At 73.2% G+C, this 56,263-nt stretch carries 53 protein-coding genes (2 of these 53 cut by a window edge); 23 read left to right on the top strand and 30 right to left on the bottom strand.

Annotated features, from left to right (window positions below; translation table 11 throughout):
* Positions 1–694, bottom strand: the 5' portion of a protein-coding gene (locus ACFPBZ_RS15175) for an aldo/keto reductase family oxidoreductase (RefSeq protein WP_378036909.1). It extends 185 nt beyond the left edge of the window; only the first 694 of its 879 coding nucleotides appear in the window; it begins with the start codon at positions 692–694; its stop codon lies beyond the left edge, outside the window.
* Between the two features lie 101 nt (positions 695–795).
* Here ACFPBZ_RS15175 and ACFPBZ_RS15170 point away from each other — a divergent pair, with 101 nt between their 5' ends.
* Positions 796–1,182 carry an SRPBCC family protein gene (locus ACFPBZ_RS15170; RefSeq protein WP_378036908.1) on the top strand — a complete coding sequence of 129 codons (387 nt, stop codon included), beginning with the start codon at positions 796–798 and terminating at the stop codon, positions 1,180–1,182.
* 171 nt (positions 1,183–1,353) lie between these two features.
* On the opposite strand, the gene ACFPBZ_RS15165 is transcribed toward ACFPBZ_RS15170, so the two are convergent.
* Positions 1,354–1,947 (bottom strand): hypothetical protein, encoded by a 594-nt coding sequence (locus ACFPBZ_RS15165; RefSeq protein WP_378036907.1) that lies wholly within the window; start codon positions 1,945–1,947, stop codon positions 1,354–1,356.
* A gap of 152 nt (positions 1,948–2,099) precedes the next feature.
* Between ACFPBZ_RS15165 and ACFPBZ_RS15160 the strand changes: the two genes are divergently transcribed.
* The 6 genes from ACFPBZ_RS15160 (at position 2,100) to ACFPBZ_RS15135 (ending at position 9,788) form a co-directional block, all read left to right on the top strand.
* The gene (locus ACFPBZ_RS15160; protein ID WP_378036906.1) at positions 2,100–2,780 is read left to right on the top strand and encodes a response regulator transcription factor; all 681 of its coding nucleotides are present in this window, start codon (positions 2,100–2,102) and stop codon (positions 2,778–2,780) included.
* Positions 2,777–4,192 (top strand): sensor histidine kinase, encoded by a 1,416-nt coding sequence (locus ACFPBZ_RS15155; RefSeq protein ID WP_378036905.1) that lies wholly within the window; start codon positions 2,777–2,779, stop codon positions 4,190–4,192. Before ACFPBZ_RS15160 ends, ACFPBZ_RS15155 begins: the two co-directional genes overlap by 4 nt.
* A gap of 124 nt (positions 4,193–4,316) precedes the next feature.
* On the top strand, positions 4,317–4,982 hold the full coding sequence (locus ACFPBZ_RS15150) for a PAS domain-containing protein (RefSeq protein WP_378036904.1): 666 nt from the start codon (positions 4,317–4,319) through the stop codon (positions 4,980–4,982).
* 75 nt (positions 4,983–5,057) lie between these two features.
* Positions 5,058–7,031, top strand: coding sequence for a molybdopterin oxidoreductase family protein (locus ACFPBZ_RS15145; RefSeq protein ID WP_378036903.1), 1,974 nt, complete (start codon positions 5,058–5,060; stop codon positions 7,029–7,031).
* A 10-nt stretch (positions 7,032–7,041) separates the two neighbouring features.
* The gene (locus tag ACFPBZ_RS15140; RefSeq protein ID WP_378036902.1) at positions 7,042–8,841 is read left to right on the top strand and encodes an NAD(P)H-dependent oxidoreductase subunit E; all 1,800 of its coding nucleotides are present in this window, start codon (positions 7,042–7,044) and stop codon (positions 8,839–8,841) included.
* Complete coding sequence (locus ACFPBZ_RS15135) at positions 8,838–9,788, top strand: 2Fe-2S iron-sulfur cluster-binding protein (RefSeq protein ID WP_378036901.1); 951 nt, start codon at positions 8,838–8,840, stop codon at positions 9,786–9,788. The genes ACFPBZ_RS15140 and ACFPBZ_RS15135 overlap by 4 nt, the downstream gene beginning before the upstream one ends.
* A gap of 66 nt (positions 9,789–9,854) precedes the next feature.
* Here ACFPBZ_RS15135 and ACFPBZ_RS15130 read toward each other — a convergent pair whose 3' ends face one another.
* The 3 genes from ACFPBZ_RS15130 to ACFPBZ_RS15120 are packed head-to-tail and all read right to left on the bottom strand — an operon-like array spanning position 9,855 to position 13,065.
* Positions 9,855–11,450, bottom strand: coding sequence for an AMP-binding protein (locus ACFPBZ_RS15130; RefSeq protein WP_378036900.1), 1,596 nt, complete (start codon positions 11,448–11,450; stop codon positions 9,855–9,857).
* The gene (locus ACFPBZ_RS15125) at positions 11,447–12,256 is read right to left on the bottom strand and encodes an alpha/beta fold hydrolase (protein ID WP_378036899.1); all 810 of its coding nucleotides are present in this window, start codon (positions 12,254–12,256) and stop codon (positions 11,447–11,449) included. The genes ACFPBZ_RS15130 and ACFPBZ_RS15125 overlap by 4 nt, the downstream gene beginning before the upstream one ends.
* Positions 12,253–13,065 (bottom strand): MaoC/PaaZ C-terminal domain-containing protein, encoded by an 813-nt coding sequence (locus tag ACFPBZ_RS15120; protein ID WP_378036898.1) that lies wholly within the window; start codon positions 13,063–13,065, stop codon positions 12,253–12,255. The genes ACFPBZ_RS15125 and ACFPBZ_RS15120 overlap by 4 nt, the downstream gene beginning before the upstream one ends.
* A 91-nt stretch (positions 13,066–13,156) precedes the next feature.
* On the opposite strand from ACFPBZ_RS15120, the gene ACFPBZ_RS15115 reads away from it, so the two are divergent.
* Complete coding sequence (locus tag ACFPBZ_RS15115; protein WP_378036897.1) at positions 13,157–13,777, top strand: TetR family transcriptional regulator; 621 nt, start codon at positions 13,157–13,159, stop codon at positions 13,775–13,777.
* A gap of 70 nt (positions 13,778–13,847) precedes the next feature.
* Positions 13,848–15,206 (top strand): MFS transporter, encoded by a 1,359-nt coding sequence (locus tag ACFPBZ_RS15110; RefSeq protein WP_378036896.1) that lies wholly within the window; start codon positions 13,848–13,850, stop codon positions 15,204–15,206.
* Between the two features lie 25 nt (positions 15,207–15,231).
* Here ACFPBZ_RS15110 and ACFPBZ_RS15105 read toward each other — a convergent pair whose 3' ends face one another.
* Positions 15,232–15,855, bottom strand: coding sequence for a pyridoxamine 5'-phosphate oxidase family protein (locus ACFPBZ_RS15105; protein WP_378036895.1), 624 nt, complete (start codon positions 15,853–15,855; stop codon positions 15,232–15,234).
* 50 nt (positions 15,856–15,905) lie between these two features.
* Here ACFPBZ_RS15105 and ACFPBZ_RS15100 point away from each other — a divergent pair, with 50 nt between their 5' ends.
* Positions 15,906–16,478, top strand: coding sequence for a TetR family transcriptional regulator (locus tag ACFPBZ_RS15100; protein WP_378036894.1), 573 nt, complete (start codon positions 15,906–15,908; stop codon positions 16,476–16,478).
* Positions 16,479–16,497: 19 nt separating this feature from the next.
* On the opposite strand, the gene ACFPBZ_RS15095 is transcribed toward ACFPBZ_RS15100, so the two are convergent.
* A complete protein-coding gene (locus ACFPBZ_RS15095; protein ID WP_378036893.1) occupies positions 16,498–17,085 on the bottom strand; it encodes a TetR/AcrR family transcriptional regulator in 588 nt (195 codons plus the stop codon).
* Between the two features lie 112 nt (positions 17,086–17,197).
* Here ACFPBZ_RS15095 and ACFPBZ_RS15090 point away from each other — a divergent pair, with 112 nt between their 5' ends.
* Entirely contained in the window at positions 17,198–18,226 is a 1,029-nt protein-coding gene (locus tag ACFPBZ_RS15090; RefSeq protein ID WP_378036892.1) for an aldo/keto reductase, read from the top strand.
* Entirely contained in the window at positions 18,226–19,086 is an 861-nt protein-coding gene (locus ACFPBZ_RS15085) for an LLM class flavin-dependent oxidoreductase (protein ID WP_378036891.1), read from the top strand. Before ACFPBZ_RS15090 ends, ACFPBZ_RS15085 begins: the two co-directional genes overlap by 1 nt.
* Here the strand turns inward: ACFPBZ_RS15085 and ACFPBZ_RS15080 are convergent.
* The 9 genes from ACFPBZ_RS15080 to ACFPBZ_RS15040 all read right to left on the bottom strand — a co-directional run bounded on the left by ACFPBZ_RS15080 (position 19,073) and on the right by ACFPBZ_RS15040 (position 29,075).
* Positions 19,073–20,779, bottom strand: a complete 1,707-nt coding sequence (locus ACFPBZ_RS15080) for a DUF885 domain-containing protein (protein ID WP_378036890.1) — start codon at positions 20,777–20,779, stop codon at positions 19,073–19,075. The two genes, ACFPBZ_RS15085 and ACFPBZ_RS15080, sit on opposite strands and share 14 nt — an antisense overlap.
* A gap of 9 nt (positions 20,780–20,788) precedes the next feature.
* Positions 20,789–21,820, bottom strand: coding sequence for a maleylacetate reductase (locus ACFPBZ_RS15075; RefSeq protein WP_378036889.1), 1,032 nt, complete (start codon positions 21,818–21,820; stop codon positions 20,789–20,791).
* Positions 21,817–22,686 (bottom strand): dioxygenase family protein, encoded by an 870-nt coding sequence (locus ACFPBZ_RS15070; RefSeq protein WP_378036888.1) that lies wholly within the window; start codon positions 22,684–22,686, stop codon positions 21,817–21,819. The genes ACFPBZ_RS15075 and ACFPBZ_RS15070 overlap by 4 nt, the downstream gene beginning before the upstream one ends.
* Positions 22,687–22,740: 54 nt before the next feature.
* Positions 22,741–24,471, bottom strand: coding sequence for an FAD-dependent oxidoreductase (locus ACFPBZ_RS15065; protein WP_378036887.1), 1,731 nt, complete (start codon positions 24,469–24,471; stop codon positions 22,741–22,743).
* 82 nt (positions 24,472–24,553) lie between these two features.
* The gene (locus tag ACFPBZ_RS15060; protein ID WP_378036886.1) at positions 24,554–25,435 is read right to left on the bottom strand and encodes a polysaccharide deacetylase family protein; all 882 of its coding nucleotides are present in this window, start codon (positions 25,433–25,435) and stop codon (positions 24,554–24,556) included.
* 14 nt (positions 25,436–25,449) lie between these two features.
* Positions 25,450–26,169, bottom strand: coding sequence for a mycothiol-dependent nitroreductase Rv2466c family protein (locus ACFPBZ_RS15055; RefSeq protein ID WP_378036885.1), 720 nt, complete (start codon positions 26,167–26,169; stop codon positions 25,450–25,452).
* A 9-nt stretch (positions 26,170–26,178) separates the two neighbouring features.
* A complete protein-coding gene (locus ACFPBZ_RS15050; RefSeq protein ID WP_378036884.1) occupies positions 26,179–26,928 on the bottom strand; it encodes an alpha/beta fold hydrolase in 750 nt (249 codons plus the stop codon).
* The gene (locus ACFPBZ_RS15045) at positions 26,925–28,388 is read right to left on the bottom strand and encodes a DHA2 family efflux MFS transporter permease subunit (RefSeq protein WP_378036883.1); all 1,464 of its coding nucleotides are present in this window, start codon (positions 28,386–28,388) and stop codon (positions 26,925–26,927) included. The genes ACFPBZ_RS15050 and ACFPBZ_RS15045 overlap by 4 nt, the downstream gene beginning before the upstream one ends.
* 30 nt (positions 28,389–28,418) lie before the next feature.
* Positions 28,419–29,075 (bottom strand): TetR/AcrR family transcriptional regulator, encoded by a 657-nt coding sequence (locus ACFPBZ_RS15040; RefSeq protein ID WP_378036882.1) that lies wholly within the window; start codon positions 29,073–29,075, stop codon positions 28,419–28,421.
* 182 nt (positions 29,076–29,257) lie between these two features.
* Here ACFPBZ_RS15040 and ACFPBZ_RS15035 point away from each other — a divergent pair, with 182 nt between their 5' ends.
* The gene (locus tag ACFPBZ_RS15035) at positions 29,258–30,970 is read left to right on the top strand and encodes an MFS transporter (protein WP_378036881.1); all 1,713 of its coding nucleotides are present in this window, start codon (positions 29,258–29,260) and stop codon (positions 30,968–30,970) included.
* Positions 30,971–31,064: 94 nt separating this feature from the next.
* Here the strand turns inward: ACFPBZ_RS15035 and ACFPBZ_RS15030 are convergent, their stop codons facing one another.
* From ACFPBZ_RS15030 to ACFPBZ_RS14995, 8 genes are all read right to left on the bottom strand, one after another.
* The gene (locus tag ACFPBZ_RS15030; RefSeq protein ID WP_378036880.1) at positions 31,065–31,598 is read right to left on the bottom strand and encodes a hypothetical protein; all 534 of its coding nucleotides are present in this window, start codon (positions 31,596–31,598) and stop codon (positions 31,065–31,067) included.
* Positions 31,599–31,718: 120 nt separating this feature from the next.
* Positions 31,719–32,618, bottom strand: coding sequence for a hypothetical protein (locus ACFPBZ_RS15025; RefSeq protein ID WP_378036879.1), 900 nt, complete (start codon positions 32,616–32,618; stop codon positions 31,719–31,721).
* Positions 32,615–33,223, bottom strand: a complete 609-nt coding sequence (locus ACFPBZ_RS15020; RefSeq protein WP_378036878.1) for a hypothetical protein — start codon at positions 33,221–33,223, stop codon at positions 32,615–32,617. Before ACFPBZ_RS15020 ends, ACFPBZ_RS15025 begins: the two co-directional genes overlap by 4 nt.
* A 14-nt stretch (positions 33,224–33,237) precedes the next feature.
* On the bottom strand, positions 33,238–37,857 hold the full coding sequence (locus ACFPBZ_RS15015; protein WP_378036877.1) for a multicopper oxidase domain-containing protein: 4,620 nt from the start codon (positions 37,855–37,857) through the stop codon (positions 33,238–33,240).
* A gap of 14 nt (positions 37,858–37,871) precedes the next feature.
* Positions 37,872–38,522, bottom strand: coding sequence for a DUF2182 domain-containing protein (locus ACFPBZ_RS15010; protein ID WP_378036876.1), 651 nt, complete (start codon positions 38,520–38,522; stop codon positions 37,872–37,874).
* A gap of 146 nt (positions 38,523–38,668) precedes the next feature.
* Complete coding sequence (locus ACFPBZ_RS15005; RefSeq protein WP_378036875.1) at positions 38,669–39,379, bottom strand: DUF1326 domain-containing protein; 711 nt, start codon at positions 39,377–39,379, stop codon at positions 38,669–38,671.
* Positions 39,380–39,968: 589 nt separating this feature from the next.
* Positions 39,969–40,613 carry a DUF998 domain-containing protein gene (locus tag ACFPBZ_RS15000; RefSeq protein WP_378036874.1) on the bottom strand — a complete coding sequence of 215 codons (645 nt, stop codon included), beginning with the start codon at positions 40,611–40,613 and terminating at the stop codon, positions 39,969–39,971.
* Positions 40,614–40,638: 25 nt separating this feature from the next.
* On the bottom strand, positions 40,639–41,049 hold the full coding sequence (locus ACFPBZ_RS14995; RefSeq protein ID WP_378036873.1) for a PPOX class F420-dependent oxidoreductase: 411 nt from the start codon (positions 41,047–41,049) through the stop codon (positions 40,639–40,641).
* Between the two features lie 167 nt (positions 41,050–41,216).
* On the opposite strand from ACFPBZ_RS14995, the gene ACFPBZ_RS14990 reads away from it, so the two are divergent.
* The 3 genes from ACFPBZ_RS14990 (at position 41,217) to ACFPBZ_RS14980 (ending at position 43,943) form a co-directional block, all read left to right on the top strand.
* Positions 41,217–42,611 (top strand): NAD(P)/FAD-dependent oxidoreductase, encoded by a 1,395-nt coding sequence (locus tag ACFPBZ_RS14990; protein ID WP_378036872.1) that lies wholly within the window; start codon positions 41,217–41,219, stop codon positions 42,609–42,611.
* Positions 42,598–43,302: a hypothetical protein gene (locus tag ACFPBZ_RS14985; protein ID WP_378036871.1), complete on the top strand. Its 705-nt coding sequence runs from the start codon at positions 42,598–42,600 to the stop codon at positions 43,300–43,302. Before ACFPBZ_RS14990 ends, ACFPBZ_RS14985 begins: the two co-directional genes overlap by 14 nt.
* A 335-nt stretch (positions 43,303–43,637) precedes the next feature.
* The gene (locus ACFPBZ_RS14980) at positions 43,638–43,943 is read left to right on the top strand and encodes an antitoxin (protein WP_378036870.1); all 306 of its coding nucleotides are present in this window, start codon (positions 43,638–43,640) and stop codon (positions 43,941–43,943) included.
* 7 nt (positions 43,944–43,950) lie between these two features.
* Here ACFPBZ_RS14980 and ACFPBZ_RS14975 read toward each other — a convergent pair whose 3' ends face one another.
* Positions 43,951–44,655, bottom strand: a complete 705-nt coding sequence (locus tag ACFPBZ_RS14975; RefSeq protein WP_378036869.1) for a M24 family metallopeptidase — start codon at positions 44,653–44,655, stop codon at positions 43,951–43,953.
* A 71-nt stretch (positions 44,656–44,726) separates the two neighbouring features.
* Here ACFPBZ_RS14975 and ACFPBZ_RS14970 point away from each other — a divergent pair, with 71 nt between their 5' ends.
* Together ACFPBZ_RS14970 and ACFPBZ_RS14965 are read left to right on the top strand one after the other, a co-directional pair.
* Positions 44,727–45,032 (top strand): TolB-like translocation protein, encoded by a 306-nt coding sequence (locus ACFPBZ_RS14970; protein WP_378036868.1) that lies wholly within the window; start codon positions 44,727–44,729, stop codon positions 45,030–45,032.
* Positions 45,033–45,350: 318 nt separating this feature from the next.
* Positions 45,351–46,709: a S9 family peptidase gene (locus ACFPBZ_RS14965; protein ID WP_378036867.1), complete on the top strand. Its 1,359-nt coding sequence runs from the start codon at positions 45,351–45,353 to the stop codon at positions 46,707–46,709.
* Positions 46,710–46,715: 6 nt separating this feature from the next.
* Here the strand turns inward: ACFPBZ_RS14965 and ACFPBZ_RS14960 are convergent, their stop codons facing one another.
* The 3 genes from ACFPBZ_RS14960 to ACFPBZ_RS14950 all read right to left on the bottom strand — a co-directional run bounded on the left by ACFPBZ_RS14960 (position 46,716) and on the right by ACFPBZ_RS14950 (position 50,060).
* A complete protein-coding gene (locus ACFPBZ_RS14960) occupies positions 46,716–47,459 on the bottom strand; it encodes an esterase/lipase family protein (RefSeq protein ID WP_378036866.1) in 744 nt (247 codons plus the stop codon).
* A 76-nt stretch (positions 47,460–47,535) separates the two neighbouring features.
* Entirely contained in the window at positions 47,536–48,306 is a 771-nt protein-coding gene (locus ACFPBZ_RS14955) for a phosphotransferase (protein WP_378036865.1), read from the bottom strand.
* Positions 48,303–50,060, bottom strand: coding sequence for a glycosyltransferase family protein (locus ACFPBZ_RS14950; protein ID WP_378036864.1), 1,758 nt, complete (start codon positions 50,058–50,060; stop codon positions 48,303–48,305). Before ACFPBZ_RS14950 ends, ACFPBZ_RS14955 begins: the two co-directional genes overlap by 4 nt.
* Positions 50,061–50,244: 184 nt before the next feature.
* On the opposite strand from ACFPBZ_RS14950, the gene ACFPBZ_RS14945 reads away from it, so the two are divergent.
* The 4 genes from ACFPBZ_RS14945 to ACFPBZ_RS14930 are packed head-to-tail and all read left to right on the top strand — an operon-like array spanning position 50,245 to position 53,062.
* Positions 50,245–50,856 (top strand): hypothetical protein, encoded by a 612-nt coding sequence (locus tag ACFPBZ_RS14945; protein WP_378036863.1) that lies wholly within the window; start codon positions 50,245–50,247, stop codon positions 50,854–50,856.
* Entirely contained in the window at positions 50,853–51,884 is a 1,032-nt protein-coding gene (locus ACFPBZ_RS14940) for an HTTM domain-containing protein (RefSeq protein ID WP_378036862.1), read from the top strand. Before ACFPBZ_RS14945 ends, ACFPBZ_RS14940 begins: the two co-directional genes overlap by 4 nt.
* Positions 51,885–51,894: 10 nt before the next feature.
* The gene (locus ACFPBZ_RS14935) at positions 51,895–52,410 is read left to right on the top strand and encodes a pentapeptide repeat-containing protein (RefSeq protein ID WP_378036861.1); all 516 of its coding nucleotides are present in this window, start codon (positions 51,895–51,897) and stop codon (positions 52,408–52,410) included.
* Positions 52,411–52,438: 28 nt separating this feature from the next.
* Entirely contained in the window at positions 52,439–53,062 is a 624-nt protein-coding gene (locus tag ACFPBZ_RS14930) for a class F sortase (RefSeq protein WP_378036860.1), read from the top strand.
* A 155-nt stretch (positions 53,063–53,217) separates the two neighbouring features.
* On the opposite strand, the gene ACFPBZ_RS14925 is transcribed toward ACFPBZ_RS14930, so the two are convergent.
* A complete protein-coding gene (locus ACFPBZ_RS14925) occupies positions 53,218–53,967 on the bottom strand; it encodes an ANTAR domain-containing protein (RefSeq protein ID WP_378036859.1) in 750 nt (249 codons plus the stop codon).
* Positions 53,968–54,073: 106 nt separating this feature from the next.
* On the opposite strand from ACFPBZ_RS14925, the gene ACFPBZ_RS14920 reads away from it, so the two are divergent.
* Positions 54,074–55,270, top strand: coding sequence for an acyl-CoA dehydrogenase family protein (locus ACFPBZ_RS14920; RefSeq protein WP_378036858.1), 1,197 nt, complete (start codon positions 54,074–54,076; stop codon positions 55,268–55,270).
* A gap of 2 nt (positions 55,271–55,272) precedes the next feature.
* Here the strand turns inward: ACFPBZ_RS14920 and ACFPBZ_RS14915 are convergent, their stop codons facing one another.
* A protein-coding gene (locus ACFPBZ_RS14915) for an MFS transporter (RefSeq protein ID WP_378036857.1) crosses the window boundary here: on the bottom strand, positions 55,273–56,263 show its 3' portion. Its footprint extends 221 nt past the window's final position; only the last 991 of its 1,212 coding nucleotides appear in the window; the start codon falls outside the window, past its right edge — the gene reads right to left on this strand; it ends in the stop codon at positions 55,273–55,275.

Below are 56,263 nucleotides of genomic sequence, written 5' to 3'. Positions count from 1 at the left end.
AGTCGAGCGCCTCGGACTGCAGGGGCGAGAACCCGCCGAGCGGGAAGTACGGCACGTAGGCGATGCCCTGCGCGGCGAGGGAGTCGACGAACGCGTCGTCGTGGCGGTGCGCGAGGTTGTAGGCGTTCTGCACGCACACCACCGGGGCGATCGTCTGCGCCTCCTCGACCTGCGCCGCGGTGACGGTCGACAGGCCCAGGTGACGGATCTTGCCCTGCTCGCGCAGCTCCGCGAGGACGCCGAACTTCTCGGCCACGGAGTCGCCCTGCGGGGTCATCGTGTCGTCGCCGCCGGGCATGCGCAGGTTCACGACGTCGAGGGTCTCGAGGCCGAGCCGCTGCAGGTTGTCGTCGACGGCCTGGCGCAGCTGGTGCGGCTCGAGCGCCGACGGCCAGCCGCCCTGCTCGTCGCGGAAGGCCCCGACCTTCGTGACGATGCGCAGGTCGTCCGGGTAGGGCGCGAGGGCCTCGCGGAGGATCTCGTTGGTGACGTGCGGGCCGTAGAAGTCCGAGGTGTCGATGTGGTTGATACCGAGCTCGACCACCTCGCGCAGGACCGCGACCGCGGCGTCGCGGTCGGCGGGGGGACCGAAGACGTGCGGCCCCGCGAGCTGCATCGCGCCGTAGCCGACGCGGGTGACCTCGAGGTCGCCGAGCTGGTAGGTGCCGCCGGGGAGGCTCGTCGTGAGGGACATGGCCTCAGCGTGCTCCTCCCCCGCGGGCGCTGCGAGAGGAACACGTGTCCTGGGACCGGCGGTCCCCGGCTGGGGGACGCGGGGCCGGTCGCCGTGGTGGGATGCCGCGCGTGCCGCACATCTCCACGTTGATCGCCCGGCCGTGGCGCGAGGTCTACGACTACGCCGCCGACCCCGCGAACCTCCCGCACTGGGCGGCGGGGCTGTCGTCCTCGGCGCTCGTCGAGGGCGAGGACGGGTGGTGGAGCGCGTCGTCGCCGATGGGGACGGTGGGGGTGCGGTTCTGCGCGCGCAACGATTTCGGGGTGCTCGACCACGTGGTGCGCCTGCCCGACGGCACCGAGGTGCTCAACCCGATGCGGGTGCTGCCGTGGGACGACGCCGCGGAGGTGGTCTTCAGCCTGCGGGCGCGCGAGGGGGTCGACACCGACGCCGACGCGGCCGCCGTGGCCGCCGACCTGGAGACGCTGCGCCGCCGGCTCGAGTGAGCCCGGGCCCTCCCGGAGCGAGCGGCACTCCCGCTGCTTCTAGGTGCGCGAGTGTGCCGTTCGCTCCACCGGGTCGGGCCGAGCCCATGATCGACATCCGTGCGGCGGAGTGCATCGCTGGGCGAGCACTTCGCCGCACGGAGGATGATCACTGCTCCGTGACCGGTCGGGTCAGCCGGCGGGGGCCGGGGCCGGAGCTGCCGGGGCCGGCGCGACCGGAGCCGGCGCGACCGGGGCCTGGCCGTTCGGCACGGCGGGCGCGGCGGGGGCCGGGGCACCCGGAGCCGGTGCGGCCGGGGCACCCGGGACGGCCGGGGCCTGGGCACCGGGCTGGGTGACGGTGGCGCCGGGCTGCACGATCACGGTGCCGCCGGGCTGCACCTTGATCACCGGTCCGCCGGCCGCACCCGCACCCCGTCCCGGCCCACCCTCGGGACCGCCCCGGCCCGGGCCACCGTGCCCCGGGCCGCCGCGGCCGGGACCGCCGTCGGGGCCGCCACGACCGGGGCCGCCGTCGGCCCCCTGCGACGCGAGGCGGTCGGCGCGCGGGCCGTCGCCGCCGTGGCCCCCGCCGAGCGGGGTGGCGAGCAGGAGGGCGCCGGCGACGATCAGGCCCAGCACGAACCCGCCGACGCCCACCAGCACCGTGCCCGCCCGGCCCCGCGGGGCCCGCGACGCCGTGGCGGTGCGCATCCGCTGCCAGCGCGTCGGCGTGGGGCCCACCGCGGACTGCGACGGGGTGGTGGGCGGATCGTTCTCGGTCATCGTTCTCCTCGGTCTCGGACCCGGGGGCCGTCCGGCTCCCGACCTGCTCGAGGTTGGTCGGCGCACCTGAAGCCACCCTGAGGCTCGGACATCCCTCAGCGCGGCTTCAGGCTTCAGGCGGCGTTCAGCCCCACCTGGTCTGATGGCGCCCGATGAACAGCCGACCGGGTCCCCGCGTGCTGGTGGTGGAGGACGAGACGACGATGCGCACGTCGATCGTGCGTGCGCTCGACCGGTCGGGGTTCGCGGCCGAGGGACTGCCCGACGGCACCGGTCTGGAGGACACCCTCGACGGCTTCCGCCCCGACCTCGTCGTGCTCGACGTGATGCTGCCGGGGCGCGACGGGTTCGGTCTCCTGGCGGTGGTCCGGGACCGGTCGGACGCCGGCATCGTCATGGTGACCGCCCGCGACGCGCTCGACGACCGGCTGCGGGGCCTCGACACCGGCGCGGACGACTACGTCGTCAAGCCGTTCCTGCTCGAGGAGCTGATCAGCCGGGTCCGCGCGGTGCTGCGCCGCCGGGGCCGGACCCCGACGGCGCTGACGGTCGGCGACCTGGTGATCGACGAGGAGGCGGGGGTCGCGACCCGGGCCGGGGCTCCCCTGCGCCTGACCGCCACCGAGCTGCGCCTCCTGCGCTACCTCGCCGAGCAGCGCGGCCGGGTCGTCAGCAAGAACCAGATCCTCACCCAGGTGTGGGGCTACGACGCCTACGACCCGAACCTCGTCGAGGTCCACCTCTCCGCCCTGCGCCGCAAGCTGGAGGCCCACGGGCCGCGGATCGTGCACACCGCCCGCGGCCTGGGCTACACGCTGCGGGCCGACGCGTGAACCGCATCGTCCCGGCCTGGTCGCTGCGCGCGCGCGTGACGGCGACGGTGATCGCGATCCTCGCCCTCACGCTGCTCGTCGCGGGCGTCGTCGTCGACCTCGGGCTGACCGCGGCGCTCGACCGCGACCAGCAGTCCCGCGTGGCCGAGCGCGCCCAGCGCGCCGAGCAGCTCGTCGCCTCGCAGGTCCCCGCCGACCAGCTCGTGGGCCTGCTCGACGGGCAGGGGGTGCGCGCGGTGCGGGTGGCCGCGGACGGCGCCGTCCTGCAGGGCGTCGCCGGCCCGCCGCTGCGGGAACCGGGGCGCGGACCGGGCGGTGCACCGGGCGCCCCGAGGCCGCCCGACCGCGACGGGCGCGGACCCGGGCGCGGCGGCCCGCCGGTGACGGAGTCGGTCCCGCTCGCCGACGGCTCGGTACTGCGCGTGTCCTCCGACCCCGGCGACGTCGACGCGGTGCTCTACCGGCTGCGCGGGGTGATGGTGGGCGTCGGGCTGGTCGGCCTCGTCGTGTCCGCGCTCGCCCTGCTCTCCGGCATCTCCGTCGCGCTGCGCCCGCTCGACGCGATGACCCGCCTCGCCCGCGCCATCGCGGGCGGCGACCGGGGCCGGCGCCTGCACCCGCGGAGCACGCAGACCGAGATCGGGCGCACCGCCGCCGCGTTCGACGAGATGCTCGACGCCCTCGACGCCGCGCAGGACCGGTCCGAGGCGTCGACCCGGGAGGCCCGTGCGGCCGCCGAGGAGGCGCGCCGGTCGGAGGCCACCACCCGGCGGTTCCTCTCCGACGCCGCCCACGAGCTGCGCACCCCGCTGGCCGGGATGCAGACCCTCGCCGAGACGCTCGTCCGCGACTCCGACGACGACCAGGAGACCCGCGAGGAGCTGGCGATCGCCCTGGTGCGCGAGACCGCGCGGGCCTCGTCGCTGGTCACCGACATGCTCGACCTCGCGCGCATCGAGGGCGGCCAGGAGCTCGAGCGCGAGGAGGTCGACCTGGGGCTGCTCGCCACGGAGGCCGTCGACCGGCTGCGCCTACTCGATCCCGACCTCGACGTCGCCGCGGCGGTCGCCGGACCGGTGGTCCGGGCGGTCGACGCGGGCAAGGTGCGCCGGATCCTGGTCAACCTGCTCGACAACGCCCGGCGGCACGTCCGTGCCGGCGGCGCGGTGCGGGTGACGGTGGCCGACGGGCCGGAGATCGTCGTGCACAACGACGGCGCGGTGATCGCCGAGGCCGACCGCGAGCGCGTCTTCGACCGGCTCGTCCGGCTCGACGAGGCCCGGGCCCGCGACGCCGGCGGGGCGGGGCTCGGCCTGTCGATCGCCCGCGCCCTCGCCCGGGCCCACGGCGGGGACCTCGTCTACCGCGCGGCCCCCGACGGGTCGGACCTCGTCCTCACCCTGCCGTCGTGACCGACGGTCGGGCCCGATCCGATCGGGTGCGATCCTCTCGCCCACCGGAAAGCGGCCTCCCCCGTCCGGGAAGCCGTCGTTACCGTTGCGTGATGTTCGGACCCGAGAGTCGTCGGGAGTGGTGATGGACCGGATCGGGGCCTATACCTGGCACCCCGCGACCGACCGGTGGACCTGGAACGACACGATGTACCGGCTCCTGGGCTACCGCCCGGGACAGGTCCGCCCCAGCCGCGCCCTCGTCGTCGCGCACAAGCACCCCGCCGACCGGGCCCAGGTGGGGAACGTGATGGCGGAGGCCGCCGCGCACGCCCTGCCCTACTCCCACCGCCACCGCATCGTCTCGGTCGCCGGGGAGGTCCTCGAGGTCGCCGCGATCGGCTACGTCGCCGACGACGGACGCGGGAGCTCCCGTGGCGTGCTGTTCCACGGCTACCTCGTCCACCTCGCGACCCTGACCCCGCACCGTCCGAGCCGGTCGGCCGCCTCCGCCGGCGCCGGCGTACCGACCGTGTCGTTCGAGGTCCCCCGCGTCGCGGGCCCGCTCTGGGACCTCGACCCCGCCCGCGAGGACGACCGCCTCCTCGGCCGGGCCGTCACGGCGCTCGCCCGCGCCGCCGATCTCCCCGACGCCGCGGCGTCCCATCTGCTGGGCCACCTCGCGAACGTCGCGGCCCTCCCCCTCGTCGTCGTCGCCGATCGGCTCCTCGCGCTCAGCCTCGACCCCGACGTCCGTGTCCTGGGCGATCTCCTCACCGGCCTCGCGGCCGAGGTGCCCGAACCCAACTGAGGACGTGACGCGGGTCGCATTCGATCTCCATGGCGTTTAGCGTGACGGGCAGCACACCCGTCCGAGGAGATCGCGATGCGCGCACCGCGCCACGTCCGCCTGACCACCCCGCTCGTCCGCGACCGCCGGGGCGGTGAGCTGCGGGAGGCCTCGTGGGAGGAGGCGCTCGACCGGGCGGCGGCGGGCTTCCGCGGTGTGCCCGGGGACGCCTACGGGATGTTCTCCTGCTCGAAGGCCACCAACGAGATGAACTTCGTCGCCCAGAAGTTCGCCCGGGTGGTGATGGGGTCCAACAACGTGGACTCCTGCAACCGCACTTGACACGCTCCCAGCGTCGTCGGTCTGACGGCTGTGTTCGGCGCCGGTGGTGGCACCAGCGCCTACTGCGAGGTCGAGGACACCGACCTCGTCCTGCTCTGGGGCTCCAACGCGCGCGAGACCCACCCCATCTACTTCCACCACGTGCTGAAGGGGCTGCAGAACGGCGCCGAGCTCTACGTCGTCGACCCGCGCCGCACCTCCACCGCGCGCTGGGCCCGCGGGCACCTGCCGCTCGACGTCGGCACCGACATCGCGCTGGCGCACGCCATGGGCCGGGTGATCCTCGAGGCCGGCCTGGAGAACCGCGCGTTCATCGAGCGCGCCACCACCGGGTTCGAGGAGTACCGGGCGGCGGTCGAGCCGTGGACCCTCGAGCGCGCCCAGCAGGTCACGGGCGTCGACGCGGGCCTCATCCGCGAGACCGCCCTGGCCTACGCCCGGGCCGACCGCGCCCAGCTGTGCTGGACCCTCGGCATCACCGAGCACCACAACGCCGTCGACAACGTCCGCGCGCTGATCGACCTCGCGCTCCTCACCGGGCACGTCGGCCGGTACGGCTCGGGGCTCGTGCCACTGCGCGGGCAGAACAACGTGCAGGGGGGCGGCGACATGGGCGCCATCCCCAACAAGCTGCCCGGCGGCTACGACGTGGCCGACGACGAGCACCGGGCCCGCTTCGAGCGCGCCTGGGGCACGACGATCCCGCCGGTCAAGGGCCTGCACCTCTCGCAGATGTTCGAGGCGATGGAGCGCCGCGACCTGCGCGCGGTCTACATCGTCGGCGAGAACCCGGCCGAGTCCGAGGCCGACGTCGCCCACGCCCGCGCGCTGCTCACCGGGCTCGACCACCTCGTCGTGCAGGACATCTTCCGCACCGCGACCGCCGAGCTCGCCGACGTCGTCCTGCCCAGCTGCGCCGACTGGTGCGAGTACGAGGGCACGGTGACCTCCTCCGAGCGCCGGGTGCAGCGGGTGCGCAAGGCGATCGAGCCGCCGGGGCAGGCCCGGCCCGACACGTGGATCCTCGGCGAGATGGCCCGCCGCCTCGGGCACGACTGGGGCGAGCCCACCGCCGAGCAGGTCTGGGACGAGCTGCGCTCGCTGTCGCTCGACTGGCACGCGGGCATGTCCTACGCCCGGCTCGAGGCCGAGGGCGGGCTGCAGTGGCCGTGCCCCGCGGTCGGTCCGGACGGCGGCGACCACCCCGGGACCCCGACGATGCACACCCGGCTCTGGGAGCGCGACCCCGCGCTGCGCGGGATGCCGGCGGCGTTCGCGCCGGTGGAGCACCGCGGGCCGCTCGACGAGCTCTCGCCGGAGTTCCCGCTGCGCCTCACCACGGTGCGCCGGCTCGACTCCTACAACTCCGGCGTGCAGACCGGCGGGTACTCGTCGCCGCTGCGTCGCGACGAGGCGCTCTGCCTGGACCCGGCCGACGCGGCCGACCTGGGGCTCGACGACGGCGAGCGCGTGCGGGTGGTGTCGCGGCGCGGGGCCGTGGAGGCACCGATCCGCTTCGACTCCGCCGCCCGCCCGGGGCTCGCGTTCATCACGCCGCACTTCTCCGAGCAGGTCGACGTCAACCTCATCACCAACGAGGCCTGGGACCCGCAGTCGGGCACCTCGGAGTTCAAGGCGACGGCGATCCGCCTCGAGAAGCTCGCCCTTCCCGACGATGCCGTTCCCGACGAGGCCGTGCGTGCACGCGTGCCGGTGGCCGGTTCATGAGAGGACCTCGGTGGATCTGACGCTGCTGGCCGACGCCCCGACCGACGCGGAGCGCGCGGCCGTGGACGCGGTCGTCGAGAAGCCCGGAGAGCCTCGTCGGGACCTGCTCCTGCCCGCCTTCCACGCCGTGATGGACGCCGTGGGCTGGATCAGCCGCGGGGCGCTGTCCTACGTCTGCGAGGCGCTGCACGTGCCGCCGGCCGAGGCCTACGGCGTGGCGACGTTCTACGCGCTGTTCTCCGTGAACCCGCGGGCCCCGCGGATCGCGCACGTGTGCGACGACGTCGCCTGCGCCGCGTTCGGCGGCGAGGACCTGTGCGCGCGGATGGAGGAGCGGCTCGGGCCGCAGGGCGAGGGCGAGGAGGTCACCTGGACCCGCAGCCCCTGTCTCGGGATGTGCGAGCGCGCGCCCGCGGTGTTCCTGCAGCGGGCGGGCGACGAGGGTCACGGCCAGATCGCGCCCGCCACCGCGGACGCGGTGGTCCACGCGCTGGACGGGGAGGAGGCCGACGGCCCCGACCCGGTCGTCTCAACCCCGCAGGCCGGGGCGCCCGACCTGGAGCTGCTGGGCCGCGTCGGCGTCGTCGACCCCGGCGACCTCGACTCCTACCGCGCCGCCGGCGGCTACGCCGGGCTGCGGCGGGCGCTGGCCGTGGGGCCGGCCCGGGTGGTCGACGAGATCACGGTGGCGTCGCTGACCGGGCGCGGCGGCGCGGCGTTCCCCACGGGCACGAAGTGGGCGGCGGTCGCCGGGTCGCCCGAGCCGGTGAAGTACCTCGTCTGCAACGCCGACGAGTCCGAGCCCGGCACGTTCAAGGACCGCGTGCTCATGGAGGCCGACCCGTTCGCGCTGGTCGAGGCGATGACGGTCGCCGGGATCGCGGTCGGGGCGAGGGTCGGCTACCTCTACGTGCGCGGCGAGTACCCGGCCGCGGAGCGCGCGATCCTGCGGGCGGTGGCGGAGGCCCGCCGCCACGGCTACCTCGGCGACGACGTCATGGGCTCCGGCCGCGCCTTCGACCTCGTCGTGCGCCGGGGCGCGGGCGCGTACATCTGCGGCGAGGAGACCGCCCTGATGCAGTCGCTCGAGGGCCTGCGCGGCGAACCCCGGGCCAAGCCGCCGTTCCCCACCGTCGCGGGCCTGTTCGGGCAGCCGACCGTGATCAACAACGTCGAGACGCTGGTCAACGTCCTGCGGATCGTCACCGAGGGCGGCCCCGCCTTCGCCTCGGTGGGCTCCGGGCGCTCCACCGGGACGAAGCTCTTCTGCCTGTCCGGCGTCGTCGAGCGGCCCGGGGTCTACGAGGTGCCGATGGGCACCACGCTGCGCGAGCTGCTCGAGCTCGCCGGCGGCGTGCCCCCGGACCTCGCCGCGATCCTGCTCGGCGGGGCGGCCGGTTCGTTCGTCACGCCCGACCAGCTCGACGTGCCGCTGACCCTGGAGGGCACCCGCGAGATCGGCGCGACGCTCGGCTCCGGGGTGGTGCTGTGCTTCGACTCGTCGACCGACTTCGCCGCCGTCCTGCGGCGCATCGCGGGGTTCTTCCGCGACGAGTCGTGCGGGCAGTGCGTGCCGTGCCGGGTGGGCACGGTGCGCCAGGAGGAGGCGCTCGCGCGCATCGTGCGCGGCCGCGAGATCGGCGGTCGTCAGGTCGAGCTGCAACTGCTCACCGACGTCGACCGCGTCATGACCGACGCCTCGATCTGCGGGCTCGGCCAGACCGCGGCGTCGGCCGTGCGGTCGGCGCTGGCACTCGGGCTCATCGGCGGCGAGCGCAGCGACGGGGACTCGGGAAGGGGATCCGCATGACGACGATCGATCTCGGGACCATCCGCCGGCTGGTGAGCGTCACCGTCGACGACGTCGAGCACCGCGTCCCCGAGGGCGCGACGATCATGGACGTCCTCGACGGCGCGGGGTGCGACACCCCGCGGCTGTGCCAGGCGCCCAACCTGACGCCGGTCAACGCGTGTCGCGTGTGCGTCGTCGAGGTGGAGGGGTCGCGGCCGCTCGTGCCGTCGTGCGCGCGGCGGGTCGAGGACGGGATGGTGGTGCGCACCGGCACCGAGCGCGTGACGCACTCGCGGCGCATGGTGCTCGAGCTGCTCGCGAGCGCCAACGACCTCTCGGAGGCCGGCGCCGACGTCGCCCGCTGGCAGATCGAGTACGGCGCCGACCCGGAGCGCTACGGCCCGCCCGGTCCCCCGGCCGCCGCCGGCGAACGCGGCAACCGCCACGCGGGGCACCACAGCATCCCCGACGGCGAGACGCGGGCGACGGTCGCGCAGCCGGTGGTGGTCGACAACGACCTCTACGTGCGCGACTACGCCCGCTGCATCCTCTGCTACAAGTGCGTCGAGGCGTGCGGGACCGACGCGCAGAACACCTTCGCCATCGCCGTCGCCGGGCGCGGGTTCGACGCGACGATCTCGACGGAGTTCGCGGTGCCGCTGCCCGACTCGGCGTGCGTGTACTGCGGCAACTGCATCGGCGTGTGCCCCACCGGCGCGCTCAAGTCGGTCGCCGAGCACGAGCGGCGCGAGGCCGGGGTCTGGGATCCCGAGGGCGAGACGGTGACGAACACGGTCTGCTCGTTCTGCGGCGTCGGCTGCACGCTGGAGCTGCACGTGCAGGACAACACGATCGTCAACGTGACCTCGCCGTCCGACCACTCGGTGACCCACGGACACCTCTGCATCAAGGGCCGGTTCGGGTTCCAGCACGTGCAGAACGTGGCGCACGACGGGCCGCGGTAGCTCGCCCCCACCGGACGAACGGGCCGTCCGTCACTCGAGAAGGTGACGAGCGGGCCGTTCGTCCGCTCAGACGTGGGCCCGGGCCATCCGTCGCAGCTCCTCGGCCCGGATCTTGAGGCCGTTCGTGCCGGAGGTCGTCGGCATCGCGTCGAGCACGTGGACCGCGGCGGGCACCTTGAACGGGGCCAGCACGTCGGCGCACCACGCGCGCAGGTCCCCCGGCTCGTCACCGTCGAGCGTCACGAACCCGACGGCGATCGTCGCCCCGTCCGCACCCTCGACCCCGACGACCTTCGCCGTGTGCACCGCGGGGTGCGCCGCGAGCCGGACCTCGATCTCGGCGGGGTCGACGAGGAACCCGCGCAGGCGCAGGGCGTCACCGATCCGGCAGGTGTAGACGAACGCGCCCTCGTCGACGAGCACCCCGAGGTCGCCGGAGCGGAACCAGCCGTCGGCGGTGAACACGTCGGGGTCGGCGCCGAGGTAGCCGTCGACCACGTTCGGGCCCCGGAACTCCAGCTCGCCCTCGATGCCGGGGCCGCCGGCGACCCGCACCTCGATCCCCGGGTGCACCACGCGCCCGCCGCCGGCCCAGCGCTGCGGCGTCGGCTCGTCGAGCGGCCACGTCGCGGCCAGGGCGAACAGCTCCGACGAGCCGTACACGCCGGCAGTCTCCGTCCCGAACTCGTCGGCCAGCCACGCCGCGAGCTCGCGCGACCGGCCCTGGAAGTCGGCGACGCCCCACCAGCGCCACGCGGAGAGGTCCCGACGACGCACGCGGCACGCCTCGACCAGGCGCAGCACCAGGTCGTCGCCGCTCGCGAGGTGGGTGACGCCGACCGCCGCCATGTCGTCGAGCACCACGTCGGCGTCGAACACGGGCTCGAGCAGCACCGCGGCGCCCGCGGCGAGTCCCGCGAGCACGGCGTTGTAGCCGAAGACCCCCGAGAGCGGCAGCGCCCCGAGCACCACGTCGCCCTCGACGAGCCCGAGGGCGGCCGCGTCGGCCACCGCGTGGGCGAGCACTCCGGCCCCGGCGTGGGCGGCGAGCTTCGGCAGCCCGGTGGAGCCGGAGGTGGTGAACGCGACGGCGAGCGTGGCGGGGTCCGACGGCGCGGGCTCGGGGCCCTCGGTTCGCGTGGGGGTCCAGAACCGGTCCCCGACGACCGCCGGGGTCGGTCTCCCCGGCCCCGGCACCAGCGCGATCTCCGGCTCCACCCCCGAGGCCTCGACCGCCGGCCACAGCCGTCCGGGCAGGTCGAGCCCGTGGAAGTCGTGGGCGAGCGCGACGAGCCGGGGACGCGCCCTCGTCAGGACGTGGGTGACCTCCTCGACGCCGTAGCGGGTGTTGATGCCGATGACGTGGGCGCCGCACGCGGCGGCCGCGCACTGCCAGACGAGCGCGTCGCTCCAGTTCGGCAGCCACACCGCGACCGCGTCGCCCGCGGTGATCCCGTGCTCGCGCAGCTCCTCGGCCAGCGCGCACACGCGCCGCCACAGCTCCCCGCGCGTCACCGCGACGAGGCCGTCGGGCGTCCGCTCGTGCACGGCGACGACGTCCGGGTCGCGGCGGGCCAGGCGCCCGACGAGGTCGGGCAGGTCGGCCGGGCGCTCCCCCGCCGCGGGGAAGCCCGACACCCGGTGCACCTGCGGAGCGGTCATGCCGCCTCCTGTCCGGCCAGGTCCCGCAGCCAGCCGTCGAGCACGGCGGCGAAGCCCGGGATCTCCTCCATCGGGTAGTGCCCCACCCCGTCCAGCACCGTGCATCGCGCGCCCGGGATCCGCGAGGCCGCCCACCGCACCCGCTCGGCGTCGAGCCACAGGTCGTCGGCCCCGACGACGAGGTGCACCGGGCACGCGACGCCGGGCAGCGCGTCGCGCAGGTCGTGGGTCGCCCAGCCGATGAGGTCGGAGTTCGACACCACCGGGTCCTCCCGACGGTGCATCGTCGCGATCAGCCGGGCCCGCTGCGGGTCGATGCCGCGCCCGAGCACGGCGTGGGTGCCCAGCTCGGTGCGGTCGGCGCGGCTCGGAGCGGCGACGTCGACGAGCTCGCGGCGCAGCCCCTTCACCGACGGCCGCCCAGCGGTCCAGGCGTCCGCGGCCATCGCGACGACCGCGTCGAGGCGCGGCGAGGCCCGCACGGCGAGGTCGAGGGCGATCTTCCCGCCGATCGAGCAGCCGGCGACGGAGAAGCGGTCGAGCCCGAGCGCGTCGGCCAGGGCGAGGCACCACGCGGCGTAGGCCCCGAGGTCGTCGACCGGCCCGCCCGGCGCGGGCTCGGAGCGGCCGTGGCCCGGCAGGTCGGGCACGACGACCCGGTACCCCGCGGCCGCGAGCTCCGGCGCGACGTGGCGCCACTGCACCCCCGACTGCCCGGCGGTGTGCAGGCACAGCACCGCGGGGGCTCCCGGGTCGCCGTGCTCCTCGACGAACGCGAGCGCGCCGTCGACCGTCACGTACCTCATGCGATCCCCCGGGCGGCGTCGACGAGCTGGTGCAGGGCGGAGGTGAGGCGCAGGTACTCGTAGCCGTCGCCGGTCGCGGTGAACCGCCCGGCCATCGCCATCCGCATGAACGGGTTGTCTCCCGCCTCGACGAGCTCGAGCCAGGTGGCGGCGTCGGCGCCTAGCGTGAACGTGGCGCCGTGCGGGGCGCGCGGACTGCAGTCGATGACCTGGCCGCGGTAGACGCGCAGGTGCACCTCGTCGTCGTCGCAGCGCAGCCCGATCGTCCCGTCCCAGGTCGCCAGGGTCTCGGCGAAGCCCGGGCCGAGGGTCCCCACGACCGCCCGGGCCCAGTCGACCGTGCCGAAGGCGCGGCCCGCGGGGTCGGGCCCCTCCGTACGGGCCGCGACGAGCGCCGCGGTGGTGCCCTCCTGCCGGACAACACCGTCGTCGCCGAGGAGGCGCATGAACCGCGTGACCACGCCCCGGGTGCCGCCCCGGGTGCGGCGGGCCCGCACGATCGTCAGCTCGAGGGTCAGCACGTCGCCCACGCGGATCGGCGCCCGGTAGGCCCAGTGGGTGTCGAGCAGCCCCTGCACCGCCTCGCCGTGGATGCCGAGCGACTGCATGAGCCCCATCGCGACGGCGACCCCGAAGGGGCCCTGCAGCATCGCGTCGGGCCCGGCGTGCAGCGGGTGGTCGTCGCCGGAGAGCCGGGTGAAGGCGGCGAGGTCGTCCGCGGTCACGGGGCGCGGCGCGCTGGTGAACCGCTCCCCCACCACGAAGTCCTCGAACCACCGCCCGCCGTCGGGCACCTGCTCTCCCGGCACCGGGACCTCCGTCGGCTCGAGGTGACACGAACGATCGTTCATCACCGAATCACCGGCCGCCCGGAGCGTCAAGCCCGCTAGCCTCGTCGTCATGAACGCCCGTTCCCCCGCCACGCTGGTCGCCGACACCGGCCGCGGGAACGAGGCCGCGATCCTCAACGCCGCGCTCGACGCGTTCGGCGCCCAGGGCTTCCACGGCGCCTCGATGCGCGACGTCGCGAAACGGGCCGGGACGAGCCTGTCGAACCTCTACAACTACGTCCCCTCGAAGTCCCGCCTGCTCGCCGAGGTGCTCCGCCGCGCCAACGACGAGCTGGTCGCCCGGCTGCGCGCCGCGGTCGACGAGGCCGGCGACGACGCCGCGTCCCGCCTGCGGGAGGCGGTGCGCGCCTACGTCCGGTTCATCGTGGAACACCAGGTGGCGATGGTCGTGTCGACCAACGAGGTGCGGTACCTGACCGGGCCCGACCGGGCGGCGCTGGTGGCCGAGCGGGACGCCACGCAGGCCGTGTTCGAGGAGATCGTCGCGCAGGGCGTGGCGGCGGGGACCTTCCGCACGCCCTATCCCGACGACGCCGCGCGCACCCTGCTCACCACGCTGGGCGCCGTCTCCGGCTGGTACCGCCCCGAGGGCCGGCTCTCGCGCGGCGAGCTCGCCGAGCAGCAGGCCCGCTACGCCCTCGCGCTCCTCGAGGCCCCGCTCGCGCACTGACTCCTTGCGGAGACCGGCGCCACACCTCTAGCTTACGAACGACCGTTCGTACGAGTTCGGAGGACGCGCCATGCCGGTAGGGACCGAGGTCGCTCCCGCGAAGATGCGGAAGCTCGCCGCCGCCGCGGTGTTCGCGACGACGCTCGAGTGGTTCGACTTCCTCATCTACGCCACGGCCGCGGCCCTGGTGCTCGGCCGCCAGTTCTTCCCGTCGGCCGATCCGGTGGCCGGGACGCTGGCCTCGTTCGCGACGTTCGCGGTCGGGTTCGTCGCCCGCCCGATCGGTGGGATCGTCGCGGGCCACGTCGGCGACCGGTTCGGGCGCAAGCCCCCGCTGGTCGCCGCGATGCTGGTCATGGGCATCGCGACGTTCGCGGTCGGCATCCTCCCGCCCTACGCGAGCATCGGCGTCTGGGCGCCGGTCCTGCTGGTGGTCGCCCGGCTGGTGCAGGGGCTCGGCGTCGGCGCGCAGTGGGGTGGCGCGGCCCTCCTGCTCGTCGAGCACGCCCCGACGAAGCACCGCGGCTACTACGGCAGCCTCGTGCAGACCGGCGCCGTCGCGGGTGCGGTGGCCGGGAACCTGTTCTTCCTCATCCTCACCGCCACCATGTCGACCGAGGCCTTCGACTCCTACGGCTGGCGGATCCCGTTCCTGTCCGGGCTCCTCCTCGTCGGCATCGGCATCTACGTGCAGCTGAAGATCGAGGACACCCCGGTCTTCCACGAGCTGCGCGAGCGGTCGGCCGCCGCGGCGAAGGAGGCGGGCATCCGCAAGGCCCCGATCGTCGAGGCGGTGCGCCACCACGGCCTCGCGATCGTGCAGGCGGCCGGCGCCTTCTTCGTCGTGAACGCCGTCTTCTACATCCTGATCTCCGGGCTCCTCGGCTACGCGACCACCGAGGTCGGGATGTCGCGCACCTCGATCCTGATCTGCGTGATGGTCGCCGGGCTCACCCAGGTGATCACGATGCCGTTCTTCGGCGCGCTCACCGACCGCATGGGCACCCGCAAGAAGCTCTACCTCATCGGCTGCGTGTCGATGGCGGTGTTCGCGTTCCCGCTGTTCTGGCTGGTCGACACCGGGTCGGTGCCGCTGGTGCTGCTCGCCCTGGTCATCGCGTTCACCATCCACGCGACGATGTACGGGCCGCAGGCCACGCTCTACGCCGAGATGTTCCCGGCCGACGTCCGCTTCTCCGGCGCCTCGCTCGGCTACCAGGCGGCCTCGGTCCTCGCGGGCGGGCTCGCCCCGTTCATCATGACCGCGCTCCTGGCCGCGACCGGCGCGTCGTGGTCGGTGGCGGTGTACATCATCGCCTGCGCCGCGATCACCTTCGTCTCGGTCGCGACGATCAAGGAGCGCTACCGCCGCGACCTCTACGAGGTGGCTGCGCCTCGTGAGGTGCCCCTGAGGGCCCGTGAGCAGTAATCCGTGCCCGGACACGGATTACTGCTCACGAGTCTCCGACACCTCCCCGGAGCCGCCGGTTCTCCCGCTCGAGCTCCTCGATCCGGGCCTGCAGGTGCCCGACGCCCTGCTCGATCTCCGCGACGGTGAACCGCGGCGTGATGTGCTGCGGGCAGTTCCAGTCGACCCCCTCGACGTCGATCACGAGCAGGCGCTCCACCCGGCCGTCGGTCCGCACGTCGGCGAGGCGGGCGGCGAGCGCGGGCTCGGCGTCGAGGGCGACCGTGCGGGCCCGCCCGAGGACCTTGAGCCGGGTCCGGGTCGAGTACTGCATGAAGAAGAGCGCGACCCGGTCGTCCGTCCGCAGGTTGCCGGCGCTGAGGTACTGCCGGTTCCCGCGCACGTCGGCGAACGCGAGGGTGTGCTCGTCGAGGGCGTGGACGAAGCCGGGCGGGCCGCCCCGGTACTGGAGGTAGGGCCAGCCGTCGGCGTTGACGGTCGCGAGATAGAAGCCGTCGAGCTCGCCGACGAACTCCCGCTCGGCCGGCCCGAGCACGTCCGGTCCCGGGTCGCCGCCCGCGAGCCGCCGGTCGTTCGCCGCGAGGCTGCCCTGCTCCTGCTGGACCTCCCTCACGGGCGCGGTGTACGTCAGGTGCGCGAACCGACTCATGACATCCTCCCGGGGTGACTGCTGTACATACTAGTAGGTACAGTCAAGGCATGAGCACGCGCGACGACCTCGTCGAGGCCACGGCCGAGCTCCTCCGGGAGCGGGGCTACTCAGCGACGAGCCCCGCCCGGATCCTGGAGCGGGCGGGCGCCGGGCAGGGCAGCATGTACCACCACTTCCACGGGAAGGCCGACCTCGCACGCGCCGCGATGGAGCACGTCGCGGCCGTCATGACCGAGGCGGTCGAGTCCGAGGACGACCCGTCGCTGCCCGCGCTCGACCGAATCCGGGCCTTCCTCGCCCGCGAGTGGGACCCGCTGCTCGGCTGCCGCATCGGGCGCCTCGTCCAGGACGCCGAGGTGGTGGGCGACGACGACCTGCGCGGGATCGCCGACCGGTACTTCACCCACCTCGAGGACTGGATCGCCGACGTCCTCGAGGTCGGGCGGGCCGCGGGCGAACTCCGGGGGGACGCCGACACCCGCGCCGCCGCCGCGATGGTCGTCGCCGTCGTCCAGGGCGGCTTCGTCCTGGCGCGCGCCCACCAGGACGTGGCGACGCAGCAGGCGGCCATCCGCGGGGCGTCCCTCGCGCTAGGTGCCCTCCGGGCCCGTGAGCACTAGTCCGTGTCTGGGCACGGAATCAGGGGAGCACGCCGATAGGACTCACGAGGCGTAGCCCCCTCACGAGCACCGCCGTCATCCGCCGCGCGTGGTCGGGGCCGACACCCTCGGCGGGCAGGCACAGGTGGGCCACCGCGAGCAGCAGGTCGACCGCCGGTACGTCGTCCCGGACCTCCCCCGCCGCCACCGCCGCGTCGAGGAGCCCCGCCAGCGCGGGGTGGAAGCGCTCGTCGAAGTAGGCCGGGAGGGCGTCGAAGGCCGGGTCGCCCGAGTGCAGCGCGGCCGCGAGCCCCCGCTTCGTGGCGAGGAAGTCGACGAAGCGCCCGAGCCACCGGCCCAGCGCCTCGGCCGGCCCGTACTCGGCCGCGAGGACGGGTGCCGCCTCGGCGCAGGCGTCGACCTGGTGGCGGAACACGGCGGCGACCAGGTCCGAGCGCTTCGGATAGTGGCGGTACACCGTGCCGACGCCGACCCCGGCCCGCGTCGCGATCTCCCGCACCGGCGCGTCGACCCCGGACTCCCCGAACACCGCCGTCGCGGCGTCGAGCAGGGCGTCGACGTTGCGCCGGGCGTCGGCGCGCTGCCGTCGCGGGGCCTCGGAGGTCACGGGTCACCTTCCCTCGGTTGCAAGCGGAACCACGTTCCGTCTATGGTAGCGGAAGCACGTTCCGGATAGCCCGACGATAGCCCGCCGGGTCCCCACCCCGCGAGGAGTTCCGTTGAAGTACCGCACCCTGGGCCGCACCGGCATGAAGGTCAGCCCCTACTGCCTCGGCGCCATGATGTTCGGCGCCATGGGCAATCCCGACCACGACGAGTCGGTCCGCATCATCCACACCGCGCTCGACGCCGGGATCAACTTCGTCGACACCGCCGACATGTACTCCCGCGGCGAGTCCGAGGAGATCGTCGGGAAGGCGTTGCAGGGCCGCCGCGACGACGTCGTCCTCGCCACCAAGGCGTTCAACCCGATGGGCGACGACCCGAACATGCGCGGCAGTTCGCGCCGCTGGCTCGTCCGCGCCGTGGAGGACTCGCTGCGGCGCCTGCAGACCGACCACATCGACCTCTACCAGGTGCACCGGCCCGACCCCGACACCGACGTGGAGGAGACCCTCTCCGCGCTGTCGGACCTCGTGCACAGCGGCAAGGTCCGGGCGATCGGATCGTCGACCTTCCCCGCCTCGGAGATCGTCGAGGCGCAGTGGGTCGCCGAGCGCCGCGGCCTCGAGCGCTTCCGCACCGAGCAGCCGCCGTACTCGATCCTCGACCGCGGCATCGAGCGCGACATCCTGCCGACGATCGAGCGCCACGGGATGGGCGCGCTCGTGTGGAGCCCGCTGTCGGGCGGCATGCTGACCGGCCGCTACCGCAGGGGCCAAGACCCCGACACCCACCGCGCGCAGTACGGCTTCGCGCACATGCGCGACGAGCGCCGCCTCGACGCCGTCGAGCAGCTCATCCCCCTCGCCGAGAAGGCCGGCCTGCCGCTCACCCACCTCGCGATGGCCTTCGTCCTCGCCCACCCCGGCGTCACCAGCGCCATCATCGGACCCCGCACCATGGCCCAGCTCGACGACGTCCTCGCCGGCGCCGAGGTGTCCCTCGACGACGAGGTCCTCGACCGGATCGACGAGATCGTCGCGCCGGGGACGGACGCGAGCCCGCTCCCGCACGCCTACGGCACCCCGCCCCTGGCCGAACCGCGGCTGCGCCGCCGCCCGGGCACCGAGCGGTCGGCCGCCTGATGACCCCGAGCGTCGGCATCATCACCGCGCCCTCCCAGGTCGCCTACGCCGACCTGCTCCGGGTCTGGCAGGAGGCCGACACCGTCGAGGAGATCGAGCACGCGTGGCTCTTCGACCACCTCCTGCCGATCTCCGGCGACCCCCTCGGCCCGACGTTCGAGGGCTGGACCCTGCTCGCCGCGCTGGCCGCGGCCACCGAGCGGCTCCGGCTCGGCGTGCTCGTCACGAGTAACCGGTTCCGCCCGCCGGCGGTGCTCGCGAAGATCGCGGCGACCGTCGACGTCGTCAGCGGCGGGCGGCTCGACATGGGGCTCGGCGCGGGGTCGCGGCCCGACGTCCCCATGGCGCGCCGGGAGTACGAGGCGCACGGCCTGCCGTACTGGGACTCCCCCGAGGCCGTCGCGCGCCTCTCCGAGACCTGCGCGCTGCTGCGGCGGCTCTGGACCGCCGACGAGCCGTTCGACGTGCACGGCGAGTACGTCCAGCTCACCGGCGCGTACGGCAGCCCGAAGCCGGTGCAGCGCCCCGGCCCGCCGCTGATGATCGGCGGACGCGCGGGCCGGACGCTGCGGGTGGTCGCCGAGCACGCCGACCTCTGGAACTACCCGGGCGGCGACGTCGAGGACGCGAGCGGCCGCAGCGCCCTGCTCGACCGCTACTGCACCGAGATCGGCCGCGACCCCGCCGCGATCACCCGCTCCCTGGTGATCCCGGTGGCGTACGACGATGCCGGCGCCACGCGCGACCACGCCCGCCACGCGATCGACGCCGGCTTCTCCCACCTGGTGCTCTCCCTCCCGGCGCCCTACCCGGAGAAGGTGGCCCGGTGGGTCGCCGACGAGGTGATCAATCGCCTCTAGCCGGCAGCGCCGCCAGCTCGGCCACGAGGTCGTCGAGCCCGAGCGTCCCCTGCGCCAGCGCCGCGGCGTGCCACACGCGCAGGTCGAAGCCCGGGCCGGCGGCCCGGGCCTGCTCGCGGCCCGCGAGCCAGGCGCGCTCGCCGAGCTTGTAGGAGATCGCCTGGCCGGGGCCGCCCAGGTAGCGCAGCAGCTCCGAGTCGGCGAACGCGTCGCCGCGTCCCACGTGCCGGCCGAAGAACTCCCGGCCCAGCTCCGGGGTCCACCGCTCGCCCGCGCCGACCGGGGAGTCGTCGGGAATCCGCAGCTTCAGGTGCATGCCCAGGTCGATGACCACCCGCACGGCGCGCAGCATCTGCGCGTCGAGGTAGCCGAGCCGCGAGCCCGGGTCCTCGTGGTACCCGAGCTCGTCCATGAGGCGCTCGGCGTAGAGGGCCCAGCCCTCGGCGTCGGCGCTCACCATGCCCGCGGCGGAGGTCTGGAAGAGCGAGAGCTCGCCGGACCGCAGCGCCCACGACGCGAGCTGGAGGTGATGGCCCGGGACACCCTCGTGGTACCAGGTGCTGAACAGGTTCCACATCGGGTAGCGGTCGTCGGGGGTCGCGGGCAGCCACGTGCGGCCGGGCCGGGTGAAGTCCATCGAGGGCGGCGTGTAGTACGGCGCGGCGGCGCTGCCGACCGGGGCGAGGCGGGCCTCGACGGCGCGGATCGGGCCGCTCAGGTCGAAGTGCGTCCCGTCGAGCGCGGCGACCGTGTCGTCCATGACCTGCTGCAGCTGCGCCCGCGCGGCCTCGCCCCCGACGACGACGCCCGTGGTCCCGCCGTCGCTGTCGAGGTGCGCCATGGCCTCGCGCACCCCGGCGCCCGGCAGCACGCGCCCGGCCTCGACGGCCATCTCGTCGCGCAGCCGGCGGAACTCCGACCAGCCCCACGCGTAGACCTCGTCGGCGTCGATGTCGGCGCCGTTCCAGTAGCGGGCGGCGACGCGGTAGCGCTCGGGGCCGACCCCGTCGGGCGTGCCCTCGGTGGCCGGGAGGTAGTCGCCGGCGAGCCAGTCCCGCAGCCCGACGAGGGCCTCGGTCGCCACGGCGGCGCCGCGGTCGAGTTCGGCGCGCACGATCGGGCTCACGTCGGCGTCGCGGGAGAACGCGGCGAACCAGCCACGCCCGTCGTCGTCGTCGATCCACGACCCGATCTGCTCGACCACCCGCGCGACCTGCCGCGGCGCGGCGAACAGGCCGCGGCGGCGGCCCTCCTCGAGGCTGCGCCGGTACCCCTCGAGGGCGTCGGGTACGGCCGCCGTGCGCCCCGCGACGAGGGCCCAGTCGTCCTCGCCGTCGGTCGGCATCAGCGTGAACGCCATCCGCACGCCCGCGACCGGGCCGAACAGCTCCTGGACCGCCCGCAGCGGCTCGCCCGCCTCGCTGTGCGCGAGCTGGGCGCCGATCCGCTCGGCCAGGAGCCGCGCGCAGCGGCGCTCGTCGGGATCGGTGGGCGTCCCGAGGGCCGCGAGCCGGTCGAGGGTCTCCCGCCCGAGCGCGTCGCCGGCGGCGATGCCGTCCGGGGACAGGTCGGGCAGCTCGTCCTGCCCCTCGGTCCAGCCGAGCTGGCCGGCGAGGAGCGGGTCGAGGGCGGCGAGGCGGCGGACGTGGTCGTCGGCCAGGTCGCGTACGGCGCGGTCAGCAGAGGGTGCCATCGGGCGCCATCATGCCGCGTCGAGCAGTTCCCGCACCTCCGCCACGGTCGGCACGCGGGGGTGGCGGGGCGGCGGCTCGACGGCGCGCGGCGCGACGGCGGCGAGGTCGGCCGCCGAGGCGCCGAGGTCGGCGAAGGTCGTGGGCGCGCCGAGCCGCGCGAGCATCGTCGTCAGGACCTCGACGGGGTCGCCCCCGAGCGCGTCGGCGAGCACCGCCGCGACGTCGGGCACCGCGGGCAGGGTGAAGGCGAGCACGCGCGGGAGCAGCACGGTGTGGGTGCCGGCGTGCGGGAGGTCGAGCCCGCCGCCGACCACGTGCGCGAGCCGGTGGTGCAGGCCCATCGTCGTGACGGCGAGGCCCGCGCCCGCGAGCCAGGCGCCGTAGAGCAGGTCGGCCCGGGCGTCGAGGTCGTCCGGCGCCGAGACCACCCGGGGCAGGGCGTCGACGATCGCCCGGGCCGACTCGGCGGCCTCGAGGCGCACCACCGGCGTGGTGTCGGGCGCCCAGAGGGCCTCGACGGCGTGCGCGAGCCCGTTGACCGCGCTCGTCACCGACGTCCGCACCGGCAGTGACGTGGTCAGCTCCGGGTCGTAGACGACGATCGCGGGACGCACGGCCTCGTCGCGCCCGGTGGTCTTCACGCCGTCCTCGGTGCGCCCCCAGACCGGGGTCATCTCCGAGCCGGAGTAGGTGCTGGGGACCGCGAGGAGCGGCAGCCGGACGTCGCGGGCGATCGCCTTCCCGAGCCCGATCGACGACCCGCCACCGACCGCCACGCACGCGTCGGCGCCGAGCTCACGTGCCCGGGCCACCCCGGCGTCGGCGACCTCGCCCGGCACGTGCTCCACCGCGTCGGCGAGCACCCCGGCGCAGCGGTCCCCCAGGTACTCCGCCGCCTGCTCCCCCAGCGCCTTGCGGCCGGGGGTGGTCACGACGACCACCCGGTGCACGTCGAGGCGCGCGGCCTCGTCGCCGAGCTCGGCGAAGCGCCCGGCGCCGAACAGGACCCGCGCGGGGCGCGGCAGTTCGGTGAACCTCACGCCGGGCCCTCCGGCTGCAGCACCACGTCGAACCGGGCGCGCCGGAACGGGTTCGGCAGACCGTGCCGGGCCGCCTCGGCCTCGTCGGCGACCGTGGCGAACTCGCGGACGAGCGACTGCTTGACCGCGAACACGGCGTCCGAGTCGAGGTAGGGGCTGCCGTCGACGAAGACGTGCGTGGTCACCGGGACGTAGCCCGGGGCCTCCACGATGAAGTGCACGTGCGCGGGCCGGTAGGGGTGGCGCCGCGTCGCGGTGAGCAGGTCGCCGACCGGGCCGTCGGTGGGGATCGGGTAGTGCGACGGGACGATCGAGCGGAACCGGTAGCGGCCCTCGTCGTCGGCGGTGAACAGGCCGCGGCCGTTGCCGAGCGGCTGACGGTCGGACTCGACGTCGTAGGCGCCCTGCTCGTCGGCCTGCCAGATGTCGATCCGCGCCCCCGGGATCGGCACCCCGTCGGCGCCGGTGACCGTGCCCTCGATCAGGCACGCCTCCCCGGTGCCGAGGGTGTCGATCGAGTCGCCGAGCTCCCGCTCCGGGCTCGTCACCACGTGGAACGGCCCGAGCACCGTGGAGGCGGTCGCGTCCTGCGCCTGCCGGGCGGCCTCCATCGTCTCGACGAGCATCGAGGCGCCCATGACGTCGGAGAAGAGGATGAACTCCTGGCGGTGCTCGTCGCACTTCTGCCCGATCGCGGTGAGGAACTCGATCCCCTTCTCCCACTCCGCGATCGTCGGGCGCACGTCGCGCAGGAAGCCGTGCAGGTGGCGCACGAGGCTCTCGGTCACCTCGCGCAGCCGGGGGTCGGGCGTGTCGGCGAAGCTCGCGACGACGGCGTCGACAGAGTCCTTCTCAGAGAAATCCATGGGGTGTCCTTCGGACATGTGAGCACTAATCCGTGCTGGGACACGGATTAGTGCTCACCTGCGCAGCACCTGCTGCAGCGTGGTGGACAGGGTGGTGGCGGGATCGTCGGGCAGGGACGCGAAGCGGGCCGCGACGTGGTGGTCGGGCCGGACGAGGACCGCGCCCGAGTCGCCGATCCCCTCGGCCTCGAGCAGCCGCGCCCAGTCGCCGTAGGGGTCCTCGATCTCGTGCCCGGGCCCGACGACGACCACCCGCACCAGCTCCGAGGCGGGCCAGGACTCCCCGCCCGGGCCGGTGAACAGCGTGAACCGCCCGTGGCCGGCGAGGTCGATCGTGGAGACGTCGCCGCCGTGACCTGCGAGCCAGACGTGCGGCACCCGCGCGCCCGGGGTCGTCGACGCGACGTGGTGCAGCTCCGGGTCCTCGGCGGTGGCGAGCGGGTCGGGCGACAGGTCGTCGGACACCACCGCGGCGGAGACGTAGCGCTGGTTGAGCTCCACGCCGTGGGCGTCGAACTCGTAGGCCTTGAACGCGATCGCCTCGCGCAGGGCCCGGCGCTGCTTGTCGGCCCCGGGCTCGCGGCGGGCGGCCATGTTGGCGCGCATGACCTCGGGGTCGTCGGTGCCGCTGACCCCGAGCGCGTCGAAGATGCGGCCGGTCTCGCCGATCGACTGGTTGGCGCGGTCGACCACCTGCCGCCCGATCGGGGCGCGCTCGGCGGTGTAGGTCTCGAGCAGCTCCGGGCCGGCCTCGCCGCGCACCACCAGCGCGAGCTTCCACGCGAGGTTGAACGAGTCCTGGATCGAGGTGTTGGAGCCCAGCCCGTTCGACGGCGGGTGGCGGTGCACCGCGTCCCCGCCGCAGAACACGCGGCCGGTGGAGTACCGCTCGGCCACCATGTGGTTCACCGTCCACGCGGAGCGCCCGAGGATCTCCACGTCGAGCTCGTCGACCCCGACGAGCGCCCGGACCAGCCCGCGGCAGTACTCGTCGGAGAGGTCGGGCGGCCCGTCGGCGACGTCGTAGCCCCAGATCGTCAGCCACTCGTCCCAGGGTCGGACCATCCGGACGACGCCCATGCCGATGCCGCCGACGTCCGACCCGGGCTGCAGCACCCAGTAGAGGACGCTCGGCCGGTGCGCCACCCACGGCGACAGGTCGGCCCGGAACACGATGTTCAGCGAGCCCGCGACCCCCATCTCGCCGCGCATCGGCAGCCCGGCGTCCTCCGCGACGCGCGAGCGCCCGCCGTCGGCGCCGTAGAGGTACCGGGCGCGGATCTCGTAGGTGTCGTCGCGCAGCCGGTCGCGGACCTCGACCGTCACGCCCTCGTCGTCCTGCGTGTGCCCGAGGTACTCGGTGGAGAAGCGGATCCGCGACCCCTCGCGCTGGGCCGCCTGCACGAGGATCGGCTCCATGAGGTTCTGCGGCATGTCGCAGATCCGCGCCGGGCTCGCGAGCCGGTGGGCGGCCTGGCTGTGCGGGTCGGTGCCCCACGAGCGCACCCGGCCGAGCTCCTCGCCCGCCAGCGAGGTGCAGAACGTCGTCGTGCCGATCAGGTCCTGCGGGGTGGCCAGGGCCTCGACCCGGTCGGACACCCCGAGGTCACGCAGCACCTCCATCGTGCGCTGGTTGGTGATGTGCGCGCGGGGCTCGGCGGCGAGGGTCTCGTAGCGGGTGACCACGAGGTGGTCGACGCCGAGCCGCGCCAGCGCGAGCGCCATGGCCGCCCCGGCGGGGCCGCTGCCCACCACGACGACGTCGGTGGTGACGACGGGGGCCATGGGCGCTCCTGGAGGTCGGCGGTGACGTGCGGGGGAATCCTCTGCTTCCCGACGAGGCGCCGCAAGAGTTTTCGGTGAATCCTCAACTACCTCGCGGCGAGCGCGCCTGGAAGTCCCGGGCGATCTCGTCGAAGGTCAGCCACCGGACCCCCTCGTGGGAGTTGATGTAGGAGATGAGCCGCTCGTGCGCGAGCAGCACCTGCGGGCGACCGGAGACGTCGGGGTGGATCGTCATGGTGAACACGGCGTAGTCCATCTCGCGGTAGACCCAGTCGAACTGGTCGCGCCAGAGCTGCTCGATGTCCCGCGGGTTGACGAAGCCGTGCGAGTTCGGGCTGCCCTTGACGAACATCATCGGCGGGAGGTCGTCGAGGTACCAGTTCGCGGGGAGCTCGACGAGGTCGGTCTCCTCGCCGCGGACCAGCGGCTTCATCCACTCCGCCGCCTCGCGCTCGAGGTCGATCTTGGTCCAGGAGTCGCCGACGCGGACGTAGTAGGGCGTGAAGTCGTCGTGCATCAACGAGTGGTCGTAGGTCAGCCCGCGGTCGAGCAGCAGCTCGTTGGTGATCGCGCTGAACTCCCACCAGGGCGCGACGTAGCCGGTGGGCCGGGCGCCCGAGCGCTCCGTGATGAGGTCGATGCAGTGGTCGAGGACGTCCGACTCCTGCTGCCGGCTCATCGCGATGGGGTTCTCGTGGCTGTAGCCGTGCACCCCGATCTCGTGCCCGGCCGCCACGCAGGCGTCGAACTGCGCGGGGAACGTCTCCACCGAGTGCCCGGGCCAGAAGAAGGTCTGCCGGATGCCCGCCCGCCGGAAGAGCTCCAGCACGCGCGGCACCCCGACCTCGCCGGCGAACAGCCCGCGCGAGATGTCGCCCGGCGAGTCCTCCCCGCCATAGGAGCCGAGCCACCCCCCGACGGCATCGATGTCCACCCCGTAGCTGACGAGGATCTCCTTGGCCATGACGCCTCCCGGTGTCAGTGCACGTGCGTGTCCGTCCCCGCGAGCCTGGAGGACAGCCGGGTGCGGGGGAAGGAGCGCACGGTTCGCTTCAGCTCGGCGAACCCGCCCCACCGCGCGACGGTCTCGACCGCGTCGAAGAGCCGCAGCGCGTCCTCCTCGGCCGGCGGCGCGTCGATGACCGGCCCGAAGAAGGCCGGCCCGGGCCCTGCACCGTTCCGGCCGGACGGCGCGAACGAGAGGATCGGCGTCCCCACCCCGCCGCCGCAGCGGTCGACGGCCTCCCGGGTCTCGCGCCGCAGGTCGTCGTCGCGGGCGGTCTCCGACGAGGCGTCGGCGAGCTCCTCGGGCAGGTCGGCCGCCCGCAGCGCGGGGCGCAGGTCGCGCACCCGGGCCATCTCGTGCATGACGGCCCGGAAGTCGTCGCCCTCCGGGGGCTCCGCGTCCCACACCAGCTCGCCGAGGGCGGTGTAGAGGTCCCCGACGACCTCCGGCCCGAACCGCTCCCGCGCGGCGTGCACCACGCGCAGCATCTCCAGCCCGCGGACGTGCGAGTCGGGGTACTCCGGGGACGCCTCCTCCCGCTCGGCGTAGGAGACGTCCTCGTTGAGCAGGGCCAGCGACAGCGGTCGCCAGTCGACCGCGAGGGCGCGCTGCGACTGGACCTCCACCACCCAACGGGAGGTCACCCAGCAGAACGGGCAGATCGGGTCGAAGAAGAACTCGAGGTCGGGCACGGGTGGGGCCTACCCGACGGCGTCGCGCCAGAAAGCCGCCAGCATCGTCGCGCCACGGGCGGGGTCCTGGCACATCCACCAGTGCCCGAGCCCGTCCAGCTCCCCGACCTGCGCGCCGGCCCGCGCCGCGGCCCGGCGCCGCATCGCGTCGTCCCCGACGAAGTGGTCCTCGCCCGCGAGAATCCCGAGGCCCGGGCGGGCGGCCAGCCGCTCCAGGGACTCCCCGCGGCGGGCCATCGCGGGCTGGGCGGCGTCGCGGTAGAGCGCGAGGACGCAGGCCTGCATCGCCTCGTCCTGCCCCGCCGCGACCCGGCGCGCGACGTCCGCCGGGATGCCGGCGGGGACCAGCCGCGCCGCGCGGTCGTCGAGCGAGCGCCCGAGCATGCCCGCGATGTGCCGCTCCCCCACCTCGGGCGTCTGCCAGGCCTGCGCGAGGTCGTGCCAGACGTAGTCGGGCTCGAAGATGCCGAGCACGTCGACGGCCCAGCTGCGCACCAGCTCGGGCCGCTCGAGCAGGGCGTTCACCACGTGGCCGCCGCCCCAGTCGTGCCCGACGAGGTCGACCGGCCCGTCGAGGGCCTCGAGCTCGGCGATCAGCCAGTCGCGGTAGGCGTCGACGGTCGCCGCGAACCCCGCGGGCACCGGGGCGCCGAAGCCGGGCGGCGAGAGCCGTACGACGTCGTCGCGCCCCAGCGCCCCGACGAGGGGGTCCCAGACGTCGGCGGTCTCGGGGTTGCCGTGGACGAGGACGACGGTCACGCCGCGGAGTCTGCCGCCACGGCGTCGTCGTCGCTGCGGGGCCCGTCCCGGCGCGTACCGCGGACGAAGGTCGCCGAGACCAGCGCCACGAGCCCGACGACGCCCGCGACGACGAAGGCCGTCCGCAGGCCGGCCTCGTCCGGGGCCGCCGCCCCCGCCGCGCTGCCGAGCGCGGCCACCGTCACGAACACCGCGGTCCCCAGCGCCCCGGCCACCTGCTGCAGGGTGGAGAGCACCGCGCTGCCGTGGGAGTAGAGGTGGTCGGGCAGCGAGCCCAGCGCCTCGGTCATCAGCGGCGTCATCATCAGGCCGAGCCCGGCCATGAGCAGGACGTGGATGCCGATCACGGCGACCAGCGGGGAGCCGGCCCCGAGCGTCGCGAACAGCCACAGCGCCGCGGCGGTCGCGATCGCCCCGGGGAGCACCAGCGGGCGGGCGCCGACCCGGTCGAAGAGCGTGCCGACCGGCCGGCCGAGGAGCCCCAGCACGAGCCCGCCGGGCAGGACCGCGAGGCCGCTGACGAAGGTCGACACCCCGAGGACCGTCTGCAGGTAGAGCGGCAGCAGGATCGCCGAGGCGCCGATGAGGCACATGAACAGCGGGACGCTCGTGGTGACCGCCACCGAGAACGGGCGGCGGGTGAACACGCGCAGGTCGAGCAGGGCCGCGTCGGCGCGCTGCAGGCGCAGCTGGCGCCCGACGAACACCGCGAGCGCCACCACCCCGACGGCGATCGCCACCCACGGCGGCACCGGGTGCTCCCCGCCGCCGGACTCGCCGATCGAGGACAGCCCGTAGAGCAGCCCGCCGAACCCGACGGCGGAGAGCAGCACCGAGACGACGTCGAACGGGACCTTCCGCGTCTGCGAGGTCAGGCGCAGGTACCGGGCGCCGACGACGAGGGCGATCAGCGCGAGCGGGAGCACCAACCCGAACATCCAGCGCCAGCCCAGGCCCGCGAGCACCGCGCCGCCGATCGTCGGGCCGAGCGCCGGGGCCACCGCGATGACGATCGTGATCGTGCCCATCGTCGCGCCGCGGCGCTCCGGCGGGACGAGCCGCATGATCGTCGTCATCAGCAGCGGCACCATCACCGCGGTGCCCGCCGCCTGCACCACGCGCCCGGCGAGCAGCACCTCGAAGCCCGGGGCCAGTGCCGCGAGCAGGGTGCCGGCGCTGAAGAGCGACAGCGAGGTGAGGAAGACCGCCCGCGGGGTGAACCGCTCGAGCAGGTAGCCGGTGATCGGGATGACCACGGCCATCGTCAGCAGGAAGCCGCTGGTCAGCCACTGCACGGTGGTGGCGGGGACGCCGAGGTCGACCGTCAGGTCGCGCAGGGCGACCGACAGGATCGTCTCGTTGAGGATCATCACGAACGCCGACCCGACGAGGACCGCGATCAGCAGTCCCGCCTTCGGAGGGGCGGTCGTCTCCGTGCGCGTGGGGGCGCCGGTGGTCATGTCGGTACTCCGGGGTGGTCGGTTCGGGGATCAGGACGAGGCGTCGCCGAGCACGCCGTGGGTGGCGGCCCGGACGGCGGCCGAGAGGCGGGCGAGCCCCTCGGTCTCGGGGCGGCACCGGTCGGCCGCGACGTCGTCGGCGAGGTCCTCGGTGGTGAGGCGCAGGGCCGCGGCCAGGGTCGCGGCCTGGACCCGCACCGCGAGGTCGTCGGGACGGCGTCCCAACCGGTCGGCGACGACCTCGGCCAGCACGGGCTCGACGCGCTCGTGCACCACGAGCCAGATCGCGCGCAGCGCCGGCTCGCGGCGGGACATCGCGACGACCGCGAGGGTCGCCTCGCCGTCGGAGGCCGAGAGGTGGTCGGGCAGGTGGTGGTCGCGCGCGAGGTGGTCGGAGAGCGGGACGTCGGCCGGCCAGCGGCGCAGCGTGTCGACGAAGGTGTCGGTGATGACCGAGAGCAGCGGCTCCACGCAGCTCTCCTTGCTGCGGAAGTAGCGCCAGAGGGTGCGCGCCGAGAGACCCACGGCGTCGGCGATGTCCTCGCCGGTGGTCCCGCCGACGCCCCGCTCCCGGAACAGCGTGATGGCCGCCCGGGAGATCTCGAGGCGCTGCAGGTGCCGGCGGCGCTCGCTCATCGGGCGGCGGCCACGACCGGTGGCGGCGTCGACGATCCCGGTCCCGCTCACTCTCGCCCCCCTGTCAGTCCGTGACTTCGTGTCAGTCAGTGACACTAGGTCCAGGAGGTGGGGACCGCCACGAGATCCGTGTCTCCGGCTGGCTCGTGGCGGAGCGGGTACTCGTCGAGTCTTTTCTGGCGGGCTCTGCCATCATCGTGGTCGTCCCATCCATTCCGCCGCCGGGAGCCCCCGTGACCGCACCCGCCTCCCGGACGCCCGCCTTCGTGGCCGTGCTCGCCCTCGCCGGCATCACGGTCTCGCTGCAGCAGACGCTCGTGGTCCCGCTCGTGCCGCAGTTCCCGCGCCTGCTGGGCGCCCCGGCCGCGGACACGGCCTGGGTGGTCACGGCGACCCTGCTGACGGCGGCCGTTGCGGTCCCGATCGTCGGGCGCCTCGCCGACATGGTCGGCAAGCGCCGGATGCTGCTCGTCTGCGTGGCGGTGCTCGTGATCGGATCCGTGGTCGCCGCCCTGTCGACCTCCCTGGTCCCCCTGGTGGTCGGCCGGGCGCTGCAGGGGCTCGCGACCGGCGTCATCCCCCTCGGCATCAGCCTCATGCGCGACGAGCTGCCCGCGGAGCGCCTCGGGTCGGCCACCGCCCTCATGAGCGCCTCGCTCGGCGTGGGCGGCGCCCTCGGCCTGCCCCTCGCGGCGCTGATCGCCCAGGTCGCCGACTGGCACGTGCTGTTCTGGGCCGCCGGCGCGCTCGGCGTGCTCGTGTTCGTCCTGGTCGTCGCGCTCGTGCCGGAGTCGGCGCAGCGGGCCGGCGGGCGCTTCGACCTCGTCGGGGCCGTGGGGCTCGCGATCGCCCTGGTCAGCCTCCTGCTCGCCGTGTCGAAGGGCGGCACGTGGGGCTGGGGCAGCACGACGACGGTCGGGCTGTTCGTCACCGCCGCGGTGGTGCTCGCGCTCTGGGCCCTCTGGGAGCTGCGGACCCGCCAGCCGCTGGTCGACCTGCGGGTGAGCCGGCGCCGTCAGGTGCTGCTGACCAACTCGGCGTCGGTGGTCATGGGCTTCTCGATGTTCGCGATGTCGCTGGTCTACCCCCAGCTGCTGCAGCTCCCGACGTCCACCGGCTACGGGCTGGGGCAGTCGATCCTCGTCGCGGGCCTCGTCCTGGCGCCCGGCGGGCTCGTCATGATGGGCATGTCACCGGTGTCGGCACGCATCAGCGCCTCGTCCGGCCCGCGCACCACGCTCATGCTCGGCGGGGGCGTCGTCGCGCTCGGGTACGGGATCGGCGCCGTGTTCCACGGCTCGGTTGGGGAGCTGGTGATCAGCTCGGTGGTGATCGCGAGCGGCATCGGGCTCGCCTACGGCGCGATGCCGTCGCTGATCATGGCGGCCGTGCCGATCGAGCAGACCGCGGCCGCCAACAGCCTGAACAACCTCATGCGCGCGCTCGGCACGTCCACCGCGAGCGCCGTCGCGGGCGTCCTGCTCGCCTCGCTGGTCACCCCGGCCGGCGTCCCCACCCAGGCCGCGTTCGTCGTCGTCATGCTGCTCGGCGCGGGCGCCGCGGTGGTCGCCGTGGTGGTCACGGCCTTCGTCCCGCTGCGCCCGGCACCGGACGCCGCGGTGGTCACCGCGCCGGAACCGGTCACCGAGCAGTTCCCCGCCGCGGTCTCCCCGGACGAGCGGGTCCTCGTGCACGGCACGGTCCGCCGCGGCGGCACCCCGACCGGCGACGCCACCGTGACCGTCGTGAGCCACGCCGGGCAGCAGCTCGGGAAGGCCACCACCGCGGCCGACGGGAGCTACGCGGTCGCCGCCACCGCGGAGGGCCGCCCGTACCTGCTGGTCGTCCGGGCGGACGGGTGCGCCCACGCCGAGCACCTCGGCGACGACGCGCCGGCGTCCCGCGACGTCGACCTCGACGCCACCTCCGAGCCCGCGCGCGTCTGAGCGAGTGGCGCCGTTCGGTCGCCTCGTGACCGAGCGGTGTCTCCGCTCGTCAAGCCGGCGGAGAGCCGCGAACGGGTCGATCCACTCGGGTCCGTCACGTCTGGGCCAATTGGGCAGGTGAGCGTCGGCCGGACGCTCCCGTCTCCTCCCTTGCCTGCAATTGGGCAGGGGAGGTCACCCGTGACGATCCTGCTCGGGACGGCTCCTGCGGGACGCCGAGCTCAATTGCAAAGATTTCCATCAGGACCTCGTAGCGCCGTGCGACCTCCGTCGCCGGAGTCGCTTCGCCCTTGCCCACGAAACAGTCCGCCCACTCCGCGACCCAGCTCCCGCCGCGTTCCCGTCGCTGATGCTCGACGTCCGCTCGGATGGCGGCATCGGCGCCGGCGCGGGTGTAGGTCTGGAAGCAGCCGTCGATGAAGTGCTCGTACGCCTCCCTCCACCCCGGTGACATGAGGTACTTGGTGGTGTGGAACTGCTGGTCGAGCGCGCGCTTCAGGTCGACCGCGTCCGGCGGGGTGGTTTTACGGAAGTTGCCGACGGCGCGGAAGAAACACGCCAGGTCGTTGAGACCCGGGGCCATGTCGTCGAAGAGCGCTAACCGCCGCTCGATGACCTTCCTGTCCACCCACTGCCGGTCCTCGATGCGTCTGGCACTCCGACTGACGAGCCAGCCCAACCCCAAGACAGCAAGGGGAGTGAGGGCACTCACGAGAAGCTTGACGGTCTCGAGTGAGGTCCACATGGGTCATCCCTCCTGGTTGGGACTCGATGCCGAAATCTCGAGCCCGAGCCGGAACAGCGCCCCGAGGGCGGTGTCCGACGAGAAGTCACTATGCCCCGCTGAAGCTTGGAGGAGCTCACCGACCCCGAAGCGGCGGCCAGCAAGCGCAGCCGTGGCGAGCGCATCGGGGTCGACGACGTCGACCGCGGTAGCTCCGTGCTCCCAGAGGTAGGTGTTCACCCGCGCCGATTCGACGGCCAGGAGGTAACGGTCCTTGAAGGCTGCGCTGAAGTGATCGAGGAACAGGACTACCGCGTCGTTCGCCATCCCCTCCGCCATCATCCAGAAATGTCGAATGGGCGCTCCCAGTGCTCCGACCGGAGTCGGACCGTCGCGGTGGGCCGACCGCTCGCACATCTCGCGCACCCGACCGGCGAGTCCCGGTTCGTCCCACGAGGCGAGCTCTAACAGAAGGAACGCTTGCTGCTGCGGGTGCGCGAGGCTCGTCGGCGTGCCATTTGAGGGCTCGTGCATGCCGAGAGCGCCGCTCAGCATCTCTGCCCGGTGCTCTGCAGACATCAAGGCGGGCGGGGGATAACCGCTCGCACGGAGAAGACAGACCCCGAACACGTTGCTCAGGTGCAGGAACTCCACTGCGGCGTGGCCCAGCAGCGTTGCGGCCCGCGCAGGCTCGATGAGTACCGCCCAGTGCGCTGCATTCCGGAGAGAGGAGGCAGCGTCGGCGTACAGAACCCATCGCGGATCCGATATCGGAAGAGTCGTCTGCGGAATGCCGTCGGGTACCGCCCAGCGTTCAGGTTCGCCCAACTCTCTCAAGCAGGTCTTTGCGTAGGACTCAAAGAAATCCGCGTTGAGCCTCGCGCGGTCGAGTGAGATGCCGAGTACGTCGAGAGGTTCGCTCACAGGAGATCACGCACGCTGGAAAGCCGCTCCGGCGGGATGAACCGGCCCTCGTTCTTGACTACCCAGGCCGGCTCGTATGCCTCCCGCGGCGCCTTGCGAACCCACTTCTCGCAACGTTCTATCTGATTCGCAGGGATGTGCAATTTGGCCGCGATCTCACCTTGATCAGCGAAGTCGGAGTAGCTCGGATAGACAGTAAGATTCCGAACCTCCTCGGCGACCCCGTAGATCTCGGCAGCCATCCGGGGTGCGACGAGGACCCAGCAGGTGAAGATATACGCGGTGTCCGACTCCCCGAAACGGGAGCCGAATTGCATCGCCGTACGCCTGGCCGTGTAGATGTGGTTCGCCCTGTTCACCGAGTCGCGCTCCACCGTCCCGGAACTCAGCGAGATGTACGGCGACTCCTCGAAGAACTTCTTCTTCGTGAGCGGATCAATCGTCGAGAATCCATCGACATGCGTTCGGATCGATTCGGGGGTCAGGCGCTCTGAGATCTTGTCTACAGGAATTCCCCTGGCGGCCCGACCCCAGTTGCAGACGAGACCCCTCGGCCAGAGAATCTCGCGCGCCTGATCTTCGTCGCGGAGGGACATGCCCTTCATCGCCCATTGCACCATCACCGTGCACCGCCGTCGATGCGGAGGAGAAGAGGAACTTCGTTCCGGTCCGCTCCCGTTGGCCGGACCCGGAGGATGCCCCACACCCCTTCCGTGACCGCCCACCGAAAGGCGCCGCTGCGGTAGGCGTGATCACCCGCGTGCGTGGGCTGCAGCACCAGGTCGCGCACGAAGCCCGCCGTCAATCCCGACAGCGACCCGACCCACGGCCCCTTCGGCACCCAGGGCGCAAACTCCCAGGCCAGGCCGTGCACCGTCCACGTGTGGTTGCGGGGCTTGTCGCAGCCGCCGACGAGGCGGAGCCACAGCTCGTCGTCGACGGTGGCGGACCAGATCGGGGTGGCCGGCTCGGACACCGCGAGCATCCGCCGCGCATGCACCATGGCCGACCGGTAGTTGATCCCCTTCTGCCCGGCGTCCTCCGGATCGCCCTCGGCGAGGTCCCGCAGCGGCTCCTCCGGGTGACCACCGCGGTAGAGCCTGAGGCCGTCCTGGACGATGAGGACCTGCTCGTTGGACGGTCCTTCCGGCCGCTCCACGAGCGCGTGCGCGCCGGTCCAGCGGTCCGGTTCAGCATCCGGGGGCTCGACGACCAGCGCGCCCACGAGCCCGTGATGGCGGTGGTTGCGGACGTCGGCCATGTCCTGCAGGTGGCAGACCTGACCCTGGCCACGGTCGGCGAGCAGGGGGTCGGCGTACCACCAGTACTCGACCCAGTTGTTCCGGTCGTGAGCGGCGGAATGCCCCTCGCGCCGTGCGACGCCGTCGGCTCCCTCGGCAGCATGGCCGCCGTGCTCGCCCGGGGACTCCCCGAGCGGACGGATCGTGCCGTCGTGATTCAGGCCGACCCAGGCGCCGTCCGAGGACACCGCGTCGTAGCGCACGAGGCCGGCATGCAGGGACACGCGGGGTGAGACGAGACGGTCGACCTCGAGCGGCACCTCCGGCGGGTGCGGTTCCGGCCCGAATCGGGGAAGCGCGGGATCGACGTCGCCCGGGGCCAGCGAGAACGGGGTGGTGACGAGCTCGTTGATCAGGACGACGCGCACCCACTCCCCGGCCCGCGCGCGCAGCACCAGCGGCTCGACAGGACCGTCGTCGATATCGACGGCACGGATGCGACCCGTGGGATGTTCGTCGACGTCGAGGTCGGGCTTCCAATCCCGGGCGACCTGGTAGCGGAGCCCGTAGGGATCGGTCGCCGAGTCGTCGTACTCGATCTCCTGGCGCCTGGCCACCACGACGTACGTCCGCACGCCGTCGTAGGCGCCGGGCGGGAGCGGCCCGACCTGCGGGATCTCCGCCTCGCGAGCACGCGGCCGGTCAGGGGTCGCACGATCGCCGCGCACCTGTGCCCAGTCGCGGCCTGGCAACGGAGGCAGCGCCGGGTCGGGCTCCTCTCCCGGGGTATGCACGCGGACGAGCCCCCAGCAGCCGAGCCAGGTGTCGTCGAGCGCGGCGAATCGCCAGAGGTGATCGCCCGGGCCGTACCTGCTGTCCTCCCGGTTGACGTCCAGGGTGAAGGCCTCGGAGATCCCGAGGGTCTGCTGGTCGACGAGGCGCGACTTCCGGTTGCGCCACTCCTGGCGCCACCGCAGCCCGTGGGTGACGAAGCTGTGCTGCTCCTCGTGCGAGCCCTGGAGCAGCCGGATTCGCAGCCGATCGCCGGGGTAGGCGTGGACGATCGGGGTGTCGGGGTCCCCGCCGATCCCCTCGGGTTCCTCGTCGGGCCGCGGAACCCGGCTGGCGAACCACGCCGAGGGGTCGTCGCCACGCTCCCGCAGCGGGGCGTTGCGGTAGTTGACGCCCATGACGCCGGGATCGTCGGCCGAGCCGAGGAGCGCGGGCGGGTTGAGCGGCACGCGATCGCGGTCGTAGAGCGGGACGAAGTCGCCGATCGCCAGGCACGCCTCGCGGTAGGACTCCGTCCCGTCCCTGTCGATGACAGCCTGGGCGCCCACCCAGGCGTCCGCGGTGCGGTCCGGGGTCTTGTAGGTCGAGCCGTGGGGTTCGGCGATCAGCGCTGCGAACAGCCCACGCTTCTGCCGGAAGTTGGCGAGCAGGTGGTCGTGGAAGAAGCAGGGCCCGAACTCCTCGTCGACCACCCACCGGTGCAACGAGACGTTGCGCGCCTGCTCACCCGGCCGGTTCGGTCCGACCATCCCCGGGGAGCTGGCTCCCGACAGGTAGTTCCAACCGGTCGAGGACCCGTCGGCAGCGAGGACGTCGAACTTCACCAGGTGGACGTGCAGCCCACATTCGACCGGCGGGGCGGCGAGGTCGAAGTGGTCGGGCCGCACCGTGCCGAGCTGGTTGTGCAGGCGCAACTCGACGACGTCGCCGTGGTTGGCCCGGACGTAGAACGGCTCGGTCTCGGGGGCGTCCGCCTCGGGCAGCTCGGCGCGGACGGGCCCCTGCCCGGGCTCGGTCACCGTCAGACTGAGCAACTCGTACCGGTGACCGTGCGGGTCGTGCCAGCCGTGCGAGTTGTACTCGACCGGCCCCTCGCGGACGACGACGTCCATCGACAGGAGACGTGGCTCCACGCCGGTCCACCCAGCGACGTGTCCGTCGAGGTCCACGAACAGGGCTCCCGGGCGAGGGTTCGCGACGAAGGCCGCCGCCTCGAGATGCGAGTGGGCCGGCATCCCGAGCAGCGAACGGCGCCCGGCCCTGACGTCATCGGAGATGGCCGGCGGCGGCGGCGCCTTGCGCGGCACCGTGGCGTCGACGAACCACGGGAAGCCGGGATGCCCGGCGTCGGGGTCCTGCGGCGTGCGCCCGGGCAGCGGCTTCAGCCCGGGGCACGGCGTGCCGTCCGGGTAGGCGCGCTCGCCATCGACGAGGCGATCGAAGCTGCGCCACAGCCCCCACATGCCGTGATGGAAGTGGGGATAGAGGTGGCAGTGCCAGATGATGTCGCCCGGGGCGTGCTGGCGACTCCCGGAGCCGTAGAGCGGATCAACCGTGACGGCCGTCTGCGGGCCGATGGTGATGGCGTCGAGGAGCTGCGAGTCCGGGTCCTCGGCGACGGCGCGCCACTGGTGGACGTGCAGGTGGTAGACGTGCGTCTCCTGCACCCCGGCGTGCACGACCCGTACCCGCACCGGGTCGCCCGCGTAGGCCCGCTGGATCGGGGTGACCGGGTCGCCGAAGAGCCACGAGCTGTGGTGCTGCTCCTCCCCCGCCACGATCTCGAGCCAACGGCCGTCCTTCGCGCGAGCGGTGGTGAACACCTCGCCGAGGTCCTGGTCGAGCTCGACACCGACGGCGGAGAAGTCGACCGGGTCGTTCGGGACCGGGCGAGCGGCGGTCTCCTCCGCGAGCCGGCGCATCCGGTGCGGGAGCCGGTTCGGCATCGGCTCGGCCCGGTAGTTCAGCGGCATCGTCGAGTGCTTCCCGACGAGGTGCAGCGCGCTGTGGATCTCGGGTTCGTCGTGGATGAACACGGTGAACTCGCGGTGGGACTCCGTCGGCCCCGTCCGTGGGAACTCCGTGAAGGGCTCGGTCGGCGCGCCATCGATGTGGATGTCGACGTCGGCGCCGCCCTTCCAGACGCTCTCCGTGAGATCGGCGCCGTCCTCCGGGTCGTGCCAGTGGGCGCCGCCGGGCTCGACGATGAGCGCTCCGAACAACCCGTGGATGTTCGTCCCCTGCTCGCTGCCCCGGACGTCCCCCAGATCGTTGATCACCCAGACACCCTGACGAGAACACGTCCACTTCAGGGTCAGGTCGTCCTCGGGTTTCCTCGGCTCGGGCTCGGCCAGTGTCGGGAGGTTCTTCCCCACCTGCGCACCGTCGTCGTCCTCGACGGCTATGCCGTCGCCCTGCACATGGAGGCCGACCCGGCGGCCCCGGAGTTCGTTGTGAAGCGTCACCTCGAGCTCGTCGCCCTGGTGGGCCCGCAGCACCAGAGGTCGGACGACGGGTACCGGCCGCAGCGGGTTGACGCGGTCGAGCGGCGGGGCCTGGGAGCCCCTCTCGCGCACCGACCGGTCCTGGTGGTCGTTCAGCAGCAGCCGCTTCACGCGACGCTCCTCGAGGCCGGAGTCGCCGATCAGGGTCGGTAGGTCCTCGGCGAACTTCTGGTCGACGGCGGCCAGGTCCCGCTCGATCGCCGCGTCGAGGCCGGGCAGCGCCACGCGCCACACGGCGGCCAGCTGCGAGCGTTCCTGCGTGCTCACCGGCATCTCGTCGACCTGGCCGGCGGTCAGCTCACGCAGCGCGAGGAGCACCTCGGCGACGGTCATCCGGTAGTTCTGCCGCACCGCGAGCCAGTCGGGGTCGGCGTGCGGCTCGGCCTCGCCGTCCTCGTCGATCACCGACCGGACGGCCTCGAGGGTCCGCTCGTTCAGCAGGTCACGGTCCGGCGCGGGCTTCCCGCGCAGGAGCTTGACCATCTCTTCGTAGCGCCACAGGCCGTCGACGACGATCTGCGCTAGCTGGCGACGTCGGTGGAGTCGCGGCAGGCGCTCGTCGTTCTCCCTCCAGCGTGCGCGCACCCATCGCAGGAGGTGCGCATGGGCGGACGGCGCGTACAGCATTCCGTCCCGGTCGTGGTCGCCGTCGTCGGTGTAGACGATCGGCATCTGCAGGGCGACGAGCTCGACCGTGCGCATGGGATCTCCAGGGGTCAGACGACGAGGACGCCGGGGGGCAGGAGCCCGGCGAGGGCGGCGGTCCCGAGCGCGAGGGTCAGGAACCCGGCCGGGCGTACGAGCCGTCGGCCGTGGGGCAGCAGACGTTGCGCGGCCATGACGACGGCGAGGACGACCATCACGGGCAGGGCCGCCACCGCGACGGCGAGCGAGATGGCCATGAGCGCCCAGCAGCAGCCGACACAGGTGAGGCCGTAGGACGCGGACAGGCCGGCCGTCTCCGCCCACGCCGGGCGGCGGCCGCGCCAGTACCGCAGGGCCGTGCTGCGCGGCGAGCGACAGGCCGTCAGGCAGCGTTGTGCCAGCGGCGAGAGCTGGTAGAGGCCGGCGGCCACGAGTACGACGGCGGCCGCGGCGCCGGGCTGCGCGCCGAGCCACGGGACACCCCGCAGCGCGGCGTCGAGGCCGAGGAGCACGGCGCCCGCCACGGTCCAGATCGCCACGAACGTCGTGCCGGCGATGCTCACGAGGAACACCGGACGGCCTCGGCCGGTGGCCAGTCCGGCCACGGTGGCGAGCAGGGGCAGGGCGGGCGGCAGCATCATCGCGACGACCATCACGACCCAGGCCAGCAGAACGGGCCCGACCTCCGGGGTGGCCGCGCCGTGCTGCATGTGCTCCGTCATCGGGTCCGGTACAGCAGACGATCCGTGGTGCTCGAGCAATCCCGGCCAGGCCAGCCCGACCCATGCGAGCGCCGCCAGGACCAGGACCGTGACGGCGAGAGGACGGAGATCGGCCGCCGTTCGAACAGCGGGAGGTGCCGACGTCATCAGCCGCGGCCGTTTCCGGCGGCGACCTTCTCGCCGGCCCTGACCGCAGGGCGCCGAGGATGCGCGTACCCGAACCGTCCGCGCATCCCCGAGCGACCCGTGACCTGGACGAATCCACCTGGGAGTTCGCCGACCCTGACGGTGAGCCCCTCACCCGCCTGGGCCGTCACGCCGGCGCTCTCGGCCGGCTCCTCGGGGACGCCGAGTTCCGGCGACAGAGCGGTGGCCTGCAGGACGAGGGGTCGGGTCGCGTCCTCGAACACGCGTGGGGTCCCGCTGGCACGTACCGCGGACGAGCCGCCGTCGCGGACCACCTCCACCGACCACCGGGCTCGGCGCTCCGTGATCGTGATCCGGGCTTGTTCCTCGGCGATCACCTCGCCCGACACGGTGGCCAGCCCGGCCAGCGGGCCGCTCAGGCGGCCCGCGAAGGCCTGGCGGAGCGCTTTGAACTGCTTCTTCGATGCCTCCTCGTCGACGAAGAGCACGGTGGCGGTTCCGGTCACACGCCGATTGCCGACGTGGGTGGAAACGCTCACGACCGTGCAGCCCGAGACGTCGACTCCGTCGATCTCGGAACCGGGGTCGAGCACCCACGCGATGAGCCCGGTGCAATGACCTTCGTCCGGATCGTCGTCGACCCAGCAGGGGCAGACGGTGTAGCAGTCACAGGCCTCGATGAAACTGCCCTCGAGCCGATATCCGGGCACGACGAATCACCTTTCGTCCGACGACGTACGGAAATGCGACATCGAGGCGGACGACGAGGCCTTCTCGGGATCGACGACACAGATGCCCTGCTCAGGGCATGGATCGACCCACGAACGAACCCCCCTCCGCGCCGCGACCGGTCGGCGGTTCGAATCAACCGCCCGGCGCGCGGGACGCGCAGGAAAGGTCTACCAATTGGAATTCAACATCGGCAGGTGTTCCACCCGAAGAGCGCAAATCGGAACTTGGTCGTTGAACCTGCAGTGGCGGCTCGAACGCACTCCGTGCCGAGAACCGGGAGCGCCCTGCTCATCGGCCACCGAGGATCGGGCCGTCGTGCGTGCCGAGTGCCGCCCGCTCCGATCGTGCGGCGCGGGTCCGAGGACGACCACCACTGCCACCCCCGCCGGCCACTGCCGACGTCCGAGCCACGACCGGGTCCTCAGGACCCGGTTCCGCCGGGTTCGTGCGCATCGGCCACCCTGACCGGCGGTCCGAGTGGCGCCTCTCGGTCACCTGACGAGCGAGGGGCGCCACTCGCTCGTCGAGCCGGGCATCCCGGCGGACCTGGTGCTCACGTCGCCCCGCTCATCGTCGTGCCGCCCGGAACCCGAGCACGACGACCATCGCCACCTCGGCCAGCGACAGCACCCGCTCGATCAGCCCCAGCGGCACCGCGCGGTACCAGGGCGTGGCCAGGACCGGGTTCAGCAGGATCGCCCCGATGATCGGGACGAACGAGGCGAGCGCGACGACCGCGCACGCCGTGACCCAGCGGGCCCACCGCTCGCCCCGGTGCCGCCGCGCGACGAGCAGCCCCGCCGTCGGCAGGGCGAGGAAGGCGGCCAGGCTCGCGTAGCGGTGGATCGAACCCGAGAGGCTCGGCCCGACCGACCAGTTCGTCTTCTCGAACACCACGACCAGCACCAGCCCGACGCACCAGACGCCGAGGAGCACCACGGCCGCCGAGCGGAGCGGGAGGACCCCGCGGAGGACGAGCGCCGCCGTCACCGCCACGGTCGCCGCGACGAGGCCGAGCACGGCGACGTCGAACAGCCAGCCACCGGGGCCGACCGCGTACTCGCTGATCGTGCGGCGTACCGGGTCGTGGCGGGACCAGGGGGCGACCAGGTGCATGGCCCCGACGACGGCGACGACCCCCAGCGCGACCACCGAGCCGGCGGTCGCGAGGGCGGCCGGGCGGACCCGGGAGCGGGAGGGCGCGATGGTCACGGGACCAGCATGACCGGCGACCTCGTCAGCCCACCGTCAACCGGAGCACCACCCGCTCGCGCGGGGACGCCCCGCGGCGGCGGAAGGTGCGCTCGGCCAGCTGCAGCAGCCGGATGCCCCCGAACTCCCAGCCGTACTTCGCCTTGAGCAGCGTCTCGGCGTCCTCCACGGCGCCCGGCGAGTCGTCGACGACGGCGGTCGCCCGCACGGTCGGCGTGCCCTCGGCGACGTGGCCGCGGCGGTCGCAGGCCCGGAGCTCGACGGCGGCGTCGCGGCGCAGCCGCTTGACCTTGCCGCTCTCGCCCCCGGTGTAGACGACGAGGCCGTCGCCGTCGCGCGCCACCCACACCGGGGTCGACACCGGGTCGCCGGAGCGGCGGAAGGTCGTGAGGGAGACGAAGCGTTCGTCGCCGAGGGTCACGAGCGAGGCAGTCACGTCATCGTCGATACCCGTTCACCTGCGCCGGAGGGGTCGGCGTCGAGCCAGGTCACAGGGCGGGGTGGATCACACCCGCCTGCCCACACGCGACCGTCACAGGAACGGCATGCGCTGGTCACGGGGCGCGGTTCCTCCGCTGCGCCGCGTGCGGCACCCTCAGCCCCATGAACTCCCGGGGGAACGGCACGACGACCGCGGCGAAGCCCCGGGTCGTGATCATCGGCAGCGGCTTCGCCGGGTACCACACGGCCAAGTCGCTGGCGAAGCGCACGAAGGGCGAGATCGAGATCGTCGTCGTGAGCCCCACCAACTACTTCCTCTACCTGCCCCTGCTGCCCGAGGTGGCCGGCGGCATCCTCGAGCCGCGGCGGATCGCGGTGGCGCTCTCGGACACCCTGCCGCCGTGCGTGCGCCACGCCCCCGGCGAGGTCGACTCGATCGACCTCGAGGCCCGCGAGATCGGGTGGCTCGACCCGGAGGGCGTGGGGCACAAGACGTCCTACGACAAGCTCGTCCTGGCGGCGGGCAGCGTGCACAAGGTGATGCCGATCCCCGGCGTCAACGAGTACGCGGTCGGGTTCCGCGGGGTGCCGGAGGCCTTCTACCTGCGCGACCACCTCGTCCGCCAGATCGACCTGGCCGCGATGGGCGAGGACGACGACGAGGTGACGGCCCGGTGCACCTTCGTGGTGGTGGGCGCCGGCTACACCGGGACCGAGGTCGCCGCGCAGGGCCAGCTGTTCACGCGCGCGCTCGCCCGCAGCCGGGGGCTCGACCCCGACCTCATGCGCTGGGTGCTCGTCAGCCGCGGGAAGGTGCTCGCCGGGCTCGACGAGCACCTCTCCAAGACCGCCGACAAGGTGCTGCGCCAGCGCGGGGTCGAGGTGCACACCGACACGACGATGGAGGAGGCCGACGCCGAGGGCGTGCAGCTCTCGTCGGGCGAGCGGATCCCCACCCGCACCCTCCTGTGGTGCGTCGGGGTGCGCGCCGACCCGCTGATCGAGAACCTCCCCATCGAGATCGACGGGGGTCGGGTGGTCGTCGAGCCGACGCTGCAGGTGCCGGGCCACCCGGAGCTCTACGCGTGCGGGGACGTGGCCGCGGTCCCCGACCCGAGCCGGCCCGGCGAGTCGACGGCCATGACCGCCCAGCACGCCGTGCGCCAGGGGGTGCTCGCCGGGCGGAACATCGCCGCTTCGCTCGGGTACGGGAGCGTGCGCGGGTACCGCCACCGCGACCTCGGCTTCGTCGTCGACCTCGGCGGCTTCCAGGCGGCTGCCGCGCCCCTGCACATCCCGCTCACGGGGTTCCCCGCGAAGGTCGTCACCCGCGGCTACCACCTCGCGGCGATGCCGGGGAACCGGCTGCGCACCGCCGTCGACTGGGTCCTCGAGGCGGTGCAGCCGCGCCAGAGCGCCCAGCTCGGCCTCGTCCGGTCCCCGGCGATCCCGCTCGACACCGCCTCCCCCGAGGTGCCGCAGCACAACCTGGGCTTCCCCCACGCCGCCCCGGAGCGGACGCAGGCCGGGGCCGGGGCCTCGGATGGCTCGGGCTGACGCCCGGCGGTGGTGGTCGCGCTCCCGCCCCGCCGAGCCGCGCGCGACCGGGCCGTGGTGGGTGGAGCGGGGCGAGCGGTGGGCGCTGCGACCGGGCAGCCCCGACGACCCGCGTCCCGCGGTGGCCGAGTGCGACGCCGCGGGCAGCCTGACGGTGCGGACGGCGGACGGCCGGCTCCGGGCCCGGGTGGTCGGCGACCCGTCCCGGGCCGTCGGCGACACCGAGCGCCGGTGGCGGGAGGCCCTCGGCGCCCGGGTCGACGACTCGCTGCGGGTGGTCGACCCCCGGGGATCGGTGATCGCCTCGCTGCGGCCGCTCCCCGCCGGGGGCGACGGTCGCGCCGTCGTCGACCCGTTCCCCCGGACCGCGCAGGGGCGGCGGGCGTCCGCGGAGATCGACGATGCAGAAATCGCCCGGATGCGCGCATCCGGCCCCTGGCTCGTGCGCAGTGGAATGAAGGAGGCCTCGTCGAATGCGAGGGTCGGCGAACTCGTCGATCACGAAAGTCGGACCTTGATGAGGGAATCGTTCTCCCCGCCCGACGACCGGACGTCGGCGAATGGCCGACCGACCACCTGGGCCATTCATCTCGAGTGTGCTTCACTACCCGTGAGCTGGGCGTTCGCCGTCCTGGTCGCCGCCGAGATCCTCCGGTCCCGGGCAATAGGAACCGACTCCCCGGTATGTTAGGTACCCCGAGTCCCGCGGAGCGCGACTCTCTTGTCGCGCCCCCCTCCGGCGTGCAATAGTCCCGGCTCGTAGCCGGGCAGCAACGTCTCCCCCCGACGAAATCCGGGTCTACCCCCCAGACCCGGAGGTGTGCTGCCCGGCTACACACCTGTTCCGGTGGAGGTCGGGCCCCCGCGTCGTCGGCCCCGCCGCCGGAGAGGGCCCGGGCAGGACGACGCCGGCCGGCCCCGAGCCACCCAGGAACTCCTCCCGGGCGTGGTATCCACGGAGGACGGGCACCCCGGCCCACGAGTACCGCTCGTTCCCCGATCCGATCCCCCCGTGAGGTGCAGCAGATGCCCCTGATCCGTCGCGTGGCCACGCTCGGCGCCGCCGTGGCCGCGGCCCGGCAGTACGCCCGGCAGAACCCCGACAAGGTGAACCGGTACGCCGACCAGGCCGCCTCGTTCATCGACCAGCGCACCAACGGCCGGTTCCGCAAGCAGCTCGACGGTGTCCTGCGGCAGGTCCGCAAGGAGACCTCGGTGCCGGGCCGGAGCACCGGGCCCAGCCAGGCCGGCCAGTACGGCCCGCAGCAGACCCGGAACGACCCGTACGACTCCGGCCCCCGCCGCTACCCGAGCGAGCGCACCGACCGCTGAGCGGTCGTCAGTGGCGCAGTGACACCAGCTGCTCGGTGAACCCGCCGATGCGGTGCACCGGATCCACGAGGTGGACCTCGAGGATCCAGTGACACCGCCGGCCGGCGGCGTCGGTCGCGGAGTGCATCGGGGTGTCGTTGCCCGGCGTGATGTAGGAGTGCAGGCGCTCGGCGTCGATCAGGTCGTGCGGGAACTCCCCCACCAGGTGACCGCAGTGCGGGCCGCCGAACTGCCACCCGTGCTCGGCGGCGAGCTCGCACACCCGGGCGTAGACCTGCTCCCCGGTGACGTCCGGGTGCTCCTCGAACCAGGCGCGACCGGCCTCCCAGACCACCGGGAGGTCGGCGGCCAGGCGGTGCTTGCGGTCGTCGTCGCCCAGCACGAACGTCCGGCCGATGTCGGCCTCCCACTCGGCGAACACCGGGCCGAGGTCGACGAAGACGATGTCGTCGTCGCCGATCCGGCGGTCCGGCGGGTTCTCGAGGTAGGGCTGCAGGGTGTTCTCCCCGGAGCGCACCACCCGCTTGTGCCAGTGGCGCGAGGTCCCGAACATCTCCGCGCCCAGGTCGCGCACCGCGCGGCTCACCTCGGACTCCCACGCCCCCGGCACGACGAGGCCCCGCCGCCCGATCTCGGCGAACAGCTCCTCCGCGCGCTCCTCGGCCCGGATCAGCTCCCGGGCCCGGGTGTCCTCGTCCACGGTCGTCGCCATGCCCCGATCCTGCCCCGTCCGGCCCGGAACCGCGCCCGACGACGGTGGTGGGAGCGCTACCGTCGTCGACCGTGCAGCCCGCCGACATCGCCCGCCTCGTCACCCCGGGCGACCCCCGGGTCTCCCCCGACGGCCGCCGCGTCGCGTTCGTCGTCACCCGGGTCGACCTCGACGCCGACCGGTACCGCAGCGGCATCTGGCTGGTCCCCGCCGACGGCACCGGACCGCCGCGGGCCCTGACCGCGGGCGCGGAGAACGACGCGCACCCGCGTGGTCGCCGGACGGGAGGCGCCTCGCGTTCACGCGGTCGACGCCGGGACCCGACCCGCGGCACCGGCTGGTGCTCCTGCCCGTCGACGGCCCCGGAGAGCCCGTGACGCTCGTCGAGCGCGACGAGGCGATCGGCGAGCTCGTCTGGTCCCCCGACGGCACCGCCCTCGCCTTCACCTCGCGGGAGCGCCGCCCCGACGCCGTGCCCTTCACCGTCCCGGCCGGCCCGGCGGGCTCCCGGCCACCGCGGCGCATCGACCGGCTGATGCCGAAGCTCGACGGCGAGGGCTGGATCGTCGACCGGCCGCGCGCGCTGTTCGTCGTCGCCACCGATAGCCCCTCGCCCGCCCGTCCGGTCGCCCACCACCGCCACGACGTCTCCGGCCCCGCCTGGTCACCCGACGGGCGCACGCTCGTGCTCGACGGTGCGCGACGAGCCCGACGCCGACCTCACGATGGTCGCCGCACTGCACGTCGTCGACCTCGACGACGGCGACCTGCGGGCCCTCCCCGGCCCGGCCGGGGCCGTCTCCCTGAGCCACCCGTCGTTCTCCCCCGACGGGACCCGGATCGCCGCTCTCGCCGAGGACGTGGCCCTCGCGCCGTCGCTCGGGCGCGTGGTGGTCGTCGGGGCCGACGGCGGTGAGCCGACCGTGCTGACCGACGACCTCGACCGGCAGGCCGCCCCGTTCGTCGGGGTCCGCCCGCCGATCTGGAGCGGCGAGCACCTGGTGTTCGCCGTCGAGGACCACGGGACCCAGCCGCTCTACCGCGTCCCCGCCTCGGGCGGCGCGCCCGAGCCCCTGCTCGGCGGGACCCGCGCGATCGTCGCCCACGACCAGGCCGGTGGCACGCTCGCCGTCGTCTGCACCTCGCCCACCGAGCGCCCGGAGCTCTCCGTGGTCCGCGACGGCCGGGAGACGCGGCTGACCTCGTTCTCGGCCGCCTTCCACCGCGACCTCCCGGCCGGCACCCCGGAGCACCTGCGCGTGCCGTCGCCCGGCGGCGGCGAGATCGACGCGTGGCTGCTGCGCCCCGCGGCGGGAGCCGACGACCGCGTCCCCCTGCTGCTCTCGGTGCACGGCGGCCCGATGACCCAGTACCCGACCGCGTGGTTCGACGAGTTCGCCCTCTGGTCCGCCGCGGGCTACGCCGTGCTCTGGTGCAACCCCCACGGCTCGACCGGCGACACCGAGGAGTTCCTGCGCTCGATCCGGCCGCCGGAGTCCGCGGAGGTGCCGGGCACGGGCTGGGGCGGGGTCGACGCCGACGACGTCCTCGCCGCCCTCGACGCCGCCCTGGCCCACGACCCGTCGCTCGACCCCGCCCGCGTCGGCCTGCTCGGCGGCTCCTACGGCGGGTTCATGACGACGTGGCTGGTCGCGCACTCCGACCGCTTCGCCGCCGCGTGCTCCGAGCGCGCCGCGAACAACATCCTGTCCCTGGAGTGGGGCGGGTCCGACCTCGCCGGGCACTTCCGCTTCGAGATGGGCGGGCTCAGCCACCTCGAGGCACCGGAGATGTACCGGCGGCTGTCGCCGGTGTCCCACGCCGAGGGCATCCGCACCCCGATGCTGATCCTGCACTCGGAGAACGACCTGCGGTGCCCGCCCGAGCAGGCCGACCAGCTCTACCTCGCGCTGCGGCTGCTGGGCCGCGACGTCGAGTACTGGCGCTTCCCCGACGAGGGTCACGAACTGTCCCGTTCGGGCTCCCCGTGGCACCGGATCCAGCGGGCCGAGATCATCCTCGACTTCTTCGGGCGGAAGCTCCGCCCCGTCTGACGGCCGTCAGGCGACCGCCGTGGCGGAGGCCGCGACCGGCCGGTCCGCCAGCGCCCGGGCCACCGCGCGCTGGATCTCGGCCGACGTCAGCTGGGCGACGTGGTTGCCGGCGACCACGACGTTGTCGGCGTACGGGTCGTGGCTCGAATGCCACGGCACGGCGCCGTCGGTGCGGCTGTAGATGCTCGTGAAGCCGATCTCCGCCGGCCACGGCGCCCGCAGCGTGTCGCGGAACCCGGCGCAGCACCGCCCGACGAAGCACCCCAGCCCGAGGAGCCCCGGGACGCCCGCGGTGCCCGCCGCGGCGAGCGACCAGGCGATGGCGGCCATCGGCGGGGTCAGCCCGTCGCGGTCGAACGGCGTGCCGATCGTGATCAGCTGGCTCACGAGCTCGGGCGCCGCGGTGCCGATCGCCCGGCCGAACTGGCCACCGCGGCTGTGCCCGACGATCCGGACCGGCTCACCGGTCTCGTCGGCGATCCTCTCGACGCGGCGGACCAGCGAGTCGACGGTGCGCTGGGCGCAGCCCATCCCGGCGCCGAGCGTGTAGGGCGTGACGTCGTAGCCGATGCGGGTGAGCCAGCGGCTCATCGGCGCGAGGCACGGCGTGGTCTCCCCCAGACCGCCGAGCAGCACGACGTGCCCGCGGCCCGGGTGCGTCACCGTCTCGGTCTCGGCGACCGACCGGTAGGCGAGGGCGGTGAGGCCGATCGCCGTGCGGCCGGCGTACGTCAGCCCCGTTCCGACCATGGCGTTCCACCCCGGTGGGCTCCACCTCATCGTGACCCTCCAGGATCGACAACGGCCGTAGGCGGAGTTACCCCGGTCACGTCCCCGGCAACCGCAGCGCGTGCAGCGTGCCCCGGACGAGGTCGTCGTCGCCGGTGTCGAGGCCGTGGGTCACCGCGTAGCAGGGCGCGACGTCGCGCCAGGCCGCGGCGCGTCGTCGCAGTTCAGGCGTGCTGCCGTAGGCCTCCTGTGCCGCTCGGGCCACTGCTGCTCCCGCCCCGTGCAGCGGCCACAGCAGGTCCTTCGCCGGGTCGCCCGCCCGGGCGTCGCCCCAGTCGATCACCCCGGTGATGCCGTCGCCGTCCGCGAGCACGTGGTCGGCGGAGAGGTCGCCGTGCACGACGACCGTCGCGGGCGCGTCGCGCAGTACGTCCAGCCGCCCCGCCAGCCATGTCCGCTCCGGGCTCCCGAGCAGCGGGAGCACCTCGTCGTCGAAACGGGCCCAGGACGCGTCGCGCATGGCGAGCGTGCGATCGGGGCCGGGCAGCCCCCGGGCCACGGCCTCGTCGAGGTCGACCGCGTGCAGGGCGCGCAGGAAGGCGCCGATCGTCGCCCCGAGCCCGGGCGCCGCGTCGGGCACCGGGCGCCCGGGCAGGTAGCGGTGGCGCGTCACCAGCGGATCGGTCCCGACGACGACCGGGGCGGGCACCGGCAGCGGGAGCTGCGGCGCGAGCCACGGGAGCAGCGTCGTCTCGGTCCGCAGCCAGGGCTCGACGTCGGGGCGGCGGGCCGTGCGCTCCACCCAGACGCCGTCGACCAGCACGGCGTCGCAGTCCCAGCCGGAGCCGAGGTACTCGCGGGTGGTCATCCTCGAGCAGGCAGCGGATAGGGCGAGGGGCTGGCCGGTGTGAGGGTGGGCCCGCATCGCCACTGCGTCTGAGCCTCCGGGCGAAGGTACCGCTGCTCGACGGCCCGGTACGCCTGCTGCGCCCACTGCCTGGTCACGGCGACACGGCCAGGATCGATGATCGCATCGCGACGCACCCAGGTACCGCTTCCTGGTTCGGGCGCGAAGAGCACGACGTAGTCCCGCTGGAACCGGTCGTCGCTCAGAAGCCCCGAGGCTACGGCGCCGCCCCACGCACGAGCACTCTTGATGAAGGTCGGGCGGACCTCGTCGAAGACATAATTCTTGAGCCCAGCGGCGTCCCCATCGTGCCACGCTGCGGCGATGCGGCGGTCCGTCAGACCGGACAGATCGATGAACCGCATCCGACTTGACAGTGCGGTCCCACCGCCGTCGACGGCCAGGAGCGATCCGCCCCTAACGCCGAGAATGTCCGCATACGCGTCGATTCGCTGGCCAACCGACTGAGCGACGAAGCACATCGGAGCAGTCGTGTCGTTGCGGAACGCGACCGCCTCCCGCGCGAAACCCGCGAGGGAGATGAGCACGACGACGATCCCACCGCCGAGGATCAGTCGGCGACGTCGGTCGGGGGCAACGTCGAGAACGCCTTCGAGCGCGAGCGTGCCAACGAGTGCGCTCAGAGCCCACACCGGAGTCGCGAACCGGTACTGCCCCATCCAGTCAGGTTGGAGAACCGCGTAGGCGAGAACGGCCAGCCCAAGTGGTACCAGCAGGACGACAACGGCCGTCCTCTGAGGGGAGCGTGCCCGCAGGATGAGAACCAAGAGCACGACGAGCGTCGCGAAGGCAAGCCAACCACCGTAGAGGACCAGTTCCCCCGGGCGACTCACCGCGAGCGGGGTGGGCAGTCCCTGTTGCTTCGCACGAGCCGTCGTCGGCAGCCAGTCGCCAAAGGTGTCCAATCTCCAGATGCCATAGAGGCCCACCGGCAGGGAGAACGCAGCGATCCCATGACCGATGGATCGCCCGACCGAGCCACTGCCCCCGCGCCCGGCGGAGCCATTGCCGAGGCGCCCGGCGAAGGCCAAGGCGACCACGGGGTGCGCGACGACGTAGACGATTCCGTCCGGCCGTGTGAGTGCCGCGGCGGCGGAGAGCAGCCCGCACAGAATCGCGACCTGGCGTCGACCGAGCCGCCCCCCGACAGCCGCTCGGACGAGCACCGTGGCGAGCGAGACGACGATGAGCGCGAAGAGCGAATTCTCGAGGCCGCTCGTCGACCAGATGACGAAAGAGGGGACGAGGGCCGTGGCGCTGCCCGCCACGGACGCAACCAGTACCGGTCGAGACGAGACAGCGCGTGCGAGAACGAACATCGCGCCGAACATGGCGACGCCGCACAACACCGCGACGAACTTCGGGAAGACAACGAGGTCCGAGAGCCCGAAGATCGTTCCGTGGTCGAACAACCCGACGAGGCGACCGAAGGTCATCAGCGCGAGCCACGTGGGGTTCGACCACCCCTCGACCGGCGACGCACCAGGCTGGATGACGGGCCCCCAACCCTCGGAGAGGGATCTCGCGTAGGCGAAGGTGAGGCCGGCGTCGTCCTCGATCCACTCCCCGTACCAGGCCGTGTGCGCTATGAGGATCGCACTCGGGATCCCGAGCGCTGCCACCACGCCACTGACACTCATGCCCGGGCCATCGGCGCGGACTGCCGATCGCGACCCGTCATCGACGTCGGACACAGCGTCCGGCTGCTTGACCGCCGGCCCTCTCGACTCCACTGTCACCGGTCCTTCCGTTCTCGCCCTCGGGCGATGGGAGGTCCCCCGGATGGCCGTGGCAGTCTGACACTCGGCATGACCTAGCCAACACATGAGCGTGGGCCGCCATGTGGATCGTCGATGACGAGCGTCGGGGTGGTATCGGATGGCGAGCACAGGGACGGATGTGTCCGGCCGTCCGGAGTCGACAGAGGAAACGGGGGTCGATGTCGTCCGTGACACCTCCCGCGTCGAGACCAACCTGGGGTTGGCGACGACACGCAGAGGCCGGCTCGCCGTCAGCGCGTTCCTCATCGTCCTTCTCGGCACGGTCCTCGTTGCCAACATGCCCAAGTCGGTTGTGAAGGCTTCGATCGCTCCCTGGACTCAGCCGGTGCTCGTGGGGCTCGGGTTCGAGCAGAACTGGGGAGTGTTCTCCCCGGACCCTCGGATGGACACCTCAGAGGTCATCGCACGTGTTCGCTATGTCGACGGCGGGACGATGGACCGGACGATCGAGGCGGATCCGTGGATCGGGGAGTACCGCGACTACCGCTGGCGCAAGTACGAGGAGCAGCTGTGGGCGAGCCGCGACGGCACGAGGGCCTTTCTCCCCTACGCCAGGTGGCTCACGTCCGACGACACGGCGGCCGGGCGCCACGTGCGTGAAGTCGAGATCATCAGAAGGACGAGGCCGTCGTTGCCTCCGGGTCCGGGGCCGGACTACGGCCCCTGGCAGGACCTCGTGCTCGGCAAGGTGACCGGAGCGGCCCGATGAGCAGCCCACTACGACAGCTCTCCCGCGGTTGGGACAGCTTCTGGTTCACCCCGATGTCGACCGCCCCACTCGCCGTCCTCCGCATCGTCTTCGGTCTCGTCAGCACGGCCTGGCTCATCTCGTTGGGCCCCGACCTGTTCACGTTCTTCGGCCCGAGCGGCCTCATGCCTACGCCGCCAGCGCTCGGTCCGGGCGGTTGGACCCTGCTGACCCTCCTGAACTCCGCGGCCGGAATCCTGCTCGTGTGGCTTGTCGCCCTCGTCGCGGCCGTCGCACTGACCGTCGGACTCCAGACCCGGCTCGCCGCCGTCGTCGTGTTCGTGGCGATCACTTCCTTCGAGCGGCGCAACGGCATGGTCTTCAACGGGGGAGACGGCCTTCTGCGTAACCTCGCCCTCCTCGTCGCTCTCTCGCCGGCCGGTGCGGCGCTCTCCTGGGACAGATGGCGCTCCGCGCCTGACCGGTTCTGGGAGAGTCCTCTTCACGCTTCCTGGGCTCTGCGACTCATCCAGATCCAGGTGAGCGTCGTCTACCTCTCGACGGTCTGGGCCAAGCTGCAGGGGCGTACGTGGGGAGACGGGCTGGCCACGACGTTCGCGCTGCGCATCGGCGATATTCAGCGGATCCCGACGCCGTCCTTCCTCACCGACTCCCAGGTCCTCACGGAGCTGATGACCTTTGGGACCCTCGGGGTCGAGTTCGCGATCGGAGTACTGGTGTGGAACCGAGCAGCCCGACCGTGGGTCCTGTCTCTCGGTGTCCTGTTCCACCTCACCATCGAGCTGTCGATGATGGTCGGCTTCTTCTCGATCGCGATGGTCACCGCCTACATCGCCTTCCTGTCTCCTCGCCGGGCCGAGCGCATCGTTCGGGTCGTTCGCAGCCGTGCCGAGGACTGGAGGCGGCGCCGTTACCAAAACGTAACGAAACCGGGCCCGACCGCAGGCGTTGACCCAGTAACGGAGGTCTCGGGGGACGCGACAAGCGAGGTACCCCGAGTTACACCGAACGGCGCGTCAGGGTCATGAGAGGGATGTAATGAACAACGGACCGCGGTCGGGCTTCGCCCGCCGCCTGCTGGTGCTCACGACCGGCGTACTCCTCGCGGGTTTCATGGCGGCCTCGCCGGCGCTCGCTCAGGACGGCACGGCGGGCACCGACCTCACGAGCACGGACCTCACGAGCACCGACCTCACGAGCACCGACCTCACGAGCACCGACCTCACGAGCACGGACCTCACGAGCACCGACCTCACGTCGGACCTCACGGCCACCGACCTCACGAGCACCGACCTCACGAGCACGCTGATTCCGACGACGACCCCGAGCTCGACCAGCTCGACGAGTTCCGCCAACACTGTGGTCATCTACAGCGGCTACCCGTTCCCGGTGTACGGCGACTTCGGCCACCGCTACTACGGCAAGTACCGCGACAGTGGTTGCGGTTGCGACCGGTACGCGTCGCCGTCCTACACGCCCCAGACCGTCACCGCCACGCAGGTGTCGAACGTGCCCAAGGGCGGGGTCGACACGGGGGACGGTTCGTTCCAGTGATCCTGGAGCGCTTCGGGAGGCCTAGCTCGTGAGCGAGTCGTCCGTCGAGACCCCCCCGAACCGCGGGCCTTCGCGCAGCGACGGGATCACTACGAAGATCGGGATCGGTCTCGTCGTGGTCCTCGCGCTCGTGGCTCTCGTGGCGGCGGCCACGTCGGGAGGGTCGAGCAAGGGCGAGTACACGCTTCTCGCGTCGTCGAAGCCCACCTCGGTCAGCGTCCCGTCGATCGGGGCCGAGTCCTCGCTCATCGCACTCGGCCAGAAGCAGGACGGCTCCCTCGAGGTGCCTCCTCTGTCCAATCCGATGCAGGCCTCCTGGTACGACAAGAGCCCGACTCCGGGAGAGATCGGGCCGTCAGTCGTCCTCGGGCACGTCAACGGAGGCGGCAAGCCCGGGATCTTCTATCGCCTGAAGGACGTGAAGGCTGGCGATCAGGTTCTGGTGAACCGGGAGGACGGTCAGACTGCCGTCTTCACGGTGTCCCAGATCGACACTGTGCCGAAGGCGGCCTTCCCTCCCGAGGTGTACGCCGACACTCCTGACTCGCAGCTCCGCCTCATTACGTGCGGTGGGGTCTTCGACCCGGCCGCGAAGAGCTACGAGGCGAACATCATCGTCTACGCGAACCTCACCGAGGTCCGCAAGACCTAGTCCGACCCTTGCCGAACGGCCGTCGCCCCACCCGGGGGTGGCGGCCGTTCGTCGTTCCGAGTCGCATCAAACCCGGCTGATCAGCAGCACGTCAGGCAGCCCGACGTGACGGGTGGACTGCCCCAGGTACTGATGATCGTGCGGGGCGCGACCCGTCAGATTTCCGAGCGACGCTCCACCAGCGTCTTCGCCACGTCGCGCAGCTTGATGTTGAGCTCCTGCGAGGTGCGGCGGAGCACGTCGAACGCGGCCGCGCTGTCGTAGCCCCGGCGCTCCATGAGGATGCCCTTGGCCTGGCCGATGACGTCGCGGGAGTCGACCGCCTCGCGCAGCTGGGCCATCTGCAGTTCCGCGGCGGAGCGGGCCCGGACCCCCGCGATCGCGGTCGCGGCGTAGGACGCGAGGACGAGCGCATGGTCGCGGTCGGCGGTGTCGAGGCCACCGGGAGTGCGCGACCAGCAGTTCAGGGCGCCGAAGCGCGGCGTCTCGCCGCCCGGGAACATGCCGGTCGCGATCACCGACGCCACCCCGAGCGAGGCGGCCGCGGGGCCGAAGCGCGGGTAGTTCGGGTCGGTGGCGAGGTCGGAGGAGTCGGCCACGCCGAGGCCCGTGGTGTGGGTCGCGACGATGCTCGGGCCCTCGTCGTGGGTCAGCTGGAGCTCGTCGGCCGAACCGGCCAGGGCGTCGGACGCCGCGACGGTGGAGAAGACGTCGTCGTCGGCGCGCAGCACCACCGAGGCGCAGTCGGCGCCCTCGACCACGTGGCACGTGGCGAGGACGACCCGCTCGACGACGCCGAGCACCCCGGCCCCGGCCGGCATCGCCTCGAGGGCCGTCGCGAGCTCGACGAAGCTCTTCGCGAGCACGCGGCTGTCCCGCTCGCTCATGGCCTCATCGACCGACATCGTCACCCACGTCTCGCTCGCCTCGTCCCGCCCTGTTGGGAGAGTATCGATCGATCGGACCCGGTCGAACCGGGAGCACCTGCCCGACCGCCAGGAGGACCAGTCCATGCCCCCGAACACCCCCAACCCGACGGGCGTCACCACCGCGGCCCAGGAGGAACTGAGGGGGAAGGTCCGGGAGCTGTGCGAGCGGTTCCCCGACTCCTACTGGCGTGAGCGGGACCGGGAGCGGGAGTACCCCGACGCGTTCGTCGACGCCCTCACCGAGGCCGGCTACCTCGCGGTGCTCATCCCGACCGAGTACGGCGGGGGCGGGCTCGGGATCACCGAGGGCTCGATCGTCCTCGAGGAGATCAACCGCTCCGGCGGGCACTCCGCGGGCTGCCACGCGCAGATGTACACGATGGGCGCCCTGCTCAAGCACGGCTCCGAGGAGCAGAAGAAGACCTACCTGCCCGCCATCGCCGACGGGACGCTGCGCCTGCAGGCCTTCTCGATCACCGAGCCCGAGGCCGGCTCGAACACCACCGACATCCACACCACCGCGACCGTCGACGGGGACTCCTACGTCATCACCGGCCACAAGAACTGGACCAGCCGGATCGAGCAGTCCGACCTCGCGTTCGTCCTCGCCCGCACCACCACCCGCAGCGACGACCCCGCGGAGCGCACCCGGGGCATCAGCCTGTTCCTGGTCGACCTGCGCGAGATCCGGCGCGACCAGCCCGACTCGCTGCAGGTCACCCCGGTGCGCACGATGTTCAACTACGCCACCAACGAGGTGCGCTACGAGAACATGCGGGTCCCGGCGAGCGCCCTGATCGGCGAGGAGGGCAAGGGGTTCCGCTACGTCATCGACGGGTGGAACGCCGAGCGCATCCTGCTCGCGGCCGAGGCCGTCGGCGACGGGTACTGGTTCCTCGACCGCGCCGTGGCCTACGCCAACTCCCGCGTGGTGTTCGACCGCCCGATCGGCGCCAACCAGGGCGTGCAGTTCCCGCTGGCCCGGTCCTACGCCCAGGTCGGGGCGGCCGACCTCATGCGCTACCGGGCCGCGGCCCTGTTCGACGCCGGCGAGAAGTGCGGCGAGCAGGCCAACCTCGCGAAGTTCCTCGCCAGCGAGGCGAGCTGGCAGGCCGCCAACGCGTGCCTGGACACCCACGGCGGCTACGGCTTCGTCGACACCTGGGACGTCGAGCGCAAGTTCCGCGAGACCCGGCTCTACCAGGTGGCCCCGGTGAACAACAACCTCGTGCTCGCCTACGTGGGGCAGCACGTGCTGGGGCTGCCCCGGTCGTACTGAGGTCAGCGCCCGGTGCGCAGCTGCCCGATCGCCGTCCACCCCGAGACCGCGAGGACCAGCAGCGCGCCGAACACCACGGCGAGCGGCAGGTCCCACGCGGGCGGGTCGACGGCCTCGTGCAGCGCGCCGACGGCGAACGGCCCGAGCGCGCCGAGCAGGTAGCCGCCGCCCTGGACGAAGGCGCCGAGCCGGCGGTTCTCGGTGGAGTTGCGGCTGGCGGCGAGGACCGCGGAGAAGACCACCGTGAACCCGCCGCCCTGCGCGGCACCGGCGAGCGAGCACCACAGGGGCCAGAGGGCGGGCGCGAGCAGCAGACCGCCGGGCAGCGCGAGGAAGCCGGCCGCCACCGGCACGAACGCCAGCCGCAGGCTCGTGCGCCGCGCCACCAGCGGTGTCACGAGGGCACCCGCCACCGCGACCACCTGGAACAACGACGAGGCCGCTCCCGCCGTCGCCGGCGGCAGCCCCCGCAGGTCGCCCAGGACCTCCGGCAACCACGCCGTGAGGCCGTAGAAGCTGAACGACTGCCCGGCGAACGCGAACAGCAGGAGCCAGCCCACGGGGCGCGTCCAGGGCGCCCGGGCGGGCTCCGGGGCCTCGTCGGGAAGGGCGGGGTCCCCCCGACGACGACCGGTCGCGAGCCGCCACACCACGGCGGCGGCGAGCGCGACGACGAGCCACGTGAGCAGCGCGTACCGCCACCCCACCCCGTCGGCGATCGGCACGGTGATCGAGAGCGTGATCATCGAGCCGATGTTCATGACGGCGGTGTAGACGCCGAGCAGCGCGCCCGAGCGGTGCGGGAAGTCGCGGCCGATGACGACCGGGACGACGATGTTGCCGAAGGTGATCCCGACGCCGATCAGTGCCGTCCCGACGAGTGCGCCCGCCACGCCGTCGGAGGAGCGCAGCAGCGTCCCGGCCCCCAGCACCGCCAGCCCGACGAGCAGCGCGCGCTCCGGCCCGAGCCGGCCGATCAACCACGACGCCGGG

Source organism: Actinomycetospora atypica (assembly GCF_042653685.1).
GTDB lineage: Bacteria > Actinomycetota > Actinomycetes > Mycobacteriales > Pseudonocardiaceae > Actinomycetospora > Actinomycetospora atypica.
This window is presented reverse-complemented; position numbering and strand designations above follow the sequence as displayed.

Coding starts and splice junctions, on each gene's coding strand:
- ACFPBZ_RS15105 (WP_378036895.1), bottom strand. CDS start 15,855: ATGAGTCGGTTCGCGCACCTGACGTACACCGCGCCCGTGAGGGAGGTC.
- ACFPBZ_RS15010 (WP_378036876.1), bottom strand. CDS start 38,522: ATGACGGAGCACATGCAGCACGGCGCGGCCACCCCGGAGGTCGGGCCC.
- ACFPBZ_RS15070 (WP_378036888.1), bottom strand. CDS start 22,686: ATGGATTTCTCTGAGAAGGACTCTGTCGACGCCGTCGTCGCGAGCTTC.
- ACFPBZ_RS15100 (WP_378036894.1), top strand. CDS start 15,906: ATGAGCACGCGCGACGACCTCGTCGAGGCCACGGCCGAGCTCCTCCGG.
- ACFPBZ_RS15085 (WP_378036891.1), top strand. CDS start 18,226: ATGACCCCGAGCGTCGGCATCATCACCGCGCCCTCCCAGGTCGCCTAC.
- ACFPBZ_RS15060 (WP_378036886.1), bottom strand. CDS start 25,435: ATGGCCAAGGAGATCCTCGTCAGCTACGGGGTGGACATCGATGCCGTC.
- ACFPBZ_RS15170 (WP_378036908.1), top strand. CDS start 796: ATGCCGCGCGTGCCGCACATCTCCACGTTGATCGCCCGGCCGTGGCGC.
- ACFPBZ_RS14935 (WP_378036861.1), top strand. CDS start 51,895: ATGAACAACGGACCGCGGTCGGGCTTCGCCCGCCGCCTGCTGGTGCTC.
- ACFPBZ_RS14980 (WP_378036870.1), top strand. CDS start 43,638: ATGCCCCTGATCCGTCGCGTGGCCACGCTCGGCGCCGCCGTGGCCGCG.
- ACFPBZ_RS14945 (WP_378036863.1), top strand. CDS start 50,245: ATGGCGAGCACAGGGACGGATGTGTCCGGCCGTCCGGAGTCGACAGAG.
- ACFPBZ_RS15130 (WP_378036900.1), bottom strand. CDS start 11,450: ATGACCGCTCCGCAGGTGCACCGGGTGTCGGGCTTCCCCGCGGCGGGG.
- ACFPBZ_RS15150 (WP_378036904.1), top strand. CDS start 4,317: ATGGACCGGATCGGGGCCTATACCTGGCACCCCGCGACCGACCGGTGG.
- ACFPBZ_RS15125 (WP_378036899.1), bottom strand. CDS start 12,256: ATGAGGTACGTGACGGTCGACGGCGCGCTCGCGTTCGTCGAGGAGCAC.
- ACFPBZ_RS15135 (WP_378036901.1), top strand. CDS start 8,838: ATGACGACGATCGATCTCGGGACCATCCGCCGGCTGGTGAGCGTCACC.
- ACFPBZ_RS14955 (WP_378036865.1), bottom strand. CDS start 48,306: ATGACCACCCGCGAGTACCTCGGCTCCGGCTGGGACTGCGACGCCGTG.
- ACFPBZ_RS14920 (WP_378036858.1), top strand. CDS start 54,074: ATGCCCCCGAACACCCCCAACCCGACGGGCGTCACCACCGCGGCCCAG.
- ACFPBZ_RS14990 (WP_378036872.1), top strand. CDS start 41,217: ATGAACTCCCGGGGGAACGGCACGACGACCGCGGCGAAGCCCCGGGTC.
- ACFPBZ_RS15160 (WP_378036906.1), top strand. CDS start 2,100: ATGAACAGCCGACCGGGTCCCCGCGTGCTGGTGGTGGAGGACGAGACG.
- ACFPBZ_RS15020 (WP_378036878.1), bottom strand. CDS start 33,223: ATGAAGGGCATGTCCCTCCGCGACGAAGATCAGGCGCGCGAGATTCTC.
- ACFPBZ_RS14960 (WP_378036866.1), bottom strand. CDS start 47,459: ATGGTCGGAACGGGGCTGACGTACGCCGGCCGCACGGCGATCGGCCTC.
- ACFPBZ_RS15165 (WP_378036907.1), bottom strand. CDS start 1,947: ATGACCGAGAACGATCCGCCCACCACCCCGTCGCAGTCCGCGGTGGGC.
- ACFPBZ_RS14925 (WP_378036859.1), bottom strand. CDS start 53,967: ATGTCGGTCGATGAGGCCATGAGCGAGCGGGACAGCCGCGTGCTCGCG.
- ACFPBZ_RS15080 (WP_378036890.1), bottom strand. CDS start 20,779: ATGGCACCCTCTGCTGACCGCGCCGTACGCGACCTGGCCGACGACCAC.
- ACFPBZ_RS15015 (WP_378036877.1), bottom strand. CDS start 37,857: ATGCGCACGGTCGAGCTCGTCGCCCTGCAGATGCCGATCGTCTACACC.
- ACFPBZ_RS15110 (WP_378036896.1), top strand. CDS start 13,848: ATGCCGGTAGGGACCGAGGTCGCTCCCGCGAAGATGCGGAAGCTCGCC.
- ACFPBZ_RS14985 (WP_378036871.1), top strand. CDS start 42,598: ATGGCTCGGGCTGACGCCCGGCGGTGGTGGTCGCGCTCCCGCCCCGCC.
- ACFPBZ_RS14975 (WP_378036869.1), bottom strand. CDS start 44,655: ATGGCGACGACCGTGGACGAGGACACCCGGGCCCGGGAGCTGATCCGG.
- ACFPBZ_RS15065 (WP_378036887.1), bottom strand. CDS start 24,471: ATGGCCCCCGTCGTCACCACCGACGTCGTCGTGGTGGGCAGCGGCCCC.
- ACFPBZ_RS15115 (WP_378036897.1), top strand. CDS start 13,157: ATGAACGCCCGTTCCCCCGCCACGCTGGTCGCCGACACCGGCCGCGGG.
- ACFPBZ_RS15045 (WP_378036883.1), bottom strand. CDS start 28,388: ATGACCACCGGCGCCCCCACGCGCACGGAGACGACCGCCCCTCCGAAG.
- ACFPBZ_RS14940 (WP_378036862.1), top strand. CDS start 50,853: ATGAGCAGCCCACTACGACAGCTCTCCCGCGGTTGGGACAGCTTCTGG.